The organism is Dyadobacter beijingensis DSM 21582, assembly GCF_000382205.1.
Taxonomy (GTDB): Bacteria; Bacteroidota; Bacteroidia; order Cytophagales; family Spirosomataceae; genus Dyadobacter; species Dyadobacter beijingensis.
Window position 1 is genome coordinate 865,073 of the sequence record NZ_KB907789.1, and the last position, 57,671, is coordinate 922,743.

Consider the following 57,671-nt stretch of genomic DNA (forward strand, 5'->3'; position numbering starts at 1 on the left):
CGTACGGAATGCCTCGGCGAGTTTCACATGGGCATTTTTACCCACTGAAATGATATTACGCGGCTGGCTGCCCACATTCTGTTCCCGCGCATCGCTCACGAAACGGAGGATGATCGGATGCTCTACCGATTGGTTATCAGGAATATGAATGAACACGCCGTCCTGCGTAAATGCCGTATTCAAAGCTGTAAACGCATCGTCGGCATCCTTGGTCAGTTCATTGAAAAACGAAGCGACTTTGGAAGGATCATTTTTATACGCCTCGGCCAGCGAGCTGATCGTGATCTTTTCAACCGGCGAAATAATCGTCGAAAGACCCGCATTATAGCGGCCGTTGACAAAATACAGGATATTAGCCTCCTGCGCCGGCACCTTTAAGTCTTCCAGCTCAGCCAGGCCGATCGAACTTTCTGCATTGAAATCGTAGGAAACGCTGATCAGGTCCCTTACGTTGCTATATTTCCACTCCTCGTGCTTGATAGACGGGAAGCCTAATTGCTCAAAACGGGCCAGACCTGCACGTTTTTTCTGGTGAAACTCCGAAGATGCTTCGCCATTCAGAACGGCTTCACGGGCATGAAAATCCGTGATCAGCCTGGTTTTTAAATCTATTGTCTCGGTACTCATCGATATTTGGGTATGGTGCTGTGTTGGGTTAAGTTAAAATAGACAATGGTGCCTTTCGCTTAACCTACCGCTTCTACTTCCGCCTTGATCCAGTCGTAACCTTTTTCTTCCAGTTCGAGCGCCAGCTCTTTCGGGCCCGACTTCACGATGCGTCCCTTGTACAATACGTGCACGTAATCTGGAACGATATAGTCCAGCAGGCGCTGGTAGTGCGTCACGACGATCGTTGCGCGCTCTGGCGAACGAAGTGTGTTAACCCCCTCAGCAACAATACGTAATGCATCGATATCGAGACCAGAATCGGTTTCATCCAGGATCGCCAGTCTCGGTTCGAGTACCGCCATCTGGAATACCTCGTTACGTTTTTTCTCACCGCCGGAGAACCCTTCGTTCAATGCCCGTTTCAGCAGGGAATCGTTCATACTCACAAGCTTGGCCTTTTCGCGCACCATTTTCAGGAACTGCGCGGCGTCCAGCGGCGCTTCGCCTTTATATTTACGGATCTCGTTGACCGCCGTTTTCAAAAAGTTGATCGTGGTAACGCCCGGGATCTCTACCGGATATTGGAATGCCAGGAAAATACCTTCCGCAGCCCTTTCTTCGGGTGCCAGTTCGAGCAGGTCCTTTCCTTCAAAAACTACATTTCCGCCAGTAACCTCGTACTCTTCTCTTCCCGCCAATACCGATGCCAAAGTACTTTTACCGGAACCATTGGGCCCCATAATTGCATGCACTTCACCCGGCTTGACTTCCAGATTGATGCCTTTTAATATTTCCTTACCTTCAATGGAGGCACGCAAGTCATTAATAGAGAGCATAACTGATTTATACTTAAAAGATAGTTCGTGGTAATTTCCCGCAAAAGTAATACGCAAACGGCGTAAATGAAAATGAGCGTCAGAGTCTTAAACGGCGGGCCACTCATTTTGTACAACCTTTTTAAGTAGCAGGATGTTCCCGCGAACGAGATATTTATGCCTTAAACGGTCAGAGAATAAACGGGTTGAAGAAAGGCCGGTTTTTAATTCGCCAAGAAACATTTACTTTGCGCACCGACGTTCCAATCACTTCATTTATGACTATTAATCAGGCATCCGAGCTCTCGATCGGTGTATCTTCCGAAACCGGTACCCTCCAAAGGCTCCTTATCCACAGTCCCGACCGCGGCCTGGGAAAGGTAGTCCCGAGTAAAGCGCAGGACTGGCTTTTCGAGGACATCGTACACCTGGATACCATGCGCAGGAAAGAGTACGATTATTATGTAAAACTCCTGCTCTATTTCCTCGATCCCGATAAAATCAAAGGCAAAATCGCCGACATCAACGACGACCCCACCCGCTCGTTTTTCATTCCCGGCACGGAAAAATACTTCGCTTCCGACCGCGTCGTCGACATCCAGCGGCTGCTGGGCGAAATCCTCGAAGACCCCGGCACGCGTACCAAGCTCACAGCCGCCATTTGCGGTATCGAGCGCTGTTCTTACCAGATCCAGGAAGAGCTGGGCACTTTCGACGCCCACGAACTGGCGCGCATATTCATTTCGGGCTCCTGTTCCGACCAGCGGATGCTTTTCGCGCCGCTGCCCAACCTGATTTTCACGCGGGATATCGGCATTGTCATCAACGACCACATTTTACTGAACAAGCCGGCCAAAGCGGCCCGTACCCGCGAGTCCATATTGGCACAGTTCGTGTTTTTCTACCACCCGATGTTCACGCACATTCGCGGAAATCTCATTGAAATACCTGAAAACGAGCGCCATTTCCTGCTGCCGGACGACGAGAAGGCCAGCGATTACCAACGCTGCACGCTCGAAGGCGGCGATGTAATGATGGTCGCGCCGGGACATTTGCTTATCGGTTGCAGCGAGCGAACGTCCATTTACGCGGCGCAGCAGGTGATGAAGATTTTGTTCGATAAAAATGTAGTTCAAAAAATCACCATCATCAAAATCCCTAAAAAGCGGGATTATATGCACATCGACACCATTTTCACCCAGGTAAAAAAAGACGTGTGGGTGCTCCTGGGCTCACTGGCCCGCCTGGGCGACGAAGCCAGGAAGAAAGACGTGCTGCATTTCTTTGCGCCTGCCGATGCGAACAAGGAATTCAAAATCCTGCAATTTGAGAAGGGTAAAGAGCAGCAGCCGATCGAAATTGAAAACCTCGAAGACCTGCTGACGGCTATCAGCCGGAAAGACCTCGGCGTAAAAGGTCCGGTCCGCTTCATTTATTCGGGGGGAAATGAATTCCCTTACGGCGAACGCGAGCAATGGACCGATTCCTGCAACCTGCTCGCCCTGCGCGACGGCGTCGTGATCGGCTACGATCGCAACGATAAGACGCTGGAAGCGTTTAAAAAAGAAGGTTTCAAAATAATCAGCGCCAGGAAACTGCTGGAAAAATTCGAATATGAGGACCTTTCACCGGAAAACCTCACGGACACATTCATTACGCTCCCATCCGCGGAGCTTTCCCGTGCGCGTGGCGGCTCGCATTGCATGAGCATGCCCCTCCTGCGCGAGGCATTAATCCGTGAATCTTAATCTTGTAATCGACCCGTTTGAATCGTAAATTGCAGTAGTGACAATACATGACATTTTGTTCCGGAAAATATTCCAATAACCCCGATACTCCTATGCGCGTTATCACTTCATCCGCTCAAATCCAGCCGCAGTCGACATGCAGGATCATGATGATCAGGCCGGTACGGTTCGGTTTCAATGAGGAAACGGCCGGCAGCAACGAATTTCAGCAGGAGTCGTTCGCGCAGCAGACCAAAGGCACGGCCCAGCAGGCTGCGCGGGAAGAGTTCGACCTGATGATCGATCAGCTCGAAAAGGCAGGTTTGGAACTCCACATTTTCGACGATACCGAAGACCAGGACCGTCCCGACGCCATTTTTTCGAACAACTGGGTCTCTTTTCACCAGAGCGGCAAGGTGGTACTTTACCCGATGATGGCCGAAAACCGCCGCCTCGAACGCCGTCGCGACATTATCGAGTCGCTGGCGGCTGATTTTAAAGTGGAAGAGATTATCGACCTTACGCATTTCGAAGACGAGGGCAAATTCCTCGAAGGTACCGGCAGCATGGTGCTCGACCGCCGTTACAAAATCGCCTACGCGTGCCTGTCCCCGCGCACGCACCGCGACGTGCTCGATGCGTTCGCGGATGCATTGGGCTACGAGGTGATCGCATTCTCGGCGTCCGACGAACATGACAAGCCCATTTACCACACCAATGTGCTGATGTGCGTCGGCGATATTTTCGCCGTGGTGTGCCTTGAAGCCATTAAAGATCCCGACGAACGGCTCATGGTGCGTTCGGTACTGGAAGAAACCCATAAGGAAGTGATCGAGATATCGTTCGAGCAAATGCGGCATTTCGCCGGCAATATGCTGATGGTGCGGAACCGCAAAGCCGATAAATTCCTCGTCATGTCCACCCAGGCCTACGAATCGCTCACGCCACGCCAGAAAGACCGCCTCGACGACTACGCCAACTTGCTCCACACCGATCTCGCCGTGATCGAGGGCAACGGCGGCGGTTCGGCCCGGTGCATGATGACCGAAATCCATTTGCCCGTCAGATAACAAAAAAATGCTCCGGAAAACCGGAGCATTTTTCATTATTCCATAACCCTCATTAAATTATTAGTCGTTGAGATCGGCTTTCACTTTGGCGATCTTTTCTTTGGTATTGGCCTTGAACTCGTCCCACTTGTCGGCAGTCTCGTTCTGGGCCCGTTTCCACGAAGCTTGCAGCTCTTCTTTTTCAGCGTTCAGCTCCTTTTTGCGGTCGCGCCATTTGGCTTTTTCCTTGTCGGCAGCCTTGTCCATTTTGGCATCGGCTTCCTCTATTTTACGGTCGAGTTTGCTGATGGCGTCGTCGATATCTTTTTTCAGCTCGTCCTTATCTTCCTTCACTTTGGCTTCAAAATCCTGCCCTGCTTCTTTGATATCGGCTTTGGCGTCGGCCACATTTTCGTCCATATCATTTTTGGCTTCCTCCACGGTTTCCTGGGCGGAATCCTTGGTTTTATCTGAACAGCCGGTAAGTGAAAGTGAGCCTACCAACAGCATGGAAGCGACAATCCAGGTGATCTTTTTCATGTTTTTGGGTATTAAAGTGGTTTTGTAATTGTGTGATTGTATGGTGGCAAAGCAAAAAGCTTACCAGCGAAAGCAGCCGTTTCCAGCCTGTTTTTTGTAGAAAAATCTTCTCATGCAAACCGAAGTCGTTGAACTTCGCACCAGGCGGGCCGGTTAAGCCCATACAGCCTATTGAAACTGTTGGCTTTTATGATCAGATTTGTATTTTATTGATATACCCCCTAAACCTTATGCTAAAAATTTCCATTACCGGGCTTCTGGCAGCCTTCATCATTTTCCACGATCCGAGGACGGCACTGGCCCAAACCGATTCGCTCCAAGCCCGACAGCTCGGCGAGGTTACCGTACACGCTTTTGAATCCGACAAAAATGCATTGACCACCACCGCGACGGTGGGAATGCTCACGCCGCGCACGCTGGGCCGTTTTTCAAACTATACCTGGGCCAATGCGGTGAACACCATCCCGGGTGTGCGTATGGAAGAACGCTCGCCGGGCAGCTACCGTTTTTCAGTACGCGGGAGCCTTATCCGCTCGCCATTCGGGGTTCGGAACGTGAAATTTTACTGGAACGGCATCCCGTTCACCGATGCGAGCGGCAACACGCCGCTAAACTCCGTCGACTTCGGCGCTATTCAAGGCATGGAAGTGATCAAGGGGCCGGGCAGCAGCTTGTATGGCGCGGGTACCGGTGGGGTGGTGCTGATGCAGAGCCGCCCCGATCATGCATTTCAAAACCGCGTGGAGCAAAGTGTGAGTTTCGGTAAATATGGTTTCCAAAGCCGCAATTCCACCATTCAGGTGGGCGATATTTCCATCCAATACGGCCATAGCGAGCAGGACGGCTACCGCAACCACAGCGGTATGGTACGCGACGCGATACGCTTCACTTCCAGTTCCAGCATCGGCGAAAAGGGCACATTGTCGCTGCTCGGGATGTACTCAGACCTGTTTTACCAGACGCCGGGCGGCATTAACCTCGCCCAATACCAAACCAATCCCAAACTGGCCCGCCAGTCTACCCCTACCGTACCCGGCAGCGAGGCGCAAAAAGCGGCCATTTACACCCGGCTCGCATTGCTGGGCGGAAATTACGTACTGCCATTATCCGACAGCTGGACGCAGTCCACGGCATTGTACCTGACCTTCACCGATTTCGCGAACCCGTTTATTTCCAACTTCGAAAAACGCGACGAGAATGGCATCGGGGGACGGAATATCTGGCAGAACAAATCGGAATGGGGGAATGTAAAAACCAACTGGACGAGCGGTTTCGAATGGCAATACGGCAAATCGGCTCAGCGGAATTACGACAACAAAGGCGGCGTCGCGGATAAGCAGCAGACCGTGGAAGATATCCGTACGGCGAATCTTTCGGTATTCAGCCAGCTGGAAGCGACATTGCTCACCGACCTCACATTGAGCGCCGGTTTGAGTTATAACACGTCGAAATACAGGTACGAACGCTACTTCCCGCTTCCATTCAACGAAGATCAAAAGACATTCGACGGCATTTTCATCCCCCGTTTTGCGGCCAATAAGGTCATTGCCGGCAACTGGTCGGTGACGGCTTCGTACAGTGGCGGCTTCTCCCCTCCTACCTTGCAGGAAGTACGGCCGTCGGCGGGCGGTTTCCGCAAAGACCTGGAAGCGGAAAAAGGGAACAACACCGAAATCGGTATCCGGAAGGTGGGGAAAGTTATTTCGGGGGAAATCAGTTTGTACCATTTCGGCCTTCGCAATGCCATCGTACGCCGCCTGGACGAGGCCGGTGCCGAATATTTTGTGAATGCGGGTAAAACCAAACAAAATGGCCTGGAATGGAACGTCACGTGGGACATGCTCTCGAATCCGCAATTGCCCGTGGCGCTGAAACTGTGGAATACCGGTACTTATACCAAATACACCTACGAGGAATTCCAGCAGGCCGATACAGACCTGAGCGGGAAACTCATTCCCGGCATTCCGCGTTTCTCACAGTCGACGGGCCTCGATGTGCTGCTCAAATACGGCATCTCGGCGTTCCTGACCTACCAGCACGGCGATGCATTCTACCTGAACGACGCGAATACGGTAAAAAACACAGCTTATAACCAGTGGATCGCGCGCGTGAGCTGGAAGAAAAGCTGGGGTTCGCATTTTTACAGCGAGCTGTCGGCATCTGCGGAGAAGGTCAATGCGGGCATTTACAGCCTCGGCTACGACCTCAATGCATTCGGCAACCGCTATTACAACAGCGCACCGAAAAACAACCTCTGGGCCGGCGTAAAGATCGGCTGGGAGTGGCAGAAAAATTCGAAATAATGCATTTATACATCCATATCCCCTTCTGCAAACAGGCTTGCCATTATTGCGATTTCCATTTCAGTACCAACACCACCAACAAACGGGCCGTGACGGAAGCTATTGCGAAGGAAATCGTGCTGCGGAAAGACTACCTGCCGGACGGGGATATGGAAACCATTTATTTCGGCGGCGGTACACCCTCGCTGCTCGATGAAGCCGAGCTGCATTTACTGCTCGACACCATTCACCGGCATTTTCGTGTAGCGCCCGACGCCGAAATTACCTTGGAAGCCAATCCCGACGACCTCAACGCGGCCACATTGGCCATGTTTTCCAATGCAGGCATTAACCGCCTGAGCATTGGCATACAATCCTTTCACGAGCCGCATCTGCGCTTCATGAACCGCGCACATACCGCCCTCGAAGCCGAGCAATGCGTGCAACTCGCCCGCCAGGCCGGTATCGACAACATTTCCATAGACCTTATTTACGCCATTCCTTCGGCTAACCACGATATTCTGCTCAGTGACCTTGCCAAAGCGTTTACCCTCGATATTTCCCACATTTCGGCCTACTGCCTCACGATCGAGCCTCAGACGGCTTTCGGAAGCTGGTTGAAGAAGAAAAAGCTCAAACCGATCGAAGAGGAATATGCGGCGCAGCAGTTTGAAATACTCACTCAATCGCTGGGCGAGCATGGCTATGAGCAATATGAGATCTCCAATTTCGCAAGGGACGGCCATTACAGCCGGCATAACAGTTCCTACTGGCAGCAGCATCCCTACCTGGGCGTAGGCCCGAGTGCGCACTCGTACGATGGCGCGAGCCGCGAGTATAATGTGTCGCACAACGCGAAGTACCTGGAAGCCATTCAGCACGACAGGATTCCGGCGACATTTGAAACGCTCACCCCGGCCGACCAGACGAACGAATACCTGCTCACCGGCCTCCGCACTAAATGGGGCGTGAAATTGCAGAAACTGGAAACGCTCTCGCAGGGCGCATTTGCATTACAGCAGCAGTCCGAACTGGGAAAAATGGCCCGAAAAGGGTGGATCAGGGAGGAAGCGGGTATTTTGTTGCTCACGGAGGCCGGCAAGCTCTTCGCCGACCGCATTGCCAGCGATCTTTTTATTGAATAAAAAAAATCGCCACACTGCGGGCAGCATGGCGAAAGGGCAAAAGTCGAGCGGTTATTAGCTTACCAGCTCGGCGTTCAATGTAATCTCGGTGTTGAGCAGCTGGGAAATTGGGCATTCCTTTTTCGCTTTGTCGGCCACTTGTGCAAATTGCTCTGCGCTGATGCCCGGAACCTGCGCTTTCAGTTCGATGGCGCTTTTCACGATTTTGCCTTGTGCCGGATCGAGGGAAATAGTAGCGGTTGCATTCAGTTCGTCGGCGGTGAAACCTGCCGCATTGAGTTCGAAGCTCAGTTTCATGGCGAAACATCCGGCGTGCGCAGCGGCAACCAGTTCTTCGGGGTTAGTACCCTTGCCATCGGCGAAACGCGTGTTGAAAGAATACTGGGTGTTTTCCAGGACTGTGCTTTGCGTGCTGATCGTACCTGTACCTTCTTTGCCGGTACCTTTCCAGATGGCTGTTGCTTTACGGTTAATCATCGTTGTTTCTTTTAATGTTAGTTGGTTCTCAAATGCGTTGTTTTTGGGAAAAGTAGCACGGATGCGCTATCTACGCAAATGATTTTATGATTAATGATACAATAATGTGCCAGCGGTCTGAGTTCCAGTGTATGCCCTCCGGAATGGTTTGGAACGGCATTTTTTAGTTAACAGAAGTTAACGCCGCTTCGACATTTAAACTTTATAATTGCATCATCATCTAATCACAAATTTTTAACAGATTTCTCCATTTAATTACTCACAAGTCATGAACAGAAAATTCTTGCCCCTGCTGCTCCTCGCTGTCGTTGCATTGTTCCAAAGCTGCCGCGGGCCGAAAGGTGACCCCGGACCGCAGGGCGGCGACGTATTGGGCCGAACCTTTGACATCATCAATGTAAACTTCAACTCAGGCAATAATTGGGGGTTTCCGCTCAATTTCGCTGATAAAAAGATCGAAGTGCTTCCAACGGACGCCGTGCTGGTGTATGTGTATTGGAATGATCAGGGTGGCCTGAAAGCCTACCGTCCTTTGCCGCAAACTGCATTTGGTAACAATGGCCTTATCGTGACCTACAATTTCGACCGCACGGATAAGGATATGGAAATCTTCCTGGACTCTAACGTCCCAAGAAACCAACTTGCAACGGACTGGACAAACGGTTTTGAATTCCGTGTAATCGTGATTCCTTCCGATCCTCTCCTGCGCACAAATGCGGACGTTGATCTGAACGACTACAATGCAGTGATCAAAGCTTACAACATCGACGAGTCGAAAGTGAAGAAAATTTCAGCTCAGTAACAAGAAAGTTCCCTGTTACTTGGGTTTCTGGAATAATTTTTATAAAATCCGGTAAAAATTACCGGATTTCTTTTTTTGCTACTGTATGAAAATTGTTTTAGGCACACTCTTTACAGTTCTGGTCGCGGCGTTTGGATCACAGGCACAAACATTTACCGAAGAGACTAATCAGTTTAGGAACAAGTATAAGCAGGAGTTCCTCCACTCGGAGAATTCTCCGCTTAAAGCGGCAGACCTGCCCTACCTGCAATTCTACCAGCCCGATTCGAGTTACCGGGTCGAGGCGAGATTTGAGAAGGTCAAGGGCAAATCCTTCGAAATGCCTACTTACAGCGGCATGAACAAAACCTACGTCAAGTATGGGGTTTTGAAATTCAAAGTGAACGGACGTCGGCAAAAGCTGGCTGTTTACCGCAGCCTCAGCCTGCAACAGCTGGCCAAATACAAGGATTACCTGTTTGTCCCGTTCAAAGACAAAACGAATGGTGACGAAACCTACGGCGGCGGCCGCTACATCGACCTGAAAACGACCGACCTCAAAGACGGCACCTTCGTACTCGATTTCAACAAGGCATATAACCCCTATTGCGCTTACAGCACGGGCTACAACTGCCCCATCCCGCCGCTCAGCAACCACCTGACCATTTCCATTACTGCGGGGGAAAAGAATTTCACGAAACATCAGCATGAAGCCAGCATCAAGTAATGCGGCCCAGGCCAAAAAAAAGCGCCCGACTGAAAAGTCGGGCGCTTTCGTTGAATACCGTTTCAAATCAGGCTTTCAATATTTCTTTCTGCTTCAAAAGACGCTCGAATACCTTGATATCATGCTCAGAAGTGAAAATCGTGAACGGCAAATGCAGGAACTGGCCTTTTGAAATAACCAGTACGTAAGCATCTTTATCTTTGTAACCTTCCAGGATTTGCTCCCATTTCATGACGCTTCCTTCCTTCTGGTTAAGTTTCATCAGGATCTGGCGGTTGTCGATCTCGTAGGAAAACTTCTCGAACATCGGCTTGTATTGCGCCAGCTGGGTGATCCCGGTAAACTGGATAAGCCAAAATAATACATAAAGCAATGAAGCGACTACCACGGTGATGTAAATCCACAAGTTGGGATAAATGCCTGTGAGGCTTATCACCGCGTTGATCAGGATCAGGGCCACGGGTACCAATACCCATTTGATCTGCGTTTTGAAAAAATAACGCATGGCCAGTGAAATGTATTTTTGGGTAGGTAAGGCGTACTTCTTGGTACGAACCGCGGCCGGGTTCGTAGGCATTTGATAGACGGGCTGGTGTTTGTTTACCGAAACTTTGGCCATAACTCTGTTTAAATTAACAATCTTCTCACTGCGCCACGGCTTTTTGAACGACAGCCGGAGCAAAATGAAGTGCAAAGTTAGAAAAAAGCATCCGAGATATGAGAAAGGTCTGTAAATAAAAAGTAGTTATGAGAAATTGGCGTATTTTGTCGTTACTAACTGAAACGAGATAATTTCCGACCTACATGAGTTTCCTTTTTCCGTCTTTTTTATGGGGTTTGCTGGCCATATCAGTGCCTGTTGCAATTCACATTTTTAATTTCAGACGGACAAAAAAGGTCTACTTCACCAATGTCGCTTTTTTGAAGGCGGTCGAAACGCAGACGAAGTCGATCCGGCAGATCAAGCACTGGCTGGTCCTGGCAGCGCGGGTACTGGCGATCGCCTGCCTCGCATTCGCATTCTCACAGCCGTTTCTCCCGGCAGAAAGTAATGTGGCCGTAGACCGGCGCGGCATTACCAGCCTTTACCTCGACAATTCGCTGAGCATGGAAAGCGAGCTCAATAACAAGCGCTACCTCGACATTGCCACGGGCCGCCTCGGCGACTTACTGGGTTTATTCAAAAACGCGACCTCGCTCCAACTCGTCACCAACGACTTTTCCGCACAGGAACAAGGTCTTTACCCCGCCGAAAAGCTCCGCGACCGCCTCACGACGATCGGCCTGTCGAGCACGCCGCGCACGCTGGAACAGGTGTACAAAAGGCAGGAAAACCTGATGTCGCGGCATTCGCAAAGCGGTAGAAACCAGCTGTTCTGGTTTTCGGATTTCCAGAAAAGCACGGCAGGCGACCTCTCTGCCATTCGAACGGATTCGACGAACCAGCTGTTTCTCGTACCGGTTCAGGCGGAGGCCGAAAAGAATGTATTCGTCGATTCCGCCTGGCTGAACACGCCGTTTATCCGCGAGCTGCAAAACAATATCCTGTTTGTAAAAGTGAGCAACTCCGGCAACCGGGAGGCCCGTAATGTGGTGCTACGGCTTAGTCTGGACAATACGCAGGCCTCCACGGCATCGGTGAATGTACCGGCGAACGGCAGCGCCACGGCGAAATTCAATTTTAACCTCAAAGGAAAGGGCTATAAAAAAGGCCAGATCACTTTCGACGACTTTCCTGTCACGTTCGATAACGATTACTATTTTGTGCTGAATGCTTCGCCGCTCATCCGCGTGCTGCACGTGTACGGCCAGAAGCCGGACGGTAATTATATCGAGAATGTGTATGCCAATGACAGCCTGTTTACGCTGCAAAGTTACAGCGCACAGAACGTCGATCCGGGGCTCGTGAAGAACTCCGATCTCGTGGTTTTGGAAGGCGTAACGCAGCTTTCGGGAACGCTTCCGCAGGATTTGCAGGAGTTTGTGCGACAAGGCGGGAGCCTGGCCGTTATCCCGCCGGCCGCTCCGGTTGTGGATAGTTATGCCCGCTTTCTGAGCGGCCTGGGCTTAAATGGCGTGACGGCCGAAAAAGCGCCGGCGGCTCTTCCGCTCGCCGTGCCCGATCGTAACAACCCGTTTTTCAGCGACGTATTCGAGGAATCGATGCGGCAGGAAATGAATCTGAACCTGCCCGGTGCATTGCCGGTATGGAGCTGGGCCAAAGCAGGCCAGCAACTGCTGACATTGCGAAATGGGCAGACTTACCTGAACCAGACGATGTCCGGCTCGGGAAAAACCTATCTTTTCGCGGCGCCTTTCAACCAGGATTTCGGTAATGTGGCGCAGCACGCGATTTTCGTGCCGGTGATGTACAAAATCGCAGCATCCAGCGTCCGCCAGCAGCGCACGTCGTTCACATTCGACGAAAACCCTATTTCCCTCAACATTGAAAAACCCAAACCGAACTCCGTTTACAAGCTGAGGCGCGGCAAAACGGAAATCATACCGGTACAACGCATTACCGGCAATCAGCTGCTCCTGGAAATCCCGCAGGGCGACCAGGCCAGCGACGGTCTCGCCGCCGGCTACTTCGACCTCGTGCTGGACAACAAAACGGAGCAGATCATCGCCCTTAACCACAATCACGCCGAATCCAAACTCCAGTACTACTCCCCAGACGAACTCCGCGCCGCATTTTCCGGCCAGAAAAACGTCCAGGTATTCGACAAAATCGACGACGATGCGTTCTCGACAGCGTTCCAGCAGCAAAATATGGGCACAACGCTTTGGAAATTTTTCCTCTACGGGGCGCTGTTCTTTCTCCTGGTGGAAATAGGGTTGATACGTTTTATGAAGTGAATCATTTCGCAACATTCCTTTTATCTCACCCGTTTTTAAACCAATTTTGCGGGAAAATATCATTATTGATCAATGCTTTCATCCCGAATCGGAATTCTTGGCGGCGGGCAGCTGGGGCTCATGCTCCTGCAAGCGGCTGTGGATTGGAACCTCGATATTCACGTACTCGACCCGGACGCCGAAGCGCCGTGCCGCAAAATAGCGCCCCATTTTACACAAGGCTCTCTGCAAGATTTTGACACCGTTTATAACTTTGGCAAAGACCTCGACGTCATTACCATTGAAATCGAAAAGGTGAATGTGGAAGCGCTGGAAACTTTGGAAAAAGAGGGCAAAAAGGTTTACCCGCAGCCTTCCGTGATCCGCCAAATCCAGGACAAGCGCATTCAAAAGCAGTTTTACGCCGAACAACAACTTCCTACCGCCGAATTTATCCTGACGGAAAACCGGCAAGACGTCGCGAATTATACCTCCTTCTTACCCGCATTCCATAAACTGGGCAAAGACGGTTACGACGGCCGCGGTGTGCAGCGAATAACATCCGCCGCCGATCTCGATAAAGCATTCGACAAGCCGGGATTGCTCGAAAAAGCAGTGGCATTCGAGAAAGAACTCGCGGTGATCGTGGCGCGCAATGCCAATGGAGATATCGAGACCTTCCCGACCGTAGAAATGGTGTTCCATCCCGAGCATAACCTCGTGGAATACCTCTTTGCCCCCGCCGAAATCAGCGAAGAGGTAAATGCAAAAGCCCAGGAGATCGCGCGGAAAACGGCCGGAGCATTCCAGATTGTAGGCTTGCTGGCCGTGGAATTGTTCCTGACACCCGAAGGCGAAGTGCTGATCAACGAAGTGGCGCCGCGGCCGCACAACAGCGGCCACCATACCATCCGCGCCAACGCTACTTCGCAATACGAGCAGCATTGGCGGGCGATTCTGAACCTTCCGCTCGGAAGTACGCACGCGTACGGGCCATCCGCGATGGTGAATTTACTCGGTGAAGACGGCTACGAGGGGCCAGCCGTGTATGAGGGCATGGAGAAGCTGCTGGCCACGCCGGAAGTGTTCCCGTTCCTCTATTGGAAAGCCATTACGAAGCCTTTCCGCAAAATGGGGCATATTACCATTATGGATTCGGACATCACTTCATTGAAAGCGAAAGCCGATTTCGTGCAGAAAAATATCAAAGTAATCAGTCACAAAACGAAGTAACATATTCCAATGGTAGGGATTATCATGGGCAGCCTTTCCGACAGAAAGGTAATGCAACTGGCCGCAGACGCTTTAACGGAACTCGGCGTTTCATATGAAATGGAAATCGTGTCGGCACACCGTACCCCCGAGCGCATGCTCGAATACGGCGCGTCGGCGCGCAGCCGCGGGTTGAAAGTGATCATCGCGGGCGCAGGCGGCGCGGCGCATTTGCCCGGAATGGTGGCGTCGCTCACTTCATTGCCGGTGATCGGCGTGCCCGTGCTGTCGAGCAACTCGATCGACGGCTGGGATTCGGTACTGTCCATCCTGCAAATGCCTGCGGGCGTACCGGTTGCGACCGTGGCCCTCGACGGCGCGCGCAACGCCGGCATACTCGCCGCACAGATCATCGGCGCAAGCGATCCTGAGCTCGCAAAAAGGCTCGATGCGTTCAAGGAAAGCCTGAAAGAGAAAGTGGCGGTGATGAATGAGGAATTGAAAAATCAACTTGGAAACTAGGTTGTCTTTATTATTTTCGTAGAAAATTAACTCCACTAAAAAATAGAATCCGGCCAGGTTATGGAAGACGAATTCCCGAAAAAAAGAAATATCCGTCCCACTGAAAAGTCGAATCTGCCTATTGTTACATTGCTGGTGTTAGTACTGCTGGTGTTGGCAATGCTTTACGTCGGCTACGAATATATTTCTGACAGTTCGTCGAGTTCCGAAGAACTCACATCGGTCGTCGTCGACTCTACGGTGGAGCAGACTGCGACGGAGCCTATCAGCGACGAGCCGGCGCCGTCTTCCGAAGAAACTGCCGAGGAAACGAAGCCGGAGCCTGTGAAAGAAAAAGTGGAAGAGCCTAAGAAAGAAGAGAAACCGGCCATATCCGCATCTTCTGTGGGCGGAGAACAAATAACCCATACCGTTCAGAGCGGCGAGACGTTTTCGAGCATTGCTTCCCGCTATAACCTGAAAACGGAAACGCTGCAAGGCCTTAATTCTTCCGTTTCCGACGTAAAGGCAGGCACTACCAAACTGAAAATTCAGGTAAAAGCGGTACACACCGTCGGTCCCGGCGACGTGTTGCGCGTAGTGGCAGGCAAATATGGCGTTACCAAAGAAGCATTGATGAAAGCCAACGGCAAAACCCGCGATTTCTCGGAAAGAGGCGAAAAACTGATCATTCCGTTTCCCGATAAAAAATAGGTTTCAATCGATGCTGCCTATTGCAAATAAATAATCCCGGAGCCGAAGCCCCGGGATTTCTTTTTGCACTGACGAAGGGGTTAATGCTAGTTGTTGAAGCCCCGGCCGCCGCCGCCCTGGCCGCGCTCGCGGTCGCCACCGCCCGGGAAGCCCGCTCCGCCGTCGAAATCACGTCTTCTGTAATTCCCGTCGTTGTTGGAAGGCATTTTACCGAAGTTTCTCAGCGTGTAAGTGAACGTCAGCATCGCATATTGGGTCAGCACGCGGTTCGTCACGTCCTGCACGTAGGTTTCGGTCACGTTGCGGGTAATGCTGTTGTTCTGTTTCAAAATATCGAAAACCGTCAGTTTCAGCTCGCCCGCATTGTTTTTCAGGAATTTCTTGCCGACGCTGGCGTTCCAGAGCGTGAAGTTTTGGTTAAATCCTGCCCCCAGCCCACGGTAGGATTGGTTACTGATATCGCTTTGCAGGACAAATCCTTTTCCAAAAATCCAGTTTACACGGCCGGTAATGCTCTGGGTGTAATAGTTGTTGTTCAGATTCGGCTGGATACTGTTCCGAACCACATTGTAATTACCTGAATACGAAGCGGTGAAGTCCAGCTTATCGCTGATGTTGCTGCTCACCACCAGCCCCTGCGACACTGCGTACGTGTTCGAGAAGTTAGGCACGTAGTTGATCATCCCCGGCGAACGCACATAGTTGAAGCCGGCGGTCAGGTTCAGGTTCAATTTCAATGGCGCGATCGGCTTTCCGAATGCGAAGAAAGAGCGGGCGTTCCAGCTGCCGTCGACGTTGATCGGCTCGGTGAACTTGGCACCTCTTTCCAGGAACAGGCCATTAGGCAGCGTCATCGGGTTCTGCGCAATCACAGTCGAATTCACGATCGCATTGTTGGTTTGCGTCAGAAAAACCATGGCATTCAGGCTGTAAGGCCGTTTCGCACCCGCCAGCGAGTAGCGCACGTTGAACATGTTACGATATTCTTGTTTCAAATCCGGGTTACCGCCGGTGAGCGACAGCGGGTTGCTGTTATCGATCACATTTTGCAGCTGCGAAATCGACGGCTGGTTGGTGGAGCTCCGGAAGAATGCGCGGAACTGCGCGCCGGATTTCGAGCGGTAGTTGATCATCGCATTAGGCAGGATATTGGTAAACGACTGATCCACCTTGTTGTTGATCGGCGCGAGCTGCTGGCTGTACAGGCCGGTATTCTGGAAATCGAGACCGATATTAGCCGACCAGCTGTTTTTGCGGTAACGGTATCCCAGTCCGGCACGGTTGGTAATGTATCGGTTGTCGAAATTGTTGGTCAGAAGCGAATCCAGGTCGGAATATGTGCCGTCGTCATAGCTCATATTATAGGTATCCTTGTTTGAATTGCTGTTCTGAACCGTCAGGCCGTAGTTGAACTGCAACTGGCCGGTGGTACTGACAGGCTCGGTGTATACGAAATTTCCGCCCAATGTAATTCCGTCCGAATGCGTAAAGCTGCGCTGATCGATCGTGTCACCCCGCATGGCCGTATCACCGAGCACGAGGTTGTCAAAATACATATTCCGAGAATACAGGTCACGCCGGCCGTTTTTGTCATTCAGCTGGGTATTGAAGTTGACCGAAATGGTCCGTCCCTTTTTCTCGAATGCATGGCGGAACAAAATGTCGTTCGAGAAGTTATATCCCTTGTTGGAATTACCCTGGCTGTTGTCCGAGCTGTTCACCTTGCTGCCGTCGGTTGCCAGCGTCGTCAGCCCGGCCTTCACACTGCCCGAATGATTGTCCTGAAAACTCAGTCTCGGCGTGATGATCAGCGAGTTTTTAGGGTCGATATTGTATTCCACCCGGAAATTCAGCCGATGGTTCGAATTCGTCGTGTTCGTACGACTGTTTTCATTATAAAACTGGTTGCTGGTAGCGCCTTGCAGAAAGTATTCCTGCGAGGTGCCCTGGATATTCGAATTGCTTGTCCGGTTAAAGAAATAGCTGCCCGAAATATCTACCTTCTTGCCTATTTTATTGGAATAGTTCAAACCGAACGAATTGGTACCGGTAATCCCGCTCTGGTTGCCCACAAGGAAATTCCCCGCCGAACCGCCGCCGCCGCGGTTACCACCTCCCCCGCCGCCGCCCGAAACGCCGAGCAAATCCTGGCTGGAAAAATTCTGCACATTGATATTATTGCTCAGGCCGATGACCGATATACGCTGGTTGCCTTTGAAGAAACTCACATTACCGCCCGCCTGGTACCGGTCGTCCAGGCCATAGCCTGCGAACACCTTCCCGAACTGGCCCATTCGCTTATCGGCCTTGGTCACGATATTGATCGTTTTCTGGGCATTACCGTCGTCAAAACCCGTGAATTGCGCCTGGTCGCTCAGCTTATCGAACACTTCGATTTTGTCAACCACTTCGGCCGGAAGGGACTTCAAAGTCAATGCCGCATCGTCGCCAAAGAAGGGCTTACCATCCACTAAAACGCGGTTTACAGTCTCGCCATGGGCGGTTACCGTCCCATTAGCGACCGTAATGCCCGGCATTTTCTGGATGAGGTCCTCGGTATTGGCATCCGGGTTAGTTTTGAACGCCGCCGCATTGAATTGCGTCGTATCACCTTTTTGTTCCATCGCGGTCACCTGCCCTACTACCTTCACTTCTTTGAGGTTCGAAACGGCTTCGGTTAAGGTAATCGTCCCCAGTTCCTGTGAATCCTGGGTAAGGGTGATGGTTTTGGAGAAATCTTTATAGCTCAGGTAGGACACTTTTACCAGGTAGGAAACTTGTTTGGAAAGGCCCGTGAACGCGAATTTACCATTCACGTCCGTGGTCACATATTCCGGCTTGGCGTCAGGTGTATTGCGGCTCACGGCCACATATGCACCCACGACGGCTTCGCGGCTTACGCTGTCGAGAACGGTGCCGGTAAGCTGCGCATTTTGCGCCTGGGCGAATGCCGGTGCGGCCAAAGCGGCCAGCAGGAGGACGATGAATGTAAATCTGTTCATGACTTGTAAAGGTTTATTGCTGGTTAGAGCACCCTTTCTTATCAAAGTTTAATGCCCGAAGGCAACAAACCTTTACAATCGACAGTTTCGGAGGTATTTATAGATCAACAGCCAATTTTCACCGACGAAAAGAACCACCCATCGAAAGCGGTCAATTATCAATCAACGATCGGCGGTCAGCGGTCGGCGGTCAGTCAGCGGCAGTCGGCGGTCAACCACCGCTATTTCAGCCATTCCCCCAACAATCCCTTGTAGCTGGCCAGGAACCGTTCGTATGCTTTTTCCAATTGCGGCAATGCCTCGGCGAGCGTACTCGTATCATCTGATTTGAGCCGCCATTCCGCATCACGCGCGATTTCGGCCACTTGCAGCACCCCTACCGTGCCTCCGCTGCCTTTCAATGTATGGAGATTGCTTTTCACGGTTTTAATATCCCCGGCTTTAAATGCCTCCACGGCACCCGCTACCAGCTCGTTCGATTCGGTCACAAAATCGTCAAAAACCGACCATACCAGTTCGGCGCCGCCGATCCCGGCGAGCTGTTCGATGATTTCCTTGTCGAGGACCGGTGCGGTAGCTTCCTGGGCTATCTCTTTTTGTTTTAATTCGAATTGGCGGTTTTCAATGTTACCCATCAGCTCCCGCACCTTCTGCACGAGCGTTTGTGCGCGGATCGGCTTGGCAATATAATCGTCCATTCCCTGGCTCATAAAGCGGTCGCGGTCCTCCTTCATCGAATAGGCCGTCATAGCCACGATTGGCGGCAGTCCTTTTGAAAAACGCTTTTTCAGCTCCTGGGTCGTCTCGACGCCGTCCATATCGGGCATTTGAATATCCATAAAAATGATATCGTACCCCTTCGCATCGGAATGGTAGCGTTTTTCTACCATTTCAATGGCCTTGAACCCGCTTTCGGCCAGGTCGGTTTCGCAACCCGATTTTTTCAGGATTTCATTCGCTACCTTCCTGTTCACGGCATTGTCGTCGACAAGCAGAATAGACGGATGATAATCGACGAACACATCTTCGATCGGCGTTTCTTCCAGCTGCGTGACGGTACTGACCTGCGCGATGGACGTTTCCTTCGTTTCAAATGTAAACCAGAAAGTACTCCCTTCGCCCAATGTCGATTCCACGCCGATTTCGCCGTTCATCAATGCGCAAAGCTGTTTGGAAATGGCCAAACCAAGTCCCGTTCCCCCAAACGACTTCCGCGATGAATTGTCCAGCTGTGTGAATGAGGTAAACAGAATCTGCTTGTCGGTGGCACTGATACCAATCCCGGAATCCTGCACATCCACCTTGATTTTGTGGAACAAGCCGTCTTTTCTGATCAATGTCAGGAAAACTTTCACAGAACCATTTTCAGTGAATTTCAATGCATTGGACGTCAGGTTCGACATGATTTGCAGCAGGCGCGTCTGGTCCGCAATGATGAATTTCGGAATGTCCGGCGCGATGTGGTATGTGAGCGTATTCCCCTTGCTTTTGGCCGTCTGCCCGAAAAGTGATACCAGCTTAAGCAGCAATTCTTCCACGGCAATGGGCGCCTCGTGCAGCTCCATTTTACCCGCTTCGATTTTCGAAAGGTCGAGAATGTCATTCAGAATGTTCAGCAGAGTTTCCGACGACCGCTTGATCGTCAGCACGTAATCCTTTTGCTCCACATTCAGCGGCGTCTCGCCGAGCAAATCGATCATCCCGATCACCCCGTTCATCGGCGTGCGTATTTCGTGGCTCATATTCGCCAAAAATCCCTCTTTCACCTTCAACGAGCGTTCGGCGTGTTCCTTGGCTTTCAGGAGTTCCTGCTCGTTGCGTTTCAGCTCGGTAATGTCGCGCGCGAGCACGGCTACCTCGGTCGGCTTGCCCTTGTCATTGGTGAACATGAGCATGTTGATCATAAACTGGCGCTCGGTACCGTCTTTCCGGTACATCGTGATCTCGAAATTCCGCAGACTTTTCGTTTTACGAAGCCGTATTAATGCCGAGTGGATGCGTTTCTTGTCCGGGAAAAACTCGGTTACCTTATGTCCGATCACATCTTCCGGCAAATACCCCAGCCGTTTCAGCACCGACTGGCTGATCATCGTGATCTCGCCCAGGCGGTTAATGCGGCAATAAATATCCTGCAAGTTTTCAAAAATACCCCTGAAAAGCTCCTCGCTATGCCGCAGCGACAGTTCCGCCTCTTTCCTGCGTGTAATGTCCCGGGCGATACCGGAGACTTCCTCGATCACGCCGTCGGCATAATGGATGGGGTTGAGGTAAAATTCGAGCCACATTTCGCCGGCGTCTTTCCGGTCTATTTTAAATTCGAAATACTGCGGCTCTCCGCGCAATGCCTGGCGGTACTTGGTTTCGAGCGTCCGGCGGTTGCTGTTGCCCACCATGCGCCAGCCAAATTTCTCTGCACTGGCCTGCAACGACGGCCTCACACCCAGCTGGTTATGGATCAGATCGGCATAATTCCGGTTGAACGACGTCAGTTGCAGCGATTTATTGACAGACCATATCAAATGCGAGCTGCTGTCGAAGATCGCGTTCAACCTAGCCAGGTATTTGTTCAGTTCCTCTTCGCTCTGCTTCCTTGCGATAGCCATCGCTACCTGGCCCGAGATGAATTCCAGCAGTTCCAGATCGCGTGTATCGAACATATTAGGGTCGTCGTACGACTTCACCCCGATGATGCCCGTCACCCGGTCGCCGATACGCAGGGGCACGCACAGGAGCACTTTCGGCGTCACGCCATACAAATAGAGGCTATTTGTCTTGGCAAGCTTTTCGATGTCCTCGTCGGAAAGGAACAGCGGCCTGTTCGACGCGATCGCGTACTCCGTGAGCCCGTTACCTAACCTCCGTTTGGTAAAGCGGACATTCCCTTTGAAATATTGATCTACATAATAAGGAAAGTAAATGTAGCTCTTGCTCGGGTCGTAGAGGGCGATGAAGAAGTTTCTTACATCGATGATCTTACCCAATTCCTCATGAATACCGTGGTAGAATTCGTCGAGGTTCTGGGTGTTGACGGTCCAGTTGGCAATGCTGTAATAAAGGTTCTGGGCCTTCTCCGCCCTTATTTTTTCCGTAAAATCATTTAAGATACAGCGGAATGCCGTCGGTTTGCCGTTATCGTAACGACAGTTCACACTCCCGGCCACGAATACTTTTTTACCTTCCCGGCTCAGGAACACCGCCTCGAAATTCGGATTAGCAATGCCCTGTTCGATCAGTTTGAGCTGCGCCAATGCCTCTTCCTTATGCTGCGGGTGCAGGATATCCTCCATCCGCATGGACGCGATTTCGTCGAGCCCGTAGCCGAGCACCTCGCGCCATGCTTTGTTGACGAATATGAATTTCCCGTCGACGGCCACGAGCTGGATGAGGTCGCTTGTATTATCCACCAAATCCTGCAACTGCGAATTCGATTTCGCGATGGACGATTCCATCCGGCGGCGGCGGGTAATATCGTCGCCCACGAGGGTGATGCACTCCACCTCTTCATGCTCCTGGTGCATGAGCACCGAATTGATGGAAAAAGTACGCAACGTCCCCTTCTGCGCCAGGAATGGCACTTCGCGTTGTTCGAGCTTACGCTTGCCTTGTATCCCCTCTTCCAGCATTTGCCGTACCTCGTGCTCCTCCTCCTTCGGGATCAGCTTATCGAATATGCTGAAACCCACCAGGTCCGACTCGTGCCAGCCCGTTTTCATGAGCGCGTGCGGGCTTACGCTGCGTATGACGAAGTCGGGAGAAAAGGTAATTCCGATCAGGTTTAGATGCCGAAGTGTGTGGTGAATAGTCTGCCAGTCGGTTTCGGATAAAATCAGTTCCATGGGTCCCGTACAATCGCACTTTTAAGTTTCCTTCCAATTCTTTATTCGATAAATCTACGAATTAAGACGTAATTTTGGCTTGTGAAAATGAATTATAAAAAACCGGATGATTCCAAAGTGCGGGCCAAAAAGCATCTGGGCCAGCACTTTCTGAAAGATTTGAATATCGCCCAACGCATCGTCGACGGACTCTCCGGTCACGGTGGTTACGACCGTGTCCTTGAAATCGGGCCGGGCATGGGCGTGCTCACGCAGTTTCTTTTGCCTAAAAACAATTTCAGTACCTACGTCATCGAAATCGATACGGAATCGGTGGCTTACCTGGAAAAGCATCATCCCGACCTTGCGCCGCGCATTATCGCCGGCGATTTCCTCAAATTCAATCCTGACACCTCGTTCCCCGGCAAATTCGCTATTATCGGAAACTTCCCTTACAACATTTCATCGCAGATCTTTTTCAGGGCGCTGGAAATCCGCGACCGCATTCCGGAGATCGTTTGTATGCTGCAAAAGGAAGTGGCGCAGCGCATTGCATCGCCTCCCGGAAATAAGGATTACGGTATTCTGAGCGTACTTTTACAGGCATTTTACGACATTGATTACCTTGTTTCGGTACCTCCCGGCGCATTTGATCCCCCTCCCAAAGTGCAATCGGGGGTGATCAGGCTGCGGCGCAATGCGGTGACGAACCTGGAATGCGACGAAAAACTGTTTTTCAGGGTGGTTAAAACGGCATTCAACCAGCGTCGGAAAACGCTGCGCAATGCCTTGAAGCCGGTAGGCGAAATACCGGACCATCCACTGCTCAACAAACGGGCCGAACAATTGAGCGTTCAGGAGTTCGTTACGTTGACGTTGCTCGCCCAAAATGCGCAGGGACAAATCTAAAAGCGCACCGACACAGTATATCCGTTAAGCTAAAAGCATTTCGCCAATCGCTAAAAGCTCGTTACGATGACGTTCGAATTAACCCAGCTATACGTAGACCACATTCAGGAACTAATTGAAAAAGAGGACTCTGCGGCCATTCGGTCGGAGATGGAAAATCTCTTTCCCGCCGATATTACCAGCTTGCTTTATGAGCTGGAAACGGAAAGCGCTAAATTCCTGGTCAGCCAACTGAACATCGAAACCGGCGCGGCCATCCTCGCTGACATGGAGCCGGCCGAGCGTCGCGACTTCCTGAAAGCATTCACGTCGGAGGAAATTTCAAAGTTCGTCAACCTGTTCGATTCCGATGACGCGGTGGATTTGCTCAATGAGCAGCCGATCCGCGTCCGCGAGGAGGTGATCGCATTGCTCGAAGACCGCGAACAGGCCCGTTTCATCCTCGATTTGCTGCATTACGACGAAGATGTGGCGGGCGGTTTGATGCAGAAAGAGTTGGTGAAGGCCAATGTGAACTGGAATGTGAACCAATGCATCGAGGAGTTGCGCCAGCAGGCGGAAGACGTCGGGAAAGTGTATGCGGTGTATGTGGTGGATGATTTTGGTAAGCTGCTGGGCCTGCTTTCACTGAAAAAGATCGTACTGGCGCACAAGAATACGAAAATCGAAAGCCTGTACGATAAGGACGTTATTTTCGTGGAAACCTACCGCCCCGCCGAAGAAGTAGCCGAGCTGATGCGGCGTTATGACCTCGACGCATTGCCGGTAGTAAATGTGCAGGGCAAGCTCCTGGGCCGCATTACCATTGACGACGTCGTGGACGTGATCACCGACCAGGCCAGTTCCGATACTTTGGCAATGGCGGGTATTACGGGGGATGTCGAAGAAGACGACAGCATCTGGCAGCAAACCCGCGCGCGTTTGCCGTGGCTGCTGGTGGGCATGATGGGGGGTATCCTGGCAGCCAAGTTTATCAGCTTTTTCGAGGGCGACCTGAAAATCATCCCGGCCATGGCCGCATTCATTCCCATTATCGGGTCCACGGGCGGGAATGTCGGCATTCAAACTTCATCTATTATCCTGCAAGGTTTGGCAGATAAAACCGGTCTGGATACGACATTAGGTCAAAGGCTGATCAGGATGTTCGCGGTGGCATTCATTAACGGGCTTATTATCAGCGGCATCGTCTTTGGCTTTAATATGCTGATCGGCAATGAAATGCAGCTCGCGCTTGTCGTCTCCACGGCGCTGATGTCGGTGGTGTTTCTGGCTTCGTTTATGGGCACTTTAACACCTATATTACTGGAAAAAATCGGCATTAACCCGGCTGTCGCATCCGGCCCGTTCATTACCACCGCCAACGACCTGATCGGCTACGGCGTGTACTTCGGCCTGGCGCATTTGCTGTTGAATTTGTAGGAAAATCTGACTTAGGAGAACAAATCAGCATTCGCTGAGACTGATAGGAATATTCACGGCCAAGCCGCCTTCGGAAGTTTCCTTGTAGCGATTGTTCATATCCAGTGCTGTCTGCCACATCGTTTTCACGACATTATCCAGCGAAACTTTGGCATTCTCCGGGTTGCTCTGCAAGGCGAGCTGAGAAGCAGTGATCGCTTTAATGGCGCCCATGGTGTTGCGTTCAATGCAGGGAATCTGCACCAAACCCGCCACCGGATCGCAGGTAAGCCCCAAATGGTGCTCCATAGCGATCTCCGCGGCCATCAGGCATTGTTCCACGCTCCCACCCGACACCTGCGCGAGCCCAGCCGCCGCCATCGCCGACGAAACCCCGATTTCGGCCTGACAACCGCCCATAGCAGCCGAAATGGTCGCTCCCTTTTTGAAGATACTGCCAATTTCTCCGGCTGTCAGCAGGAACCTGAAAATGTCTTCCTCCGTCCCGCCGCAGAACGCGACATGAAATTGCAGCACTGCCGGAATAACACCCGCGGCGCCGTTGGTAGGAGCCGTCACCACGCGGCTGTAAGATGCATTCTGCTCATTCACCGCCAGTGCGAAGCAGCTCACCCAATCGAGCGTATAGTTAAAACCTGACCCGCTGGTACGGATGAGGTCCACCCATTCGTCGCAGCCAGCGCAGGCGTGCCCGTTTAATAATTTCTGGTTCAATGCAGCGGCTCTTCTTTGCACGTTCAGGCCGCCCGGGAGCACGCCTTTGTGCTGGCAACCGAGGAAAATGCTATCCTGCATGACCCGCCAGATATTCAGCAAATCCTTCCGGATCGTGTCGTCGTTTTTCCATACGCGTTCATTTTCGAGTACCAGTTCCCAAATATCTTTTCCCGCTACCCGATGCCATTCGAGCAGATCGGAAGCGTGGTCGACGGGATACGGAATATCGCAGCGCAGCGCACTCGCCGAAGCCTCCCTACCTTCCTGAATCACAAATCCGCCGCCGATCGAGTAATAGGTTTCTTCCAACGTCTGTCCATTTTCAAACACAGCCGCGAACGCTACCCCGTTCGGATGGAAAGGCAGCGATTCCGCTTTGTGGAATACGACGTCTGTTTTGGGATTAAAATGAATCTGCATTTCGCCATGCAGACGGATCGTCTCACTCGCGGCAATATCCGCCAGAATGCGATCAATCGACCCCGTTTCGATGGTCACCGGATCGTAACCGCTCAAACCGAGGATCACGGCGATATCGGTACCATGCCCGCGGCCGGTTTTGGCCAATGAACCGTAAAGATGTACGGTAACTTTCTGCACATTACCCAGCAAACCTTGCTCCTTCACCACGCCCAAAAACTGCTGCGCCGCCCGCCAGGGTCCTAATGTATGCGAACTGGATGGACCAATGCCGATTTTAAAAATGTCAAAAACTGAAATGCGTTCTGAGGTCATGGTGTGGTGGGTACCGGGTTGTTAAAATTAAAACAATTTAGATACCGTGAAGAATTCATAATTAACATTTTTTTTCAAATCGCTCCCAACGACCCTTTCGGTATGCAAGGACTTTGAAATCAGCCGAATCTGGTCAAGGTATTTATTGATAATGATTTGATATAAACGGGTTCTGGCGGGCGTACTGTCAGTTAGAAAAACGTTGGTTTCCCTGTTTTCTTGGAGGAAATAACAAGTTATGGCTACAACTGTGGCTAAGACCAATTCCATATCTCCATTGTCCGATATTGTCATGTCGTCAAGCTCAGCTCTATTTTCATTCCAGTCGCGCCAAAAGCAAGGTTAAAAACAGAACTGTCCATTGGAGTAAACTGCACGCGCTTCTCAATTTCCCCTCTCTTGCCTTCACTTATAAATGAGAGCAACCGGGCAAGTCCACTGAACCAACGGCATTTTCTACCTCATTCAAGTCATTTTACCAGATAACCCCGTACTTTTGCCCTCATTCGAAAATCAATTTATTCAAATATGATGGCAGTAATCCAGCGCGTCAGCGGCGCTTCGGTGACTATTGAAAGAAAAGTAAAAGGGGAAATCAATACGGGCTTCATGGTGCTGTTGGGCATCACACACGCGGATACGCAGGAGGATATCGAATGGCTTGGAAAGAAAATTGTGGGCCTGCGCGTGTTCAACGACGACGAAGGGAAGATGAACCTCGATTTAAAAACCGTGAATGGCGATATTTTGCTGATCAGCCAGTTTACATTGCACGCGAGCACGAAAAAAGGCAACCGCCCGTCGTTCATCGAAGCCGCGAAGCCGGATATCGCAATACCGCTTTACGAGCAAATGATCCATTTCCTTGGTAACGAATTAGGGAAAGCTATTCAAACCGGTGAATTTGGAGCAGATATGAAAGTAGCGCTGCTGAACGACGGGCCCGTCACAATTGTCATCGATTCTAAGAACCGGATTTAAACCTATTCAATAACGATGTCCATCCAGGAAGCACAAGATCAGGTCGATCAATGGATCAAGACTTATGGCGTCAGATACTTTTCTGAACTGACCAATATGACGATCCTCACCGAGGAAGTTGGTGAACTCGCGCGCATCATGGCGCGTACGTACGGGGACCAGTCGTTCAAGAAATCGGATTTGGGGAAAGACCTTGGCGATGAAATGGCCGATGTACTGTGGGTATTAATATGCCTGGCCAATCAGACGGGCATCAACCTTACGGAGGCGTTCGAGAAGAACCTCGCCAAGAAAACTGACCGCGATAAGGACCGGCATAAGCAGAACACGAAGCTGCAATAGCGAACCGATACGGCTGGAAAACAGAACAGGCCCGGAAATCCGGGCCTGTTCTGCATTTATTTTTCCGAAATGATAATATTAAATATCCAACAGCAAGCGGGTCGGATCTTCAAGCAATTGCTTCACACGAACGAGGAAGCTTACCGAATCCTTACCGTCGATGGTACGGTGGTCGTATGAGAGCGCCACGTACATGATCGGGCGAACGACGATCTGGCCGTCTACCACTACCGCACGCTCAACGATATTGTGCATACCGAGGATCGCCGATTGCGGCGCGTTGATGATCGGCGTCGAGAGCATCGAACCGAAAATACCGCCATTCGTGATTGTGAATGTACCGCCCGACATTTCGTCCAGGCCGAGCTTGCCATCACGTGCACGAACCGCCAGACGAATGATTTCCTTCTCAACACCAGCGAATGAAAGGGTTTCAGCATTACGGATAACCGGCACCACCAATCCGCGAGGGGTTGATACAGCTACTGAAATATCCGCGAAGTCGTTGTACACCAATTCTTCACCATCGATATAGGCATTCACAACCGGGAAGTCTTTCAACGCCACGGTTACCGCCTTCACGAAGAATGACATGAAACCTAGTCCTACTTCATGTTTTTCTTTGAATTTATCCTTGAATTTCGCGCGCAGGTCCATGATCGGCTTCATGTCCACTTCATTGAAAGTGGTGAGCATAGCCGTTTCATTTTTTACCGCTACCAGACGGCGTGCGATGGTTTTACGCAGCGAAGTCATCTTCTCGCGGCGTGAGGCCCGTCCACCGGCAGGCGCAGGAGCAGCAGCCGGAGCCGAAGCAGCAGCGGGCTTAGCCGGCGCAGCTGGTTGAGCAGCAGCAGGTTTTTCCGCTTTCAGGGCATCGTCTTTCATGATTTTACCGCCTGAGCCGGAGCCGTTCACGTCCTTCGGATCGATTCCTTTTTCGGCGAGGATTTTCGCTGCGACAGGCGATGCATGTTTCTCGCTGTAAGCCTTGTCGGCAGGAGCCGCAGCAGCCGGGGCGCTCGCTTGCGGAGCTGGTGCGGCGGCGGGAGCACCGGCCGTTTGAGCGATGGTGCATATTACTGCGCCGATCCCCAGTGTATCACCTTCTTTTCCAACAATCGTCAAAATACCGGCTGCTTCCGCTGGCAATTCGAAAGTGGCTTTATCGGATTCGAGTTCGCAAAGGATTTCGTCAACATTCACATAGTCGCCGTCTTTTTTGCTCCATGAAGCGATCGTAACCTCGCTGATAGATTCTCCTACCGCCGGCACCTTCATTTCATAAACCTGGCCCGTTGCGGCTGCCGGGGCTTCCGCAGGAGCTTCCGCTTTCGCTGGCTCGGCAACTGGTGCCGGAGCTGTGGCAGGCGCCGCGGCCGGAGCTGCTGCTTCTGCCTTCGGCGCAGTTTCTTTCGGAGCTGCGCCATTGGCTGCTTCAATTGTCGCAATCAGGTCGCCGATGTTGAGGGTATCGCCTTCCTGCGCTTTAATATGTAAAACACCTTCCGCTTCCGCAGTCAGTTCAAATGTCGCCTTGTCCGAATCCAGTCCGCAGATCACCTCGTCCATTTTCACGAAATCACCATCATTTTTGAACCAGTTTCCTATCGTAACCTCGGTAATCGACTCGCCAACGGGCGGTACTTTTATCTCAATTTCAGCCATTTTATGTGCAATCTTGTTATCGAATTAAGTCAAAAATTATAGGAATAATCATTCAAAAGCCCTGCTAATGATTTCTGCCTGTTCTTTTGCGTGGATTTTCGCAAAACCGGTCGAAGGCGAAGCGCTCGGCTCCCGCGCAATCACTTGCAGCGGTTTCACGCCTTTGTACATGCGCAGCATGAACGTCCATCCTCCCATGTTGAACGGCTCTTCCTGTACCCAGTACACGCTCGCGTTTTCGTACTGTGCCAAATGTGCGTCGATCTGCGTTTGCGGGAACGGGTGCATTTGTTCCAGACGGATAATCGCCACGTCGTCGCGTTTGTCGGCCTGCTGTTTTTCGTACAATTCGTAGTAGAGCTTGCCGGTGCAGAGCAACACCTTTTTCACTTTCTTCGGATCTGCATAGGTGTCGCCGATCGTCTCCTGGAATGAGCCGCTTACGAGGCTGTCGATCGGAGAAACGCAAAGCGGGTGACGCAGCATCGATTTCGGCGACATCACGATCAACGGCTTGCGGAACGGGAACTTCAACTGGCGGCGGAGCAAGTGGAAGAAGTTCGCCGGCGTCGTTACGTTCGCTACAATAATGTTATAGTTGGCCGAAAGCTGCAAATAACGCTCCGGGCGGGCATTCGAGTGCTCCGGGCCCTGCCCTTCGTAGCCATGCGGCAACAACATCACCAGACCTGTCCAGCGATCCCATTTGGTTTCGCTCGAAGTCACGAACTGGTCGATCGTTACCTGTGCGCCGTTGGCGAAGTCACCAAACTGCGCTTCCCAGATTACGAGTGCATTCGGGTTTGCCATCGAGTAACCGAACTCGAAACCCAGCACCCCGTACTCAGAAAGCAGCGAGTTGTAGATCATGAACTGGCCCTGGCCGTCCTGAATATGCTGCAAGCTGTTGTAAGGCGCATTGGTTTCCACATCGCGCAATACGGCATGGCGGTGCGAGAAAGTACCGCGCTGCACATCCTGACCGCTCAAACGAACGATATTACCTTCTGTGAGGATAGATCCGTAAGCCAGCAATTCGGCAGTAGCCCAGTTGACTTCTTTTTTATCGAAGATCATCTGCTCACGGTCTTTAAGCAGCTTGTCGATCTGCTTCAACCGGTTGAAGTTCTCCGGCGTTTTGATAAGCGCCTTGCCGATCTTCTCCAATTGATCCAAAGCAACGCCGGTTTCAGGTGATTTCTCAAAATCCTCCGGTTTCGATTTGCGCAGGCTGTGCCATTCCTGTTCCAGTTTCGGCAGGGTATATGGCAATGCCTTTTGCTTCACCATGTCGAGGCGCTCTTGCAGCAACTGCTTGAACTCTTTGTCCATGCTGGCCGCCAGCTGCGCGTCCACGTCACCACGGTCTGCCAGTGTTTTCTGGTAGATCTCGCGTGGGTTCTGGTGGTTGTCGATCGATTTGTAAAGGACCGGCTGGGTAAATTTTGGTTCGTCCGCCTCGTTGTGTCCGTGACGGCGGTAGCAAACCATATCAATGAAAATGTCCTTGTTGAATTTCTGACGGTACTCCACTGCAAGGCGCATACAGAACACCACGGCTTCGGGATCGTCGCCATTCACGTGCAGCACGGGTGCATCCACGATTTTAGCGATATCCGTACAGTAAATGGCCGAACGCGCGTCGATGAAGTCGGTCGTGAAACCTACCTGGTTGTTGATCACAAAATGGATCGTACCACCGGTGTAGTAGCCATTCAATCCCGACATCTGAGTTACTTCGTACACGATACCCTGGCCGGCCACTGCCGCATCACCGTGGATCAATACCGGCAGTACGCGATCGTAATCGCTGTCGTACATGCCGTCGGCGCGGGCGCGGATATAACCTTCCACCACCGGGTTTACCGCTTCAAGGTGAGATGGGTTCGGGGCAAGTTTCAAATGTACTTTGTTACCATCTTTGGTCGTGATCTGGCTCGCGAAACCCATGTGGTATTTCACGTCGCCGTCACCCCAAACCTGGTCGGGCAGGTTACCTTCGAACTCGTTGAAGATCTGTCCGTAAGTTTTCTGCATAATGTTCGCGAGCACGTTCAGACGGCCGCGGTGCGCCATCCCGATCATCACTTCCACCACGCCCATTTCGGAGGCTTTGTTGATCATCGCGTCGAGCGCGGGGATCGTTGTTTCGCCGCCTTCCAGCGAGAAACGCTTCTGACCGAGGTATTTCGTGTGCAGGAAGTTTTCGAAAACAACCGCCTCGTTCAGCTTGGAAAGAATGTGCTTTTTCTCATCGATCGAGAACGACATCGTCAATGCCTCCTTCTCGATTTTCTTGCGCAACCAGCTTTTTTGCTCGCGGTCGCGGATGTAGAGGTATTCAAAACCGATATTGCTTGCGTAGATCTTCTTCAATGCGTCTACGATCTCACGCAAGGTGGCCGGACGGTCAAAGACCTCAACACCGGCTTCAAAAACGGTATCGAGGTCTTCGGGTCCCAGATTAAAATCAGCAATGTCCAATTGCGGGCGACGGTCTTTCCTTTTCTGGATCGGGTTCGTTGTCGCCAGAAGGTGCCCCCTCGACCTGTATCCACGGATCAAATGCACCACTTCCATTTCCTTGCGGATACGGGAAGCGTCCGTTTTGCCGGCTACTGCGGCTTCCTTACCGTTCGCTGCGCCATTGGCGTGGCCGTTTCCGGTAACGGGATATTTTTGATAAAAATCATAACCTTCAAAAAACTTTTGCCAGCCTTCATCCACGGAAGCTGCATCTTGCTTATAGGAATTGTACAATTCATCGATATAAGCGGCGTCGGAATTTGCTATATAAGTGTATTTATCCATCACAAAAGTGAGTATTTCATTTATGGCACAAAGGTACGAGACTTATGTAAAGATTACGAATAAAAATATCCTTTTAACTTAACCAAAAACACGATTTGGAATGGTTCTTGACATCAGAATTTCTGGAACCCTTTCGGATTGGGAATAAATTTCAGCATGAGCTCATGAATCCCTTTCGGGCCCGAGTACTGGGCATATATCTGTTCCGCCTGCCGGGTACTGTAAAAATAGCCGAGCCGGACATTCCTTCCTACCTGAGCCTCAACGGTTAGCTGCAAATAATCCACTTTCGCGGAGGCCGAATTATACCCGCCGCCAACCCGGTAAGACGCACCCAACCCTACTTTTTCCTTGAACCAGAACCGCGAACCGAAATCAAAACGGAGATCGTGATCCTTCTCCTGTATCAACAAAATATGCGGCAACATCATTACATCCTCGCTTAACTGGTGGCTCCCTCCCGCCGTGATATATAACGGCCGGCGGTAAAACGTCCCCAGAGCCTGGTCGCCGAACTTCTGCGAAAGCAGCTCCGGCTTGGAAACGCCCAGGTACCATTGCTCCGATCGTAGCCACGCGCCGAGGCCGAAACTGCCCAATGCACGGTTATTGCTGATCAGCGTCCCGTCCGAAACCGGTAAAACATTGATGCCACCCTGCGCGCCGAGGCCGAGTTTCCAGGTATCCGAGAGGCCGAGATGGAATGCGAACGACCCCACGAAACCTGTGGTAGTGAAGTAGCTCGTCTGATCGTTGAGCGCCTGAAAACCTATACCAAACTTGCCGTCGGCCACTGTACCGTCCGCCGCGAAGGTCTGGCTGGTGGGGGAATTCTGGATATTGAACCATTTCCTGCGGAACATGGCCGTCATGTTAAAATCCTCACGTACACCTGTGAAGCCGGGGTTGATTGCCATCGGATTTTGCACATACTGCTCATAAAGCACCTCCCTTTGTGCAAATGCTGCACCATTCAATGCAAATAAAAGGGAGCCCGCTGCGATAACCCTGGTTATCAAGTAATGTGTGTTTCTCAAAAACATAGGCACTGAAATTGGGTGATTGTAAACAAAAATGGCAGGAGAGTCAATCTCTTGCCATCTTTATAACTCTTGAATATCGCTTTTATACTGCTGGTTCAGATCAAAAATCGTAACCCAATGTTACGTAAGGTATAGGCTTGTTGGTATACCCGTTGTCTACGCCCCAGGCGTAATCAAATTTGGCATAGAAACCGAAAACTGTTGTTCGTACACCGGCCCCGTAACCCATCAGGTAAGGGTTTTTGTAATTGGTAACCGTGGCACGGAACGTCTCGTTCTCGTCCCCGATGATCTGAGTGTTGAGGCTGTTGTTTTCGCTGAATGGTCCTTTGCCGGTCCACGCGGTACCGATGTCGCCGAAGCCGACGATCTGGAAGTTACGCAGGAAGCTCGACGTAATGGCGCCGCGGTACAGGTATTTCACGAGCGGAATGCGCAGTTCGGCATTCAGCAACATGTAGCTCGTACCCGACAACCTGTTCAGCTTGAAACCGCGGAGGTTGGTCGCGAAGTCGGCGAAGAAAATGTCGCGGTTATCGCGCTGGAAGTTTAGCGGGTTATCGCCGGAGCGGTTTTCCTTGCGGTTACCGAGCCAGTTTTCCATACCGCCGAGGATATTCTGTTTCGGTGCCTTACCACCCGAATGGCTCGCTGCCGCACGCACGGCAAGGATCAGGTCGCGGTGGATTTTCTGGTAATGACGGAAATCAAGGCTCACGCGGTTGAAACTCTCGTTGCCGTTGCTCAAACCCTGGTAAGCATCGTAACGCAATTTGAAACGTGTCCCTTCCATCATATTCATCCCGTTCACACGGGTATTGTCGAATACGAATTCGCTGCGCAAGCCGCCGTAGTTCGATGACAGGTCGGGGTTCGAAAGCAGCACGTCGATCATCCGCGTAGACGTAAACATCGGTGAAACCGAGAAGCGGCTCGTCGTCGAGAACGGATACGAAGCCGTGAACATCAGCTGGTTGAACCGGTATTTCTGGATCAGCCCTTCGGAATCATTATATAATGTCTTGCGATCAACGCGCAGTCCGAAATCAATGCGGTAGGTATTGTTGTTATACTCGGCGAAAAGGTCGCTGTTGCGGAAATTCGACGAAATGAAGAGCCCCGCCTTGATGACATGGTTTTCGAGCAGGTCGTTCATCGAAATGGATTGCGCGTAACCAAAACCCCGGATCGGATCAATGCGCCAGTCGGAAGCGGCGTCGTTCGTGATGAACAGCCCTTTGTAATTGTAAGGACCTTTTATCGCGATATTCTCGCGGACCGCTTTCGTGCGCGAAGCCAGGCCAGGCGTGGTCGGGAAGCTGCCGCGCGTCCTCCTCGATTCGAATGTTTTCAGGATTTCTTCATCGAATTCGTAATTATCGGTATCGACTTCGCCTTCTTTCAATGCCAGTTTGGAAGTTTGCTGCGCCTGCGCCGCTTTCGCTGCCGAATCGGCCTTCACAGCCGGGTTAGCTGCTGCATTGCCATTGCCCGGATTGCCCGCATTACCCGCGCTCGCTACGCTGAGCGACGGCGGATTTACGGTTGCGCCCAAGTCGAAGCCGTTTTTATAGGCAGCCGTATAGTAGCCGTCATTCAAATAAGTATAAGCCAATGCGCCGCCCGCTTCTTTCAGGTTTACATCTGCATTGCGGATATTCTGAATGTAATTCGTCAGCTGCGAGTTGGTTTGCGAAGCGCGGTTGTATTTATACAGGTTGTTGACGCCCTTGCCGTTCGACAGGTATACCACGTCGTTTTCGTCGGCATACACCGGCGTTACTTTGGTTTTACCTTCCGTTTCCACGAGCTTCACGATGTTCTCGGACCGCGGCGTACCGTCATGTTCGAAAATAGTGTAAGACGGCGCGATGGATTTGAAATTTCCCTTATCTCCCCTGCCGAGCGAATCTACCGGCCGGTTGGAAGAGAACACCACGCGGCGCGAAGAGCCCTGAATGAACCGCGGTGAAAGGTCGTCGTAAAGGTCGTTGGTCAATGGCAATGCGGAAGCGCGTGCCACGCTGATCAGGAAGAGGTCGTTCTGGCCTGCTTTGTCTGCACTTACCGCTAGCATACTGCCGTCGTGCGACACGTCCATATCCACGATCTGATCCAGTCCGCGGATATTGCGCTTCGTTTTGATCTTGATTTTTTTAGTGCCTACATTTTCATACATGTAGAGGTTCTTCTTGTCATTTTCATTGGCCAAAATGGTCAGCACATTGTTTTTTGACCAACCTAGCAATGGCGGCTGCGTTTTCTGCCGACCGCCGATAATGTCGAGCTTACCCTGGCGAACCACTTTTTTGGAACCGCTCTCGCTGTCAAACAAATACACGCGATAACGTCCGTTTTTGATCTCGCTCACGGCGGTGAATTTCTTGTCCGGGGAAATCTTAATCACCGCGCTGGCGTCGGTCACATTGAATTCGTTCAGCTTATATTTCCAGGTCGGGTTCGGGTCGGTGTAAAACTGCTCCGCGTTCTTCGACTGGTTCAGGTAGTAGGCCCGCCAGTCGCGCAGGAAGCGGTTATAGGATTGTACGCCAAGCGTCGAGGTAATGCTCGTTTGCTCGGTGCGGATAATGCGCGTAAGGTTCAGGATGTCAGAGATTTTGTCTTTCCCATAACGCTCGGCAATGTAGTTCCAGATGGAATGACCGATCAGCGTCGCATCGTCGCCCGCCATCAGTGTAGGTTTGCGCACGTTGCGGTTTTTGAAGAAATCGCGCATGTAGTCGTTCAGCTCCGGCGACCATCCTTCGGCTATATAGGCGGCCGTTCCGGTCATGAACCATTCGGGTAATGTGAGCAGCAGCGAGCTTTGCAGCGCCTCCTTCATATTACCGCCGTACAGCATGTCGTATACGAACAAAAGGCTGATATCCCGCACCAGTTTCTTGCGGAAGCCGATCTGATCGCCCGTATAAGCCACCTCTACACGCGATTGCGAGAGGTTCAGCTTCTGGTCGCTCAGGTTATCGAGCACCGAGAGCCCCATATTGCTCTGTTCGAGCTCCGCAGGCGAGTTGTAAAGGAATATCTTGACGCGGTTGTAAGGCGTCCATCCAAGAATATCTGTGATTTTATCGAATTCACTTTCAGCGTATTGGGCCGTCAGCCTGGCGAGATTGGTACCGCCCTGATAGTGATAGATTTCGAAGTTGGTCGTCCGGAAGATTTTCCAGTTGAACTTCTTGTACTGGACCCGGTTCTTTCCAAAAGTCTCCTGTGAAGGATAGCGCTGTGCTATTGAGTCATTGAATAATCCAAAAACTGCTAAAAGACCGATCGAAAAGGTTAATGTGTAAATATATCTTCTGCTCATATTGCTTAGGCTGACGTCAACGGAAATATAACGAAAAATACCTTTTTATATTCACTAGCGGGTTCAATTCTTTGCCGTAAATCAGGTGGTTACAAAACTCTTTTGCCAGAAATGGCGCGAGCGTGACGCCCTTTGTCCCTAATCCATTGAAAATACACACATTAGCAAACTCCGGGTGAATGCCGATCAGCGGCCGGCGGTCGCGCACGGAGGGACGGATGCCCGCCTGCGCACCCGCAAGCGTGTAACCGGCGTTTAGCATTGTCCGTAATTTCGATTCCAGCTCATCCGTCGCCGCCTCCGTAGCTGCCCAATCCAGCGGGTCCCAGGAATAGGTTGCTCCCACTTTCATCCTATTTTCGGACAATGGCAATGCAAATATGCCTTGATTGATGATGTACGGTTTCAGGGGAACGTCCGTGGCGATTTCCAGGATTTGTCCTTTTACAGGCGTAAACGGAAGCCAGTTGAACCATTCGTTTTGCATCGCAAAAAATCCCTGCGAAAAAATCACCTTTTTAAACCGTTTGCCCTGCCAGCTAATGCCGTCGTCGGTCCGCGAAAGATCGGCCGGATGGAAAGTCGCCTCTCGATATAAATGCTGTTTGAGGAAAAATGTACGGCTTGCGTCGAGTAATGCGGGCAAATCGATCCAGCCGGCTTGTATTACTTCCAGCCCACCGAAATCCGCGTTAATGTAAGGTATTTGGGGTCCTGGGTCTGGCCTAGCTGCAACGTAGGGACTAATGCCCGGATCGGCCGTTTGAGCGAGATAGGTATTTTGCTCTTCTATGGAACGGAAAGGCCTGTAAATTGGCGTCAAATGCATGATTTGCTGACCTAACTTTTCCTCCAAGCCGCCATAAAACGTTCTGGCATAAGGAAAAAGGTCGTCGGCCAGCCATGTTTTAACAAGCTTTTTCCCTGTCAACGGATTGAAAATACCCGCAGCAACCCGTGACGAAGAAGGCATGGACGAGTCCCCGACGATCTGGAAACTCTTACCCGAATCATGCAAATGCCAGGCTACGGAAGTGCCTCCTATCCCCTGCCCTACGATGAGGTATTCATAGTCAAATGGCTGCATATCAGGCTTTATCGGCGGAACGACGTCTGAGTGACAGCCCGATTTGCTCATCGGCCAGGCGCACCACGAGTTCCACCTGCTCGTCGAGGGTCATGAAGGAATTGTCGATATAAATAGCGTCTTCGGCCTGCCGGAGCGGACTTTCGGCCCGGTTGGTATCGATATGGTCGCGCGTTTTGAGATTATCGAGGATCATGGCGAGGTCTACGATATCGCCTTTTTCCATCAGTTCCAGCTGGCGGCGCTGGGCGCGGATGAGCGGATCGGCGGTCATGAAAATTTTCAGCTCGGCCTGCGGGAAAACCACGGTACCAATGTCGCGGCCGTCCATGACGATGCCCTTCGTCTTGCCCATTCGCTGCTGCTGTGCCACCAGTGCGTGCCGCACCTCGGCCACGGCACTTACCTCGCTCACCCGTTCGGAAACGTACATCTTCCGGATCTCGTCTTCGACATTCAACCCGTTCAGGTAGGTGTCGTTGCGGCCGAGCTCGGGATGGCGGCGGAAGGAAATCTGCACTTTGGCCAATGCATTTTCGACTTCCTTCGGGTTGGTAAGACTGATATGGTTTTGGATAAAATACAGCGTAACAGCCCTGTACATCGCGCCGGTGTCGATGTAAGGGTAATTCAATTGCTTGGCAACCAGTTTTGCGGTCGTGGATTTCCCACAACTCGAATAACCGTCGATCGCAACGATAATCTTGGGCATATTGGGATACGTAGTTTTACAGGGCGTAAAAATACATTTTTAAACCTCATTCCCCGGCCAGCTTCACAAACAAATGTTCGTCCAGCACCTGGTCGTTTTTGATAATGGCCTTTCGGTGAATGGCTTCCAGCTTGTAACCGGCCTTTTCGAGCACGCGCATGGAGGCCTGATTGGTTTCGAACACCCCGGCGTAAAGCCGCGTAATGCCTGTATTTTTGAAAATCCAGTCCGTCATCTGCTTCACGGCCTCGGTGGTAATGTTCAGGCCCCAGTAGGGTTCGCCGAGCCAGTAGCCGATTTCCGCATTGTTGCGGTGAATATCCTCCTGCCGCAGCACGCCGATACCGCCCACAAATTCATCATTATAATAGATCGCCCGGTGGAAGCTCTCGCCATTGTAGCGGCTGTTGCAGAAATCGATCCAGTAGTGTGCGTCGGACAGCGTGTAGGGCGAAGGAAAATTGTCCCTCACCTGTGCCACTACATTCTTGTTATTGGCCAGCTGCGCGAGCCGCTGGGCGATATTTCTCGTGAACGGTCCGAGCGTTACGTGTTGCTTCATAGAAAACTACTCGCCTTCCAGCAGGAAGACCACCATGCTGCGCGCCCCGTGCGCGCCAATGACGAGCGATTGCTCAATATCCGCAGTTTTTGACGGACCAGCAATAAAGCAGCCCCAGCCCAGCGTGTCCTGCAAGCGTACGTATGCCTCGTGCATGTTGTCCACGAGCGCATTACGCGGGATCACGAACGCGAGATTTTGTGTAATAAATGGCAATGCGCGATGCGGAAGGTATTTATCGGAAATCCACACGGCCCCATTTTCCGCCACACCGAATTCCGCTTCCAGGATCGCTATCTCGACCGTTTCCAGTTCGTGCGGATCGGACACGTTCAAACTAAAATCCGCCCAGGCGCTCAATGCGGGGATGGTCGTGGCACGGTTCACGATGCCTTTATAAAGCTCTTCCGCTTTTTGCGCGAGTTCTTCCCTGTTTTTCACGACGATCACTTCCGTGTAGATCGCCCCCAGCATTTCTCGGAATTTGTCTTCGGTATTGTCAAAATTGCTGGCAAAAGTCGTTACGGCCGGCAATGCGGTCGCTTCCGGTTTGTTTTGCCTGATATGGCCTAATATGCTGTCTCGTGAGCTCATTGTCTAATTTTTGCGGTTACGAACGTACCAATCGCGGAAACTTTCCTTCGGCGGCTCGGGCATATCGCGTTGTTTGTACCAGGGGTTCAACCCATTATTGACCATAAACGGCATTGCGCGCATCACGGTACGCCCCAGCCGGCCCGACCATTGATAAAACCGCGGAGCAGCCAACACGGTCGACATCGCGCGGATACCGATTTCCTTGCTTTTAGGAACATATCCTTCCTTGGCCAATACCTGTCGCCATTTATACAACTGGTCGTGAATGTCGATTTTCACCGGACACACATTCGAACAGCTGCCGCATAGTGTGCTCGCGAATGGCAGGTCAGCATTCTTGGTCATATCCAAATTGGGGGCGAGAATGGAGCCGATAGGCCCGGCGACCGCATTATGATAGCTGTGCCCGCCGCTTCTTCTGTAAACCGGGCAGGTATTCATGCAAGCCCCGCAGCGAATGCATTTCAATGAATTTCTGAAATCCTTGCGTCCCAGCTGTGTGCTGCGTCCATTGTCTACAATCACAATATGCATTTCCTGCCCTTCGCGCGGCTTTTTGAAATGGCTGCTGTAAGTCGTAATAGGCTGGCCGGTAGCACTTCTGGCAAGCAGGCGCAGGAATACGCCGAGGTGTTCCTGTTTCGGGATGATTTTCTCAAAACCCATACAGGCAATGTGAATATCTGCCAAATGCGCGCCCATATCGGCATTACCCTCATTGGTCGACACAACAAAACCCCCTGTTTCGGCGATGGCGAAGTTCACGCCCGTCAATGCGGCGCGGCGTGTAAGAAATTTATCGCGCAAATGCTGGCGGGCCGCTTCCGTGAGGTACTGCGGGTCGGTGGCGCCGGCATCGGTACCAAGGTGTTCGTGGAAAAGGTCGCCGATATCCTTCTTTTTCAAGTGTATCGCGGGCAGTACAATATGGCTTGGCGGCTCGTTGCGAAGCTGTACGATGCGCTCTCCCAGATCGGTGTCGATCACTTCGATGCCGTTCTTTTGCAGGAACTCGTTCATATGGCATTCCTCCGTCAGCATCGACTTGCTTTTCACCATTTTATCGATCTTATGCCGCTTCAAAAGCCCGAGTACGATCTCGTTATGCTCGGCCGCATTGGCCGCCCAATGCACCTGCACGCCATTTTCCTTCGCTTTTTGTTCAAAAGAAATCAGCAGCTCGTCGAGGTGCGAGAGCACATAATGCTTGATACCCGAAGCGGCCTCGCGGAGCTCCTCCCATTCGGGTAGCTGTTTGGATGATTTATCGCGCTTCTGGCGGACAAACCACAGGGTTTCGTCGTGCCAGTTTACGTAAGGTTCGTCTCTGTTGAACACCTCGGAAGCGTCCGCGTGCTCCATTACTGTTTTGGACATAGCTGCCTTAACAATTAGATAATGGTATTTAAAGAAGAATAAGAATTGTACTTTTCACATTCGTTGCATTATTTCAAGTTTGCAGTTTGTTTAATAAACAACTTTTTACAAATCGAAAAAATGCTATTTTCTTGTATTGCAATATCTTATACTTTTGAATCAACAAAGTTTTTCGATCGGGGCATCGGAGTCTGAATTAAGTTCAGTTTAACTTTTTTTAGACATTAAAATATTAACTCCTATGAAAACCAAAAACACTCTTATTATCGCGGCCTTGACCGGCTTGCTGCTATCAGGATCGGCATTTGCTGCAAATGCCCAGGACAACATCGCTACTGCGGACAAAACTGAAAACGCTTCTACCAAGCTGACCGTTCTGCAGGTTAAACCATTGCAATTCCGAGTTTCTTATAATAATCCAATTTCAAAGAATGTTGTCGTACGTATCTTGGACAACGAGAAAAATGTTCTTTTCTCAGAAAACAAACGCGTTGACAACAACTATCTGAAATACTTTGATTTATCAACCCTGATGGACGGCACATACACGTTCGAAATCACGGATGGTAAAGAGAAGACTGCACAATCGTTTGATATTTTGACTACAACCAGCCGCGTTGTTTCTTCAATTAACTAACAACGGGCGCTTCTCAGATTCTGAAACCGACGTGAAATTCACGTAAACTTTGTATAGACCGGGGCTCAATGTATGGGCTCCGGTTTTTGTTTTGTGATGCTGTTGTTCAGGATTTCGGCGATATGCTTCACCTGAACATTCGAGTTACCACGGCTGAGAATCCCGCCCAAATGCATGAGACAGCTCATATCCGAGCCGGTAATGTATTCCGCATTGTGCCGGATGTGGTCGGACACGCGGTCCTTACCCATTTTCACCGACACTGCTTCCTCGCTCACGCAGAACGTTCCGCCGAACCCGCAGCATTCATCGGTGCGGTCAAGATCGATCAATTCCAGGCCTTTGACCTGCTTCAATAACGAAACCGGCTTCGAGTAAGGCGCCGCATTCAGCTCCGACATTTGGGACAAATGCAGCCCGCGCTGCCCGTGACAACCCTGATGCAGCCCCACGCGGTACGGAAATTCCGCTTCGATGGATTCTATTTTCAAAACATCCGTCAGGAATTCGACCAGTTCATACACCTTTTTGCGCAGTACTTTCGATTCGTCGGCCCTGTTATCGGCTTTCAAATGGTCCTTGATATGCAGCACGCAGCTTCCCGAGGGCGACACGATGTAATCGCAATCCTGGAACAGGTCGTAGAAGAGGTTATCGCACGAGCGCGACAAATGTTCGAATCCGGAGTTGGCCATCGGCTGGCCGCAGCACGTCTGGTTCAGCGGAAATGTGACCGTACAGCCCAGTTTTTCAAGCAGTTCGAGCGTAGCGATCCCGACCTGCGGATAAAACTGATCGACATAGCAGGGAATAAATAATCCGATCTTCCAATTTGAGTAATTCATTTTCTACCAAAATTCAATGGTGGCCTGAATGGGATAGTGATCAGAAACGTCCGGATAATTTCGGATCACCTTGTAGTTTTTGATGCGGACCTTGTTGTTAAGCAAGGCAAAAATGTAATCGAGCCGGTCGCCCGGTAAACCTTCGTTCCAGGTCTGCATCTGCGACCCGTGGGCAGCGTCCTGCCATTTTTTGCGGAACGAAAAGTAAGGCTGTTCGTTCGGTCTCGCACCCATATCCATGCCCAGAAGCACAGGCTGGACGCTGTTGACGAGCATTTGATTGATGTATGCGGCCTGCAATGCGCGGTCCATGACCGAGGCGTATTCGAGCCGGGAATTGCACAGCCGGAAGGTAACCGAGCGCGACAGCCGGATCAGTCCGCACAACAGCACTTTCGGGTCAGAGCCGGATGTGCGCGGGAGGTTGATCGTCTGCGTTTTTTCAAACGGCCAGTTCGACAATATGCCGACCCCCTGCGTTCCGTTCTCGGCCGTATCCGCCACCGCGTACGCATAATGCATGCCCGTCTGCGCGGCGATCTGCCTCAGCTGGAACTGCACCTTTCCCTTGTCCGTCAGGCTGTCGACCGCCTGCAATGCCACAAGGTCCGGGTCATTTTCCTTGATTATCCTTAAAATATCCCTGAGATTCGACTCGTCCTGGTTATTGAGCCCATGCCGGATGTTGAAACTCATCAGCTTTACTTCCACGGCCTGTCGGGGCTGCGAGGAAAGTAATGCGAATGATATAATAAGGATGGATAATGCGTAAAAAAGTCTCCTCAACCTGTTCGAATGCTAGTTAACACTACAACCTTTATTCTCAGAGGGTAAATATCTGGTCCATCAAAACCCATTTTTCACCGGGTTTCGCGGTAGGTAATCCTTGCTGGTACTTCCACATGAGCGCTTCCCACTCCTGTACTTTCGGGTTCGAGGCGTCCATTTGGGCCTTGGTTTCAAAACTGAAATCGTCTTCGGTTTCCATGATCATGAACAACCGGTTTCCGACGCGGTAAATGTCCATCACGGTAATGCCCGCATCGGTAATGCTTTTGTGGATTTCGGGCTGTATCTTTTTATGATAGGCCTCGTATTCCGCGATCATTTGCGGGTCGTCCACGAGGTCCACCGCCAGACAATATCTTTTCATAATACTATTTAAATATCGAGGTTATAAAAACGCCTCGCGTTGTTGCCCATCACATCCCGCACTTCGTCGTCGGAGAACATGCTGAGGTAATCGGTCAAAATGCCTTTTGCGCCTTCGTACTCGCCTGCCACGAGGCACACGGGCCAATCGGAGCCGTACATGATGCGCTCGGTACCGAATGCTTCGAAAACCACATCGAGGTACGGTTTGAAATCCGCTTTTTCCCAATGCTGCCAGTTGGCTTCGGTAACCATGCCCGACACTTTGCAATGCACATTGGGCAGTTCGGCGAGGCGGCGGATATCGTCTGCCCAGGGTTGCAGTTCCTGCGCCTTGATGAGCGGCTTGGCCATATGGTCCAGCACGAAATGCACATTCGGCAGCCTTACGGCGAAGTTGTACGCTTCTTTCAGCTGGTTTTGATAAATGAGGATGTCGTAGGTAAAATCAAAAGCAACCAGTTGGCCCACGCCCCTGATAAACTCAGGTTGGAGCAAAAAACCTTCCGGCTGACCCTGTGCAACGTGCCGGAAGCCTTTGAGCTTTTCGAACTGCGAATACCTTTCGAGTTTCGCGTACAAATCCGGCGACTTCAAATCTACCCAACCCACGACGCCCATGACGAAATCGTTGGCCTCGGCATGATGGAGCAGAAATTCCGTTTCCGAATCCGACTGATCGGCCTGTACCGCCACGCAGCCGTCGACCTTGTTGGCTTTCAGGACGGGCCACAGATCGTCCGGCAGGAAGTTCCGCCGGATGACCTGCATGTCGGGCGTGATCCACGAATCACGGTCCTCATCGTAAACCCAAAAATGCTGGTGGCTGTCGATTACCATATATTAAACCGCTTTCCAGGCAACTGCTTCCTGTTTTTGCGTACCTAATTTCTGAATACCCAGCTCTACTATGTCGCCTGGTTTGAGGTAAACCTGCGGCTTCATGCCCAGTCCTACACCAGCCGGTGTGCCGGTCGTGATTACATCGCCCGGAAGCAATGTCATGAACTGGCTCAGGTAGCTTACCAGGAATGGAATATGGAAAATCATGTCGGACGTGTTGCTGTCCTGTATCTTTTTGCCGTTCAGGCTCAGCCAAAGGTCGAGATCGTTGGCATTGCCTACTACGTCGGCTGTGACAAAATAAGGCCCGAGCGGTGCGAACGTGTCGTTACTCTTACCCTTCACCCATTGTCCGCCACGCTCCATCTGGAACGCTCGTTCCGAATAGTCGTTATGCACAGCGTAACCGGCTACGTAATCCAATGCGTTCGCCTCGTCGACATAGCTTGCTTTTTTGCCGATAATCACGGCCAGCTCTACTTCCCAGTCGGTTTTCTCCGAATTTCTCGGGATAACGACCTGGTCGAAGGGACCGCACAATGCGGAGGTGGATTTGAAGAAAATGATCGGTTCCTTCGGCAGCTCCGTCGCGCCTGACTCGTAGGCATGCTTGGCATAGTTCATCCCAATGCAAACGATCTTGGAAGGACGCGCAATGCACGATCCGTAACGGAAACCTTCTTCTACCTTAGGCGCGGATGCCGCGTTAGAATCCAGCCAGCTTTGCAAACGGGCAACGCCGTCCGTCGCGAAGAATTTCTCGTTGTAATCCTCGCCGAATGCCGAAACATCCAGCTTTGTACCGTCGGCCAGTTCTACGCCCGGCTTTTCATTTTCAAATGCACCAAATCGAAAAAGTTTCATGGAAAGGGAATATTTGGGATGGAAGACGCTTTAAGCAATAGGCTGTAAGCAATAGGCCGCAAGCGATATCTCTTCCGTCGTAATTAGTGATTTAAAATTTTATAAACTAAATGTTACTTTAACCTTCACCTAAGCTTACAGCCTAAGGCTTAAAGCCTTCTAATTATTCAACTTCTCAAATCCGCCATCGATCAGGTAATCGCAGCCGGTAATAAAACCTGCCTCGTCCGAGCACAGGTACAATGCCAGCGCACCGATTTCCTCCGGCTTTGCCATGCGGCCAATGGGCTGTGTTTTAGACAGTTTCTCAAACATTTCCTGCTCTTTACCCGGATAGTTTTTCGAAATAAAACCATCCACGAACGGCGTATGTACGCGGGCAGGAGAAATGCTGTTGCAGCGGATATTATCCGCCAGGTAATCACGGGCTACCGATAATGTCATAGAGTAAACCGCGCCCTTTGCAGTAGAATAAGCAAAGCGGTCGGGTATTCCTACTGTTGCGGCAATGGAAGCCATGTTCAGGACCACGCCGCCGCCGTTGGCTTTCAAATGCGGTATGGTAGCCATGAGGCAGTTGTAAACGCCCTTCACATTAATATTGATCACCCGGTCGAAATCTATCTCCGCCGTGGTATCCGCCTTGCCGATATGCGCGATGCCGGCATTGTTGACGAGGATATTAATGGTTTGCTTCGCCGCAATGGCGTTCACGATGTTGACGACATCGGCCTGTTTGGAGATGTCCAGTGCGTGTGCCTCAGCTTGTCCGCCTTCCTCGGTGATTTCGTTCACCACCTGGTTGGCCAGATCAATATTGAGTTCCAGAATGTGCACGTATGCGCCCTGTTTTGCGAAAGTTTTAGAGATCGCCAATCCGATCCCGCTCGCTCCACCGGTCACCAGTGCTGTTTTTCCTGTTAGATCAAACATAGGTAGTTGCTTTAAAGCCAGGGGTTTAAACCTCTGGTTAAAATAATATTATAATGAAACGCCCCGCTTCCACGGAATGAAATCGTCTTGGCCCAATTGCTGCGCTTTTGTTAACTCACCGCTCGCAACTTTGATCACATAATCCAGCAATGCTTCCGCATTCTGCTCGATCGTTTGGGTGCCGTCTACTACCGGGCCGCAGTCGAAATCGATCACGTCGGGCATGCGCTGTGCAAGCGCGGAGTTGGTGGCTACTTTCGCCACCGGGCAAATCGGGTTGCCTGTCGGCGTACCGAGACCAGTAGTGAAAAGGATAATGTTCGCGCCTGCGGCCGTTTGGCCGGTCGTCGCCTCCACGTCGTTGCCCGGGGTGCATACGAGGTGCAGGCCCGATTCGGTCGCTCTTTCCGTGTAATTCAAAACGTCGGAAACGTATGCATTACCGCCCTTTTTGGCTGCCCCGGCGGATTTGATGGCGTCGGTAATGAGGCCGTCCTTGATATTGCCCGGCGACGGGTTGAATGCGAATGCGGAACCCACCGCTTCGGCTTTGCCTGCATAGTCGCGCATGAGCTTTTCGAATTTCGCGGCTTTCTCTTCCGTCACGCAGCGGTTAAGGAGCTCCTGCTCTACCCCATTCAGTTCAGGGAATTCGGCCAGGAGCGTCTGGCCGCCCAGGCCGACTACCAGGTCAGAAAGGTGGCCCAGCACCGGGTTCGCGGAAATCCCTGAGAAGCCATCCGAGCCACCGCATTTCAGACCGACAGATAGTTTGGACAACGGTGCATCGGAACGTTCGAATTCATTGATTTTGGTCAAGCCCATAAAAGTTTCCTTGATCGCTCCCGACATGAGTGAATACTCGGTGCCTTTCTGGTGTTCGAAGGCAAAGAATGGCTTATTGAAATGCGGGTCGCGCTTGCGGATTTCGTCTTCCAATGTTTTCAGCTCGGAGTTCTGGCAGCCGAGGCTGAGTACCGTGATACCTGCCACATTGGGATGTACCGCGTATGCCGCGAACAATGAACATAAGGTGTTCGCATCCAGGCGCGTGCCTCCGCAGCCGCCTTCGTGGGTAAGGAATTTCACGCCGTCTACATTCTGGAACGGTCGTTCCGGTTTCTTGCGTGCTACTGGTGCATCGGTGAATGTTTCGAGGCTTTTGATCCGCCGCATGTCGCCTGCCTGGTACAAATGCAGGAACTCGCGCACCTGGTCGCGGTACATGTCGGTTTGCGCATAACCGAGCTCCCGCTCGAATGCATCCTTCATAATGAGGACGTTACGGTTCTCGCAGAATACCAATGGTACTACGAGCCAGTAATTGTAAGTACCCACACGGCCGTCTGCCCGATGGTAACCTTTGAATGTCCGGTTTTGCCAGTGGCTTACATCCGGCTGGGTGTATGAGTAAGGCTGCCGATTGGCCGTGCTGTAATCGTGGGCGTCGTGTTTCAGGTTGAATGTCGTGATCGGCTCTCCTTTTTTGATCGGCTGGGTAGCCCGGCCTACGAGTACGCCGTACATAATGATTGCGCCGCCGGTGTCAATGTCTTCGGTAACGAATTTGTGCTTGGCGGAAACGCCGTATTGAAGGTTATAAAGGTTACCCTCGTACGTCACGTCCGCGCCTGCGGGCTGGTCGCGCAGGGCCACGATGACATTGTCGGAAGGGTGAACTTTCAGAAATTGGGACGCCATAATGATGTTCAGGTGAATGGTAATCTGGTATATCCCTTTGGTTTTCAATGACGCCAAATAGAATATATCAGCAAAACAACAGAATTATTTGAATACAATGAACTCAGACATTAGCAAATTTTTCAACTATATTGGCATATATTTCTCTTTAACGGTTTTAAACATGTAATTATTTGTGAAACCGCAGCTACTTAAAGTCCCGAAAGGGCTACAAAAATCTTTCAGTATCCGCCGCGACGTGGTGCTCTACTTTTATAACCGCTGGCATTACCACCCTGAATTAGAGCTCATTCACATCGAACAGGGCTCCGGTACGCAGTTCGTGGGCGACAATATCCGCAGTTTCCAAAGCGGCGACCTGCTGCTGATCGGCCCCAACCTACCGCATTACTGGCGATGCGACGAAAAGTACTTCCAGCGCGGCAGTCAGCTTTATGCACAGGCTACTGTCGTCCATTTTTCGGAAGAAATGCTGGGCAAAAACTTCCTGGCACTGCCGGAAAACAAATCGATCCACGATTTGCTCGTGAAAGCCCGGCTCGGGTTGAAGATACTCGGCGAAGGCACCGATAAAGTGAAAACGCTTTTGCACGACCTGCTCAACCAAACCAGCGGCAACTCCATCATTTCGCTCCTGCAAATCCTCGAAACGCTGGCCCATTGCGAGGAGATCAATGTCCTGTCCGACACGCAGTATCAGAACGAGTACGACCAGTACGATACCGACCGCATCAACCACATTTACCAATATTCGATCTCGAACTTCCAGAAAAAAATCTCGATCGAGGAAATTGCGGAGGTCGCCAATATCAGCCCGCATTCATTCTGCCGGTATTTCAAAAGCCGCAGCCGCAAAACCTATTCGCAGTTTCTGCTCGAACTCCGGATCGGTCACGCGTGCAAGCTGCTGTCGGAAAGCCGCATCCCCGTCGCGCAGGTCTGCTTCGAGAGCGGTTTCAACAATTTTGCCAACTTCAACAAATACTTCAAACTCCACACCGGCAAAAGCCCGATGCAATACCAGAAGGAATTCCGCAAAATTCCCATCTCGGCGCATTTGCCTGCATTTAACACCACCATATGAAAGCCAACCTGATCAATATTTTCGAAAAAAGCATTCATGAAGCCGAAATACATGTGAGTGGCAAGCACATTGCCCGCATTGAAATCCTCGGCCCCGAAAACCCTTCCCTTCCTTATATATTGCCCGGCTTTACGGACGCACACGTACACGTGGAAAGCTCCATGCTCACACCGGCGCAGTTCGCGAGGCTGGCCGTTGTACATGGGACGATCGCGACGGTATCCGACCCCCACGAAATCGCGAATGTGCTGGGTGTGGAGGGAGTGCATTTCATGATTAATGATGGTAAGCGCGTGCCGTTCAAGTTTTGCTTCGGCGCCCCCTCCTGCGTACCGGCGACGGTTTTCGAAACGGCAGGCGCTACCGTGGACGCGGACCAGGTGGGCAGGTTGCTAGCCACCGACGATATCGGTTACCTGGCGGAGGTGATGAATTTTCCGGGGGTACTGCATGAAGATCCTGACATGATGGCGAAAATCAACTGGGCCAAACATTATAATAAGGTAATAGACGGCCACGCGCCGGGCCTGCGGGGCGAGGCGGCGAAGCAATATGCCAGCTACGGCATCAGTACCGATCACGAATGCTTCACGTACGAAGAAGCGCGCGAAAAAATCGACTACGGCGTCAAAATCCTCATCCGCGAGGGCAGTGCGGCCCGCAATTTCGAGGCTTTGGCACCGCTTGTCGCGGAATTTCCCGACCGCGTCATGTTCTGCTCGGACGACAAGCACCCCGACAACCTCGTGGAAGGACATATTAATGTACTCGTGAAACGCGCGCTCGCGTCGGGTTACGATCTCTGGAATGTGCTGCAAGCGGCGTGTATTAACCCCGTGCTCCATTACAGCCTGCCCGTGGGCTTGCTGCGGGAAGGCGACCCGGCCGACTTTATATTGATCGATCATGTAGGCACTTTCAATATCCTCGAAACCTGGATCGACGGCGCATTGGTGGCGCAAAATGGCAGATCGCTGCTGCCCGACCTGCGCAGCGAGCATCTGAACCATTTCGAATGCGGTCCAAAATCTGCGGATGATTTCATTTTATCTGCAAAAAATTCTGAAATGCAGATCAGGGTAATCGAGGCTTTGGATGGTCAATTGGTTACAAATGAGTTGATAACGGAAGCAAAGGTGGTGAATGGCGCCGTGGTACCTGACGTGGAAAAGGACGTGCTCAAAATCGTCGTCGTAAACCGGTATTCTCCGGGCGCCGATGCGTCGGCACCGCCTGCCATTGCCTTCATCAGGAACTTCGGTTTGAAAGAAGGTGCATTGGCGTCGTCCGTCGCCCACGACTCACACAATATCATCAGCATTGGCTGCGACGATGAAAGCATCGCGCGGGCGGTCAACCTGGTGATTGAAGCAAAGGGCGGGTTGTCGGCCGCAGGCACCAACGGGGAGCACGTGATCGCCCTGCCGATTGCCGGCCTGATGACCGACGGGGATGGTTATGATGTAGCCGAAAGCTACACGCGCCTCGACCAATTTGTAAAAAATGAGCTCGGCTCGACGTTAAAATCACCCTTTATGTCGCTGTCGTTCATGGCGTTACTGGTGATACCGTCCCTGAAACTGAGCGATAAGGGGCTTTTTGACGGGGAAAATTTCAAGTTTACCTCCGTAAGTTTATAGAATGCGGCGGTTTTGCGGAAATAGTATCATTAACCTTTGAAATATAATTTTATGATGAAAATATTTTTAAAATATGTTTTTTTATAAATATATTTACAAGTGTAATAATGACATTATTCACAATCATTCCTAACCCCAATTCCAAATCCTGTCCAAACAATGGCTCACCTACGCTACAAGCAAGAAGAAGAACTCTGTTTTTGGGATCAGTTCAGAAAAGGCGATGAAAATGCCTACGCATGCCTCTACCGCTCTTACGTTCACATTCTTTACCAGTACTGTTCGCAATTCACGATCGACAAGCCTTTGATCAAGGATTGTATCCACGATTTGTTTGTAGAATTATGGAGAAACCGCATGACGCTCGGTGACACCACTTCGGTTCGCTTCTACCTGATGGCTTCCATCAAACGTAAATTGGTCCGCCATTTAAATGCACAGCAAAAGCATACCAGCAATGAAGATATCCCGGTGGAATACTGGCATATCAACACCCCTTCCCACGAAAATCACCTGATTTCGGAGGAAGAGTTCGAATCCACCAACCAGCATCTGAATGTGGCCATCAACGGCCTGCCACGCCGCCAGCGCGAGGCGATCTTCCTCAAATTTTATATGAACCTCAATAACCACGAGATCGCGGATTTGATGAAAATAAATATTCAATCGGTATATAACCTGGTCTTTGGTGCACTGGGCAACCTGAAAAAGCAGATGACACTCGACCGGCTGACTTTTTGATAGCCGTCTGTTTAAACGTTTAAATATATGTTCAGAAAGCGTGGCGAACTCTGCCACGCTTTTTTTGTGTTAAATTTACCTTACATTAACAAGCTAAATTCCGACACTTCACCCATGACCATGATCACCACGCCCCTCGCCGAACGCCTCCGCCCGCGGACGCTCGACGATTTTGTGGGGCAGGAAAAACTACTCGGCCCGAAAGGCCCTTTGCGACGCGCTATTTTACAGAATGCGATCCCTTCGATGATCTTCTGGGGACCACCCGGTGTAGGAAAAACGACCCTTGCATTGCTGATTGCAGAAACTACCAAACGGCAATTTTATAACCTGAGCGCCATCAGCTCGGGCGTGAAGGACCTCCGCGAAGTACTGGCGCGTCCGTCCGGCCTGTTTCCGGCAATCTTGTTTATCGATGAGATCCACCGCTACAACAAAAGCCAGCAGGACGCCCTGCTGGGAGCCGTAGAAAAGGGGCAGGTCACATTGATCGGCGCTACAACCGAAAATCCGTCGTTCGAGATCAACTCCGCATTGCTATCCCGCTGCCAGGTATACATTCTCGAAGCATTCGGCGAGAAGGAACTCAAAGACCTCATTGCCCGCGCCCTCGAAAAAGACCAGTGGCTGAAAGAGAAGCATGTCAGGTTCAAATCCTACGATGCGCTGATGCGGCTATCGGGCGGGGACGGGCGAAAGCTGCTCAACCTGCTCGAACTCGTCGTAATGGGCAAAGGCGAAGCCAAAAAAATCGAAATCACCGATGAATGGGTAACCGAAGTAGCGCAACAGAACATCGCGCGTTACGACAAGTCGGGCGAGCAGCATTACGACATTATCTCGGCGTTCATCAAGTCGCTCCGCGGCAGTGATCCGAATGGGGCGATTTACTGGATGGCGCGCATGATCGTGGCCGGCGAGGACCCAGCCTTCATTGCCCGGCGGATGCTCATTATGGCTTCGGAAGACATCGGGAATGCCAACCCGACGGCGATGATCATGGCCAATGCCTGTATGCAGGCCGTGAATGCAGTGGGTTACCCCGAATGCCGCATTATCCTGTCGCAGACGGCGGTGTACCTGGCCACTTCCCCGAAAAGCAATGCCAGCTACATGGCCATCGGCGAGGCGATCGAAGCCGCTACGCGTACGGCGCACCTGCCCGTGCCCCTGCACCTGCGTAATGCGCCTACGAAGCTGATGAAGCAGATCGGATATGGAAAAAATTACAAGTATTCACACGATTTCGAGGGAAATTTCGCGAAGCAGGATTTCCTGCCCGACGAGCTGAAAGGCACCAAATTCTTCGAGCCGGGACGCAATGCCCGCGAGGAAGAGATCCGGAAGAAGCTGCAAAACTGGTGGGGGGATTGGTATAATTACTGACCGTCGCTGTGCCTGCGCTTTTCCTCGAACTTTTCGAAAGAGAGGTCCCGCGGGGATACACCGGGGCCAGGCACGTCCGGCTTTTTCAGATCTTTTTTCAACTTCCCGGCAAGCTTGCGGAGGTTTTCTTCGGTTTCCATCCGCTTTACATAATCGGCCAATGACTCCTGCCCCGGCCTGCCGGCGGTATTTTCGGAATCAATCGGATCGGTGTGTTGTGCTTTCATGGTTGTGTCAAAATGAACTATAATGGCAGATGTACAGAATAACTGTACAATAAAATACAAAGGAGCAAACTTTCCCGAACATTGCAAGGGGCCCCACGTAAAATGTCCTGAATACGATTAAATTGCTAAAAATGAAGAACCAGCCCCATATGATTCCTGAAAGCATCCCTCTCATCGAAAGACAGCTGCTGATCAACCAATGCAGAATTCTTGCCGTTATTGGCGACGAAAAGGAGCGCGAACTCCAAGAAAAGCGCATCGAAATTCTTGAAAAGGGCTATACCGGCCTGTATCCCAAGGTGTTCAACAACCTTTACGAAGAGGTCCCGCTGAGCGTGTACAGCGAAATCTCCGACATTATGAAAATGTACAGCCGCATCAACGACTCCATACGCTTGCTTCCCGAGGATGATAAGGGCCTCCTCGACCTCGCGTCACTGGAATTCGAAGGGTTCGATCAGGACAGCGGGATGCACTACTATATGATGTCGTATCTGGTTGACCGAATGGATGAACACGGTGAATATAAAGGCCGTGAATTGAAATCGCACAAAAGCAATTCCTTGTTAAAATACAATCGAATGCTTTCGGTGTATTTTGAATATGAAAAGTTAAAAAAGGAGCAGTATACCTCCGAAGATCTGCAAAAGTTCATCGACCAGGTATTATCGTTATCGCTTGATACTCAGCAGTGAGCCAGTTTGAGTTACCGAATAGTAAATACTAGTTACCCGACGGCTACAAAAAATATTATTTCGTAAACAAAAAACAATGTTTTGAATAAAGAAATCATTAAGTTTGTAGCGAGAACCCGTAAAAGGGTTTTCAATAACGTTGAGTAAAATCAAACATCCCGGTTACTTTGTAACTGGGATGTTTTTTTATACCCTATTAATGAAAAGCTTAGTGTAACTGTATTTTGCGAAGACGATTGGCATTTCGTTTAATGAACAAACGATCGCCGACCGAGTACCGGTGGTAGGAACCTCTTTTTTTAAGGTCGATGACAAGCCAAAACCCGCCGAGTGCCGCGCCGAAGAGGACGATCGTCACGAGGACGGGAGCAAGGTCGAAGATATTCTGAAGTAGCTGTACCATGGTTTCTTGTTAGTCAGGTTTCGATTATTATCATAAATAATCGTACCAGCATCGCCTCACCAAACAACACTTCTACAATTTCACACTCAGCACTTTCACGTCGCAGCCTACCACCGAACCGTTCACGTAGCCCACGCTCAATCCCGATATTTTAGTGGATTTGCCTGCCGGCAGAGGCGTTTTCACGGTCACGATCTTGGAAGTGACAACGGCCTGCACGTCGTTGAGGTATTTGAATTCCACCTCCGCGCTTTTGACCGGCGTGGCCGAAGCGTTTTCGATGAGCATATTGTGAACGGCGATCCCCCCTACCGGGTGCCATTCGTTTTTGGCGACACGGATTTTCCCCAGCGTCGCCTCCTGCATTTGCTGCGTACCCGCCGGCAGCGAGTCGACCGTCGTGACGATCGGCGACCGGGCCTGCTCAATACGCGCTTTCAGAAAGTCGAATTGGTTATAGTAATAAAGAATGTAAATGAAAATGCCCACCGGAATAATGGCGCTGGCCCATTTCAATACCGGGATGAAGGTCTTTTTAAACTTGCTCTTTTTACTTTTTCTGCCTGGCATAACAAAACAACGTTGGTAAATCGGGGATGCACTAAAATTCAAATATACCGCTCCGCTCCTTCAAAAAAAGTAGCAGAGAACTTTTTTACAACCTGCTGTACAAAAAACAAACCGCTGACTTGCGGCCAGCGGTTTGCTTGTGTATCGTGTGGACAGGACCCTACTGTCTTACAAATCGTTGCGAAGTGACAGTGCCATCGGTATGCGTTACCTGGATCACGTACGCGCCTGCTGCGAGGTTGCGTGCGCTGATGCCCGAAAGCAATGCATTGGAAGCTTCAAACACCACTTTGCCCGCGGCGCTCACGACTTTCACGGCTTTTACTTTGCTCCAATCGCCGACGTTCACCGTCAGTTTTTCAGAAGCGCCAACCGGGTTTGGATAAACCAGCGAGCTGCCTTTGAAGTTCAGGTTTTCGATGCGGCTGTAAGAGAATGTTTCGTCGAGGTCAACCATTTTCAAGCGGTAGAGATTTTCACCATTCAACGGCGCGGCATCCACAAAAGAATAGTACTGCATCACGCGGCTCTCCTTGTGCGACGCCAGCGAACCGATTTTTGTCCAGTTTTTACCATTCTGGCTGCGCTCGATGTCGAAACGGTCACTGTTTGTTTCCTCAGCGGTAGACCACGACAATGCGGCTGTTTTGCCTTCGGCCATTGCCTTAAAGCTCACAAGCGTAACAGGAAGCGCGTTTTCGATCACGAGCGTAAATGGCGCTATGGCAGTCTGTCCGAATGCGTTGGTTGCCTGTACGTCGAAAGTATAGGTACCGTTCTGGCCCGTAGCTGGTGTTCCTGAGAACGTGCCGTTGGGATTCAGGGTGATGGAGCTTGGTAATGTGCCTGCCAATGTGCGGCCGCCTGGCGCAGACACCTGGTACAATGCATAAGTATAGTCACCTGGCACACCGCATTGGATGCTGAAACTGCCTGTACCGCCTGTCTGTGCACCGAAAAGGTTAGAGCTGATCGCATCGCCCACACGGCCTGGCGTTACCGTTCCGCCCGTAAATGCCACCGGCGGACGTGTACCAATTTCGTGGATACGGATACCGGTAAACAGGTTCGCATTCAAAATGGTCGCCGATCTTACTACAATGCGGTCGAACTGGCCTGCGCCGCCGGGTACGAATTTGATTTTGGCAAGGCCGTTATCTCCGAACAATGTCAGCAGATCGAGGCTCAAAAGCAGGTTTCTAACAGACTGGGGTGAACCTACGGCAGTCGTTCCGGAATAGGCCTGGATCGTTACGTTGTCCAGCACGGCAAGATTGGCGAGTGCGGCAGGTTTCGAAACGATGGCGAAAACTTCGTTGGTTGCCGGTGCCGGCTTGTCCAGATAGATGGTTTGTGAAACCGTCGACGCAGCAGTGATCGCGCCATTTTGCAACAGCGAGAAATTATCCGCATTCACATTGCCGTCGATCGCCTTGTTAGGCTCCTGCAACGATTGTGAAAGGTTCACCGAAATACCGGTTGCATCCGGGCTCACGCCGGTAAATGCCAATGTGGGAGCTTGGCATGGCGTAAATACCTGATTTTCGAAGTTGGCAGCGTGTTCCACCCCAAAAGTAATGCTTCCGATAGAGGCTCCCAGCGGCGTTTTACTGTAATCCAGTTTAACTGTGATTTGCGAATACGCAGTGGTAGGTTTTACGGCGATATAAAGGTTGCCCGCACCGTCACGTACGAGTTGACTGGTAGTTACACCGCCATTTGAAGTTACTGCGATGGTACTATTCTGGAAAAGTCCCAGGAGTTGCAGCAGGTCGTTCAAATTCAGAACAATACCCGTTGACGTAATTTCCGTAATGCGAACATAAGTCGTTTTGCCGGCTGGAATGGTGGCGCTCATGTTCATTGTCAATGCCGCGTCACTGGCTATGCTAACTGTTCCGAGTCCGAGATTAACCGTCAGACCCGATGCCGTAATCGTTGCAAAAGTGTTGTTTGGCGCACCTACCGCATTGTCTTTGCCGGTTACCGAAGCGGGGGCAAGTGCTTCCGAATTCACGGTAGTTGTAGTGGTTGCTACATAGGTTTGGGCCTGCGCATTAAATGCAAAGGCAGAAAGCAGCGCGGCGGACACAAAACCGCCGAACTTACGGCAAACCACTTTTTTTGTCAAATAGCCGATAGAACTTTTCATAGTGATAGAAATTTTAGAATAGAAATAAACCGTTATGTGGAATAAAGGAACATAAATACAAGACAATCAAGCCGTTAGAGCAGATCAATTCCATCTCCCGGTGTGTCCGGCAGTATGCAGAATCCTGATGTGGTGCCCATTAAACGCGTCCGCTCGTGTATATACGCTGCCGCGATCAATGTCCTTTCTCGTGAAGGTGTCGTCTAACGAAAAACCGGATGACCGGTTAAGAGAGATGAGTAAATGTCATGCGTAATCCTACTGTTTCAATTGGTTTATAGTTGATGACTTTAAGAAAGTGGGTTGAAATGTAAGCACGTCAACTTAGTTATACTATATTACTCAAACTAGATAGTACTTATTTGCAAATGTATCTATAAATGGATCAAAATAAACCCCTATATTTTTACTATGATTCCACCCCCCAAAAATTAGGGTATTCAAATTAATTTTATCCACGTAATAATTGTAAATTGACACGATAGAAATACCGGAAAATAATTGCTGGCACGCGTTTAGTGGTTACATTCGCCTCAATTTGAGTATTTATCGTATTGCGACTAGTTCTTTGTAGAGAGCAGTGACCGCTTCCCGTTCCAACACGGTATTCTATAATAGGCCAAATGACGTAATTGTACAAAATATGGAAGTAGAACTAGGTCGTGCAATTTAAAAGTTATTCTATGAATATAGTTTTAGTAGACGAACATCTCCTGCTAGCCGACGCCCTGCAAAACCTGTTATTGCTTTTGCCGGAAGTCAAAGAAGTGGATACTTATACGGATGGTAAAGAATTCCTGAATGTACGCAGCACCGCGCCGCCCGACATACTCGTCATGGATCTGGCATTGAACGGGCTCAACGGCCTGGAACTGCTCGACATCTGCCGTTCTACCCTGCCCAGGGACATGAAGGTGATCGTGCTGTCGAATATAACAGACGTGCAGACGATCAAACACACCATCCGTCGCGGCGCAAACTCCTTCCTGTCCAAGTCCACCTTGTTCGATGAGTTCAAGGAATCGATCTTTCAGGTTAGGTCGGGAAAGCAGTATATCGGCAAAGATATCCGCGACAGCCTGATCAACAGCGTATTTACAGAAGAAGAAGTAGTCATGCACCTCTCACCGCGCGAAAAAGAAGTGCTCCAAAAGGTGTGCGGGGGAAATACGATCAAGGAGATTGCTTACGAGCTGAAACTGAGCGCACACACCGTACAATACTATCATCGCAGCGTGATGGACAAACTAAAAGTACGCCGCACCACCGACCT

50 protein-coding genes and 1 pseudogene (2 of these 51 running past the window's edge) are annotated in these 57,671 nt (G+C 51.1%); 21 read left to right on the forward strand and 30 right to left on the reverse strand.

Going from position 1 to position 57,671, the window contains the following annotated elements; all coding sequences use genetic code 11:
• Both sufD and sufC read right to left on the reverse strand, forming a co-directional pair.
• Positions 1-627: the 5' end (the start) of a Fe-S cluster assembly protein SufD gene (gene sufD, locus H144_RS0122250; RefSeq protein WP_019944325.1), read on the reverse strand. The gene continues 693 nt to the left of window position 1, outside the view; only the first 627 of its 1,320 coding nucleotides appear in the window; the start codon lies at positions 625-627; its stop codon lies off the left edge, out of view.
• A 59-nt stretch (positions 628-686) separates the two neighbouring features.
• Complete coding sequence (gene sufC / locus H144_RS0122255; RefSeq protein WP_019944326.1) at positions 687-1,445, reverse strand: Fe-S cluster assembly ATPase SufC; 759 nt, start codon at positions 1,443-1,445, stop codon at positions 687-689.
• 257 nt (positions 1,446-1,702) lie between these two features.
• On the opposite strand from sufC, the gene H144_RS0122260 reads away from it, so the two are divergent.
• Both H144_RS0122260 and ctlX read left to right on the forward strand, forming a co-directional pair.
• Positions 1,703-3,172 (forward strand): arginine deiminase family protein, encoded by a 1,470-nt coding sequence (locus H144_RS0122260; protein WP_019944327.1) that lies wholly within the window; start codon positions 1,703-1,705, stop codon positions 3,170-3,172.
• A 92-nt stretch (positions 3,173-3,264) separates the two neighbouring features.
• Positions 3,265-4,221, forward strand: a complete 957-nt coding sequence (ctlX, locus tag H144_RS0122265) for a citrulline utilization hydrolase CtlX (RefSeq protein ID WP_019944328.1) — start codon at positions 3,265-3,267, stop codon at positions 4,219-4,221.
• 60 nt (positions 4,222-4,281) lie between these two features.
• On the opposite strand, the gene H144_RS0122270 is transcribed toward ctlX, so the two are convergent.
• The gene (locus H144_RS0122270) at positions 4,282-4,740 is read right to left on the reverse strand and encodes a hypothetical protein (protein ID WP_019944329.1); all 459 of its coding nucleotides are present in this window, start codon (positions 4,738-4,740) and stop codon (positions 4,282-4,284) included.
• A 230-nt stretch (positions 4,741-4,970) separates the two neighbouring features.
• On the opposite strand from H144_RS0122270, the gene H144_RS0122275 reads away from it, so the two are divergent.
• Entirely contained in the window at positions 4,971-7,043 is a 2,073-nt protein-coding gene (locus H144_RS0122275; RefSeq protein WP_019944330.1) for a TonB-dependent receptor, read from the forward strand.
• Positions 7,043-8,167 carry a radical SAM family heme chaperone HemW gene (hemW, locus tag H144_RS0122280; RefSeq protein WP_019944331.1) on the forward strand — a complete coding sequence of 375 codons (1,125 nt, stop codon included), beginning with the start codon at positions 7,043-7,045 and terminating at the stop codon, positions 8,165-8,167. The genes H144_RS0122275 and hemW overlap by 1 nt, the downstream gene beginning before the upstream one ends.
• Positions 8,168-8,221: 54 nt before the next feature.
• On the opposite strand, the gene H144_RS0122285 is transcribed toward hemW, so the two are convergent.
• Positions 8,222-8,644 (reverse strand): OsmC family protein, encoded by a 423-nt coding sequence (locus H144_RS0122285; RefSeq protein WP_019944332.1) that lies wholly within the window; start codon positions 8,642-8,644, stop codon positions 8,222-8,224.
• Positions 8,645-8,912: 268 nt separating this feature from the next.
• Here H144_RS0122285 and H144_RS0122290 point away from each other — a divergent pair, with 268 nt between their 5' ends.
• Together H144_RS0122290 and H144_RS0122295 are read left to right on the forward strand one after the other, a co-directional pair.
• Complete coding sequence (locus tag H144_RS0122290; RefSeq protein WP_019944333.1) at positions 8,913-9,446, forward strand: hypothetical protein; 534 nt, start codon at positions 8,913-8,915, stop codon at positions 9,444-9,446.
• Between the two features lie 85 nt (positions 9,447-9,531).
• Positions 9,532-10,152, forward strand: coding sequence for a DUF1684 domain-containing protein (locus tag H144_RS0122295; RefSeq protein ID WP_019944334.1), 621 nt, complete (start codon positions 9,532-9,534; stop codon positions 10,150-10,152).
• 67 nt (positions 10,153-10,219) lie between these two features.
• Here H144_RS0122295 and H144_RS0122300 read toward each other — a convergent pair whose 3' ends face one another.
• Positions 10,220-10,771, reverse strand: a complete 552-nt coding sequence (locus H144_RS0122300) for a YcxB family protein (protein WP_019944335.1) — start codon at positions 10,769-10,771, stop codon at positions 10,220-10,222.
• Positions 10,772-10,956: 185 nt separating this feature from the next.
• On the opposite strand from H144_RS0122300, the gene H144_RS0122305 reads away from it, so the two are divergent.
• The 4 genes from H144_RS0122305 to H144_RS0122320 all read left to right on the forward strand — a co-directional run bounded on the left by H144_RS0122305 (position 10,957) and on the right by H144_RS0122320 (position 15,417).
• Positions 10,957-13,011, forward strand: coding sequence for a BatA domain-containing protein (locus H144_RS0122305; protein ID WP_019944336.1), 2,055 nt, complete (start codon positions 10,957-10,959; stop codon positions 13,009-13,011).
• A 72-nt stretch (positions 13,012-13,083) separates the two neighbouring features.
• Positions 13,084-14,223 carry a 5-(carboxyamino)imidazole ribonucleotide synthase gene (locus H144_RS0122310; protein WP_019944337.1) on the forward strand — a complete coding sequence of 380 codons (1,140 nt, stop codon included), beginning with the start codon at positions 13,084-13,086 and terminating at the stop codon, positions 14,221-14,223.
• 9 nt (positions 14,224-14,232) lie between these two features.
• Positions 14,233-14,724 (forward strand): 5-(carboxyamino)imidazole ribonucleotide mutase, encoded by a 492-nt coding sequence (gene purE / locus H144_RS0122315; RefSeq protein ID WP_019944338.1) that lies wholly within the window; start codon positions 14,233-14,235, stop codon positions 14,722-14,724.
• A gap of 60 nt (positions 14,725-14,784) precedes the next feature.
• On the forward strand, positions 14,785-15,417 hold the full coding sequence (locus H144_RS0122320; RefSeq protein WP_019944339.1) for a LysM peptidoglycan-binding domain-containing protein: 633 nt from the start codon (positions 14,785-14,787) through the stop codon (positions 15,415-15,417).
• A gap of 86 nt (positions 15,418-15,503) precedes the next feature.
• Here the strand turns inward: H144_RS0122320 and H144_RS0122325 are convergent, their stop codons facing one another.
• Both H144_RS0122325 and H144_RS0122335 read right to left on the reverse strand, forming a co-directional pair.
• On the reverse strand, positions 15,504-18,419 hold the full coding sequence (locus tag H144_RS0122325) for an outer membrane beta-barrel protein (protein WP_019944340.1): 2,916 nt from the start codon (positions 18,417-18,419) through the stop codon (positions 15,504-15,506).
• 221 nt (positions 18,420-18,640) lie between these two features.
• Positions 18,641-22,255: a PAS domain S-box protein gene (locus H144_RS0122335; RefSeq protein ID WP_019944341.1), complete on the reverse strand. Its 3,615-nt coding sequence runs from the start codon at positions 22,253-22,255 to the stop codon at positions 18,641-18,643.
• Between the two features lie 87 nt (positions 22,256-22,342).
• On the opposite strand from H144_RS0122335, the gene rsmA reads away from it, so the two are divergent.
• Positions 22,343-23,143 (forward strand): 16S rRNA (adenine(1518)-N(6)/adenine(1519)-N(6))-dimethyltransferase RsmA, encoded by an 801-nt coding sequence (gene rsmA / locus H144_RS0122340; RefSeq protein WP_019944342.1) that lies wholly within the window; start codon positions 22,343-22,345, stop codon positions 23,141-23,143.
• Between the two features lie 66 nt (positions 23,144-23,209).
• Entirely contained in the window at positions 23,210-24,562 is a 1,353-nt protein-coding gene (mgtE, locus tag H144_RS0122345) for a magnesium transporter (RefSeq protein ID WP_019944343.1), read from the forward strand.
• 24 nt (positions 24,563-24,586) lie between these two features.
• Here the strand turns inward: mgtE and H144_RS0122350 are convergent, their stop codons facing one another.
• From H144_RS0122350 to H144_RS35140, 3 genes and pseudogenes are all read right to left on the reverse strand, one after another.
• Complete coding sequence (locus tag H144_RS0122350) at positions 24,587-26,014, reverse strand: L-serine ammonia-lyase (protein WP_019944344.1); 1,428 nt, start codon at positions 26,012-26,014, stop codon at positions 24,587-24,589.
• Positions 26,015-26,041: 27 nt separating this feature from the next.
• Positions 26,042-26,323: pseudogene (locus H144_RS35135) on the reverse strand (DUF6934 family protein); the annotation flags it as partial.
• Positions 26,305-26,439: a DUF6934 family protein gene (locus H144_RS35140; RefSeq protein WP_374754596.1), complete on the reverse strand. Its 135-nt coding sequence runs from the start codon at positions 26,437-26,439 to the stop codon at positions 26,305-26,307. The gene H144_RS35140 and the pseudogene H144_RS35135, both read right to left, overlap by 19 nt.
• A gap of 103 nt (positions 26,440-26,542) precedes the next feature.
• Between H144_RS35140 and dtd the strand changes: the two genes are divergently transcribed.
• Together dtd and H144_RS0122365 are read left to right on the forward strand one after the other, a co-directional pair.
• Complete coding sequence (dtd, locus tag H144_RS0122360) at positions 26,543-26,995, forward strand: D-aminoacyl-tRNA deacylase (protein WP_019944345.1); 453 nt, start codon at positions 26,543-26,545, stop codon at positions 26,993-26,995.
• Positions 26,996-27,010: 15 nt separating this feature from the next.
• Positions 27,011-27,337: a nucleotide pyrophosphohydrolase gene (locus H144_RS0122365; protein ID WP_019944346.1), complete on the forward strand. Its 327-nt coding sequence runs from the start codon at positions 27,011-27,013 to the stop codon at positions 27,335-27,337.
• 78 nt (positions 27,338-27,415) lie between these two features.
• Here the strand turns inward: H144_RS0122365 and odhB are convergent, their stop codons facing one another.
• The 9 genes from odhB to H144_RS0122410 form a co-directional block, all read right to left on the reverse strand.
• The gene (odhB, locus tag H144_RS0122370) at positions 27,416-29,005 is read right to left on the reverse strand and encodes a 2-oxoglutarate dehydrogenase complex dihydrolipoyllysine-residue succinyltransferase (protein WP_019944347.1); all 1,590 of its coding nucleotides are present in this window, start codon (positions 29,003-29,005) and stop codon (positions 27,416-27,418) included.
• Positions 29,006-29,053: 48 nt separating this feature from the next.
• On the reverse strand, positions 29,054-31,816 hold the full coding sequence (locus H144_RS0122375; protein ID WP_019944348.1) for a 2-oxoglutarate dehydrogenase E1 component: 2,763 nt from the start codon (positions 31,814-31,816) through the stop codon (positions 29,054-29,056).
• A gap of 113 nt (positions 31,817-31,929) precedes the next feature.
• On the reverse strand, positions 31,930-32,835 hold the full coding sequence (locus H144_RS0122380; RefSeq protein WP_229207963.1) for a PorP/SprF family type IX secretion system membrane protein: 906 nt from the start codon (positions 32,833-32,835) through the stop codon (positions 31,930-31,932).
• Positions 32,836-32,959: 124 nt separating this feature from the next.
• Complete coding sequence (locus H144_RS0122385; protein WP_019944350.1) at positions 32,960-36,190, reverse strand: hypothetical protein; 3,231 nt, start codon at positions 36,188-36,190, stop codon at positions 32,960-32,962.
• A gap of 16 nt (positions 36,191-36,206) precedes the next feature.
• Positions 36,207-37,277, reverse strand: a complete 1,071-nt coding sequence (locus H144_RS0122390; RefSeq protein ID WP_019944351.1) for an NAD(P)/FAD-dependent oxidoreductase — start codon at positions 37,275-37,277, stop codon at positions 36,207-36,209.
• A gap of 1 nt (position 37,278) precedes the next feature.
• Positions 37,279-37,989, reverse strand: coding sequence for a (d)CMP kinase (gene cmk / locus H144_RS0122395; RefSeq protein WP_019944352.1), 711 nt, complete (start codon positions 37,987-37,989; stop codon positions 37,279-37,281).
• A 46-nt stretch (positions 37,990-38,035) separates the two neighbouring features.
• A complete protein-coding gene (locus H144_RS0122400) occupies positions 38,036-38,551 on the reverse strand; it encodes a GNAT family N-acetyltransferase (RefSeq protein WP_019944353.1) in 516 nt (171 codons plus the stop codon).
• 6 nt (positions 38,552-38,557) lie between these two features.
• Positions 38,558-39,145: a LutC/YkgG family protein gene (locus tag H144_RS0122405; protein ID WP_019944354.1), complete on the reverse strand. Its 588-nt coding sequence runs from the start codon at positions 39,143-39,145 to the stop codon at positions 38,558-38,560.
• A gap of 3 nt (positions 39,146-39,148) precedes the next feature.
• The gene (locus H144_RS0122410) at positions 39,149-40,525 is read right to left on the reverse strand and encodes a lactate utilization protein B (RefSeq protein WP_026350913.1); all 1,377 of its coding nucleotides are present in this window, start codon (positions 40,523-40,525) and stop codon (positions 39,149-39,151) included.
• A 241-nt stretch (positions 40,526-40,766) separates the two neighbouring features.
• Between H144_RS0122410 and H144_RS0122415 the strand changes: the two genes are divergently transcribed.
• Positions 40,767-41,162, forward strand: a complete 396-nt coding sequence (locus tag H144_RS0122415; protein WP_019944356.1) for a T9SS type A sorting domain-containing protein — start codon at positions 40,767-40,769, stop codon at positions 41,160-41,162.
• 65 nt (positions 41,163-41,227) lie between these two features.
• Here H144_RS0122415 and H144_RS0122420 read toward each other — a convergent pair whose 3' ends face one another.
• The 7 genes from H144_RS0122420 to H144_RS0122450 form a co-directional block, all read right to left on the reverse strand.
• The gene (locus tag H144_RS0122420) at positions 41,228-42,007 is read right to left on the reverse strand and encodes a (Fe-S)-binding protein (protein ID WP_019944357.1); all 780 of its coding nucleotides are present in this window, start codon (positions 42,005-42,007) and stop codon (positions 41,228-41,230) included.
• A 3-nt stretch (positions 42,008-42,010) separates the two neighbouring features.
• Positions 42,011-42,793 (reverse strand): endonuclease/exonuclease/phosphatase family protein, encoded by a 783-nt coding sequence (locus tag H144_RS0122425; RefSeq protein WP_229207964.1) that lies wholly within the window; start codon positions 42,791-42,793, stop codon positions 42,011-42,013.
• A gap of 37 nt (positions 42,794-42,830) precedes the next feature.
• Positions 42,831-43,160: an L-rhamnose mutarotase gene (locus H144_RS0122430; protein WP_019944359.1), complete on the reverse strand. Its 330-nt coding sequence runs from the start codon at positions 43,158-43,160 to the stop codon at positions 42,831-42,833.
• Positions 43,161-43,168: 8 nt separating this feature from the next.
• Positions 43,169-43,999, reverse strand: coding sequence for an amidohydrolase family protein (locus H144_RS0122435; protein ID WP_019944360.1), 831 nt, complete (start codon positions 43,997-43,999; stop codon positions 43,169-43,171).
• A gap of 3 nt (positions 44,000-44,002) precedes the next feature.
• Positions 44,003-44,866, reverse strand: coding sequence for a fumarylacetoacetate hydrolase family protein (locus tag H144_RS0122440; RefSeq protein WP_019944361.1), 864 nt, complete (start codon positions 44,864-44,866; stop codon positions 44,003-44,005).
• A 159-nt stretch (positions 44,867-45,025) separates the two neighbouring features.
• Positions 45,026-45,799, reverse strand: a complete 774-nt coding sequence (locus H144_RS0122445; protein WP_019944362.1) for an SDR family NAD(P)-dependent oxidoreductase — start codon at positions 45,797-45,799, stop codon at positions 45,026-45,028.
• Positions 45,800-45,847: 48 nt separating this feature from the next.
• On the reverse strand, positions 45,848-47,500 hold the full coding sequence (locus H144_RS0122450) for a UxaA family hydrolase (RefSeq protein ID WP_026350914.1): 1,653 nt from the start codon (positions 47,498-47,500) through the stop codon (positions 45,848-45,850).
• Positions 47,501-47,675: 175 nt separating this feature from the next.
• Between H144_RS0122450 and H144_RS0122455 the strand changes: the two genes are divergently transcribed.
• The 4 genes from H144_RS0122455 (at position 47,676) to H144_RS0122470 (ending at position 52,351) form a co-directional block, all read left to right on the forward strand.
• Positions 47,676-48,584: an AraC family transcriptional regulator gene (locus tag H144_RS0122455; protein WP_019944364.1), complete on the forward strand. Its 909-nt coding sequence runs from the start codon at positions 47,676-47,678 to the stop codon at positions 48,582-48,584.
• On the forward strand, positions 48,581-50,224 hold the full coding sequence (ade, locus tag H144_RS0122460) for an adenine deaminase (RefSeq protein WP_019944365.1): 1,644 nt from the start codon (positions 48,581-48,583) through the stop codon (positions 50,222-50,224). Before H144_RS0122455 ends, ade begins: the two co-directional genes overlap by 4 nt.
• A gap of 159 nt (positions 50,225-50,383) precedes the next feature.
• Complete coding sequence (locus H144_RS0122465; protein ID WP_015815162.1) at positions 50,384-50,965, forward strand: RNA polymerase sigma factor; 582 nt, start codon at positions 50,384-50,386, stop codon at positions 50,963-50,965.
• A gap of 114 nt (positions 50,966-51,079) precedes the next feature.
• Positions 51,080-52,351: a replication-associated recombination protein A gene (locus H144_RS0122470; protein WP_026350915.1), complete on the forward strand. Its 1,272-nt coding sequence runs from the start codon at positions 51,080-51,082 to the stop codon at positions 52,349-52,351.
• Here the strand turns inward: H144_RS0122470 and H144_RS0122475 are convergent.
• Positions 52,345-52,578 carry a hypothetical protein gene (locus H144_RS0122475; protein ID WP_019944367.1) on the reverse strand — a complete coding sequence of 78 codons (234 nt, stop codon included), beginning with the start codon at positions 52,576-52,578 and terminating at the stop codon, positions 52,345-52,347. The genes H144_RS0122470 and H144_RS0122475 overlap by 7 nt on opposite strands.
• 131 nt (positions 52,579-52,709) lie before the next feature.
• On the opposite strand from H144_RS0122475, the gene H144_RS0122480 reads away from it, so the two are divergent.
• Positions 52,710-53,273, forward strand: a complete 564-nt coding sequence (locus H144_RS0122480; protein WP_019944368.1) for a YfbU family protein — start codon at positions 52,710-52,712, stop codon at positions 53,271-53,273.
• A 208-nt stretch (positions 53,274-53,481) separates the two neighbouring features.
• Here H144_RS0122480 and H144_RS0122485 read toward each other — a convergent pair whose 3' ends face one another.
• The 3 genes from H144_RS0122485 to H144_RS0122495 all read right to left on the reverse strand — a co-directional run bounded on the left by H144_RS0122485 (position 53,482) and on the right by H144_RS0122495 (position 56,398).
• On the reverse strand, positions 53,482-53,676 hold the full coding sequence (locus H144_RS0122485) for a hypothetical protein (protein ID WP_019944369.1): 195 nt from the start codon (positions 53,674-53,676) through the stop codon (positions 53,482-53,484).
• A 72-nt stretch (positions 53,677-53,748) separates the two neighbouring features.
• Positions 53,749-54,246 (reverse strand): hypothetical protein, encoded by a 498-nt coding sequence (locus tag H144_RS0122490; protein ID WP_019944370.1) that lies wholly within the window; start codon positions 54,244-54,246, stop codon positions 53,749-53,751.
• Between the two features lie 160 nt (positions 54,247-54,406).
• Complete coding sequence (locus tag H144_RS0122495; RefSeq protein ID WP_019944371.1) at positions 54,407-56,398, reverse strand: T9SS type A sorting domain-containing protein; 1,992 nt, start codon at positions 56,396-56,398, stop codon at positions 54,407-54,409.
• Between the two features lie 683 nt (positions 56,399-57,081).
• Between H144_RS0122495 and H144_RS0122500 the strand changes: the two genes are divergently transcribed.
• Positions 57,082-57,671, forward strand: partial view of a response regulator transcription factor gene (locus H144_RS0122500; protein ID WP_019944372.1) — the 5' portion only. Its footprint extends 49 nt past the window's final position; the window shows 590 of its 639 coding nt (coding positions 1-590); it begins with the start codon at positions 57,082-57,084; the stop codon falls past the right edge of the window.

Excerpts from the sequence above, each read along its gene's own strand:
- sufC (WP_019944326.1), bottom strand. The coding sequence starts at position 1,445 with ATGCTCTCTATTAATGACTTGCGTGCCTCCATTGAAGGTAAGGAAATA.
- H144_RS0122260 (WP_019944327.1), top strand. The coding sequence starts at position 1,703 with ATGACTATTAATCAGGCATCCGAGCTCTCGATCGGTGTATCTTCCGAA.
- ctlX (WP_019944328.1), top strand. The coding sequence starts at position 3,265 with ATGCGCGTTATCACTTCATCCGCTCAAATCCAGCCGCAGTCGACATGC.
- H144_RS0122270 (WP_019944329.1), bottom strand. The coding sequence starts at position 4,740 with ATGAAAAAGATCACCTGGATTGTCGCTTCCATGCTGTTGGTAGGCTCA.
- H144_RS0122275 (WP_019944330.1), top strand. The coding sequence starts at position 4,971 with ATGCTAAAAATTTCCATTACCGGGCTTCTGGCAGCCTTCATCATTTTC.
- hemW (WP_019944331.1), top strand. The coding sequence starts at position 7,043 with ATGCATTTATACATCCATATCCCCTTCTGCAAACAGGCTTGCCATTAT.
- H144_RS0122285 (WP_019944332.1), bottom strand. The coding sequence starts at position 8,644 with ATGATTAACCGTAAAGCAACAGCCATCTGGAAAGGTACCGGCAAAGAA.
- H144_RS0122290 (WP_019944333.1), top strand. The coding sequence starts at position 8,913 with ATGAACAGAAAATTCTTGCCCCTGCTGCTCCTCGCTGTCGTTGCATTG.
- H144_RS0122295 (WP_019944334.1), top strand. The coding sequence starts at position 9,532 with ATGAAAATTGTTTTAGGCACACTCTTTACAGTTCTGGTCGCGGCGTTT.
- H144_RS0122300 (WP_019944335.1), bottom strand. The coding sequence starts at position 10,771 with ATGGCCAAAGTTTCGGTAAACAAACACCAGCCCGTCTATCAAATGCCT.
- H144_RS0122305 (WP_019944336.1), top strand. The coding sequence starts at position 10,957 with ATGAGTTTCCTTTTTCCGTCTTTTTTATGGGGTTTGCTGGCCATATCA.
- H144_RS0122310 (WP_019944337.1), top strand. The coding sequence starts at position 13,084 with ATGCTTTCATCCCGAATCGGAATTCTTGGCGGCGGGCAGCTGGGGCTC.
- purE (WP_019944338.1), top strand. The coding sequence starts at position 14,233 with ATGGTAGGGATTATCATGGGCAGCCTTTCCGACAGAAAGGTAATGCAA.
- H144_RS0122320 (WP_019944339.1), top strand. The coding sequence starts at position 14,785 with ATGGAAGACGAATTCCCGAAAAAAAGAAATATCCGTCCCACTGAAAAG.
- H144_RS0122325 (WP_019944340.1), bottom strand. The coding sequence starts at position 18,419 with ATGAACAGATTTACATTCATCGTCCTCCTGCTGGCCGCTTTGGCCGCA.
- H144_RS0122335 (WP_019944341.1), bottom strand. The coding sequence starts at position 22,255 with ATGGAACTGATTTTATCCGAAACCGACTGGCAGACTATTCACCACACA.
- rsmA (WP_019944342.1), top strand. The coding sequence starts at position 22,343 with ATGAATTATAAAAAACCGGATGATTCCAAAGTGCGGGCCAAAAAGCAT.
- mgtE (WP_019944343.1), top strand. The coding sequence starts at position 23,210 with ATGACGTTCGAATTAACCCAGCTATACGTAGACCACATTCAGGAACTA.
- H144_RS0122350 (WP_019944344.1), bottom strand. The coding sequence starts at position 26,014 with ATGACCTCAGAACGCATTTCAGTTTTTGACATTTTTAAAATCGGCATT.
- dtd (WP_019944345.1), top strand. The coding sequence starts at position 26,543 with ATGATGGCAGTAATCCAGCGCGTCAGCGGCGCTTCGGTGACTATTGAA.
- H144_RS0122365 (WP_019944346.1), top strand. The coding sequence starts at position 27,011 with ATGTCCATCCAGGAAGCACAAGATCAGGTCGATCAATGGATCAAGACT.
- odhB (WP_019944347.1), bottom strand. The coding sequence starts at position 29,005 with ATGGCTGAAATTGAGATAAAAGTACCGCCCGTTGGCGAGTCGATTACC.
- H144_RS0122375 (WP_019944348.1), bottom strand. The coding sequence starts at position 31,816 with ATGGATAAATACACTTATATAGCAAATTCCGACGCCGCTTATATCGAT.
- H144_RS0122385 (WP_019944350.1), bottom strand. The coding sequence starts at position 36,190 with ATGAGCAGAAGATATATTTACACATTAACCTTTTCGATCGGTCTTTTA.
- H144_RS0122390 (WP_019944351.1), bottom strand. The coding sequence starts at position 37,277 with ATGCAGCCATTTGACTATGAATACCTCATCGTAGGGCAGGGGATAGGA.
- cmk (WP_019944352.1), bottom strand. The coding sequence starts at position 37,989 with ATGCCCAAGATTATCGTTGCGATCGACGGTTATTCGAGTTGTGGGAAA.
- H144_RS0122400 (WP_019944353.1), bottom strand. The coding sequence starts at position 38,551 with ATGAAGCAACACGTAACGCTCGGACCGTTCACGAGAAATATCGCCCAG.
- H144_RS0122405 (WP_019944354.1), bottom strand. The coding sequence starts at position 39,145 with ATGAGCTCACGAGACAGCATATTAGGCCATATCAGGCAAAACAAACCG.
- H144_RS0122410 (WP_026350913.1), bottom strand. The coding sequence starts at position 40,525 with ATGTCCAAAACAGTAATGGAGCACGCGGACGCTTCCGAGGTGTTCAAC.
- H144_RS0122415 (WP_019944356.1), top strand. The coding sequence starts at position 40,767 with ATGAAAACCAAAAACACTCTTATTATCGCGGCCTTGACCGGCTTGCTG.
- H144_RS0122420 (WP_019944357.1), bottom strand. The coding sequence starts at position 42,007 with ATGAATTACTCAAATTGGAAGATCGGATTATTTATTCCCTGCTATGTC.
- H144_RS0122430 (WP_019944359.1), bottom strand. The coding sequence starts at position 43,160 with ATGAAAAGATATTGTCTGGCGGTGGACCTCGTGGACGACCCGCAAATG.
- H144_RS0122435 (WP_019944360.1), bottom strand. The coding sequence starts at position 43,999 with ATGGTAATCGACAGCCACCAGCATTTTTGGGTTTACGATGAGGACCGT.
- H144_RS0122440 (WP_019944361.1), bottom strand. The coding sequence starts at position 44,866 with ATGAAACTTTTTCGATTTGGTGCATTTGAAAATGAAAAGCCGGGCGTA.
- H144_RS0122445 (WP_019944362.1), bottom strand. The coding sequence starts at position 45,799 with ATGTTTGATCTAACAGGAAAAACAGCACTGGTGACCGGTGGAGCGAGC.
- H144_RS0122450 (WP_026350914.1), bottom strand. The coding sequence starts at position 47,500 with ATGGCGTCCCAATTTCTGAAAGTTCACCCTTCCGACAATGTCATCGTG.
- ade (WP_019944365.1), top strand. The coding sequence starts at position 48,581 with ATGAAAGCCAACCTGATCAATATTTTCGAAAAAAGCATTCATGAAGCC.
- H144_RS0122465 (WP_015815162.1), top strand. The coding sequence starts at position 50,384 with ATGGCTCACCTACGCTACAAGCAAGAAGAAGAACTCTGTTTTTGGGAT.
- H144_RS0122470 (WP_026350915.1), top strand. The coding sequence starts at position 51,080 with ATGACCATGATCACCACGCCCCTCGCCGAACGCCTCCGCCCGCGGACG.
- H144_RS0122475 (WP_019944367.1), bottom strand. The coding sequence starts at position 52,578 with ATGAAAGCACAACACACCGATCCGATTGATTCCGAAAATACCGCCGGC.
- H144_RS0122480 (WP_019944368.1), top strand. The coding sequence starts at position 52,710 with ATGAAGAACCAGCCCCATATGATTCCTGAAAGCATCCCTCTCATCGAA.
- H144_RS0122485 (WP_019944369.1), bottom strand. The coding sequence starts at position 53,676 with ATGGTACAGCTACTTCAGAATATCTTCGACCTTGCTCCCGTCCTCGTG.
- H144_RS0122490 (WP_019944370.1), bottom strand. The coding sequence starts at position 54,246 with ATGCCAGGCAGAAAAAGTAAAAAGAGCAAGTTTAAAAAGACCTTCATC.
- H144_RS0122495 (WP_019944371.1), bottom strand. The coding sequence starts at position 56,398 with ATGAAAAGTTCTATCGGCTATTTGACAAAAAAAGTGGTTTGCCGTAAG.